This is a genomic window from Aeromonas sp. CD (genome assembly GCF_033349375.1).
Classification (GTDB): Bacteria; Pseudomonadota; Gammaproteobacteria; order Enterobacterales; family Aeromonadaceae; genus Aeromonas; species Aeromonas hydrophila.
The window spans coordinates 4,477,501-4,535,171 of sequence record NZ_CP137631.1; the positions used below are offsets into that span (position 1 = coordinate 4,477,501).

Consider the following 57,671-nt stretch of genomic DNA (forward strand, 5'->3'; position numbering starts at 1 on the left):
CCTCCCCCTGCGTCAAGGAGCGCCACTCCCCCTCAACCAGCACTTCCATCTGGCCACTGATGACGATGACATGTTCGGTCACCCCGGGTTCATGGGGTTCTGATTCTCGCTGATAACCGGGCAACAGAGTCAGCTCAAACAGTTCGAATCCAAAGCGCCCCTCATAAGGGAAGAGAGGGGCGACCTGCATGCCCTCTCCCGCCGGCTGCTGGCGAATCGCATCTGCGGTGCGATAGAGCACCTCCCCCTGCTCTGCCGGGGTCGGCTCGATGAAGCTGGAGAAAGAGACCCGAAAGCCGGTGGCAATCTTCCACAGGGTGGCCACCGTCGGGCTCGACTCCCCTCGCTCAATCTGGCCCAGCATGGCCTTGCTCACTCCCGTCTCCCGCGCCGCTACGTCCAGGCTCCAGCCCAGTTCGCTGCGCAAGCCCTTCAGACGTTGGGCCAGATGCTGATTCATCTCTTGCATGACTGCCTCTTTGTTGTACGTGCTTGAATCGCCTTGTGCGTTATAGCGCACAGCGATATAGTCTGAAGCAATATTGTACGCAATAACGCACAAACCGTCACAACCCCACAAGGACGTCACCATGCCCTTTGCCCTCCCTCATCTGGTCGCCGGCTTCATCGCCGTGATGGTCGGCTATACCAGCTCGGTCATCCTGATCATTCAGGCAGCCACGGCAGCGGGGGCCGATGCTGCCCAGCTCGCGTCCTGGCTATGGACGCTGGGCATTGGCATGGGTATCAGTTGCATCGGCCTCTCCCTCTATTATCGCATCCCCGTCTTGACCGCCTGGTCGACCCCGGGTGCCGCCCTGCTCATCACCAGCCTGGGTAACTTCACCCTGGCCGAGGCCATCGGCGCCTTCGTTATCTCTTCTCTGCTGATCACCCTGTGCGGTATCAGCGGCTGGTTCGATCGGCTGATGCGCCATATCCCGGCCCAACTGGCGGCGGCCATGCTGGCCGGGGTATTGCTCAAGTTCGGGCTGGATCTGTTCAAGGTCGCCCCGGCAGATCCCTTGCTGCTCGGCAGCCTGCTGCTGGCGTTCCTGCTCGGCCGCCATCTCTGGCCACGCTATACCATGGTGCTGGTACTGGCGACCGGCATTCTCATCTGCCTGCTGAGAGACCAGCTGCAGCTTGACACCATTCACTGGCAACTGGCCGGCCCGGTCATGACCTGGCCAGAGTTTTCCCTTGGTGCCCTGTTCGGCATTGCCTTGCCACTGTTCATCGTCACCATGACCTCTCAGAACATGCCGGGCATTACCATTTTGCGGGCCCACGGCTATCAGCCCGCCACCTCATCCCTCATCACCTGGACCGGCCTCACCGGTCTGCTGCTCGCGCCCTTCGGCGGCTATGCCTTCAACCTGGCGGCCATCACTGCGGCCATCTGCATGGGGAAAGAGGTGGATCCGGACGCCAACCGACGCTGGCCCGCGGCGGTGTGGGCCGGCGGCTTCTACCTGCTGACCGGCTGTTTCGGTGCCACGGTGGCGGCGCTGTTCACGGCCTTCCCGGCGACACTGGTGACCTGTGTCGCCGGACTGGCGCTGCTCGGCACCATCGGCAGCAGCCTGCACACCGCATTGCAGCACGACGATGCCCGTGAGGCCGCCCTGCTGACCTTCATCATCACCGCCTCCGGCATCAGCCTGCTCGGCATCGGCGCCGCCTGCTGGGGACTGCTCGTCGGCATCATCCTGTATCAAGTCAACCAGCGGAGAAACTGACCTGACCATCTGGGGAGCCCCCCGTGAGACACCGCACATAATTCAGAAAAATTGGTTCACAGCTGAAACTAATTGCCATTAAGTGGTGTCGAGGCACTTCTTCTTCCCCGATGCGTGCCTCATGTCAGACTCATAAACTGGAGAATAATAATGAGGAATCAGGCTGTCATTTTGTTACTGGCACTGCTGGGCGCCACCACCGCCCACGCTGCCGACACCGATCGGGAGCTGGCCCGCCAGCTCGCGCTGCAGCAGAAGAACCTGCTGCCGCTGCTGAGCAATCAGGAGTACCAGAGCCCGCTGCCCAACCTGTTGCAAAAGGCCAGCCCGCGCCTGAAACGCCAGGCCCGGGATGCCAACCAGGCAGCCATCAGCCGGCAAGGGCTGGATGGCGAGGTCAAGGAGCTGATGCAGCTGCGACTGGCCAACCCGGAACAGGCCGCCGCGCTGCAGCAGGGTGTCGAGCCGCTGGTCGCCTATGTGCCGAGCGGAGATGAGAAGAGCTGGAGCGCCATCGAAGCCTTCGACAGCGCCGGCAACCCAGTCTATCTGGATGTGGACAAGGCACCGGCCCGTCCGGTCCTGGTCGTGGAGGCTGATCCCGTCAAGGCCAAGAACGCCGGCCTCAAGGTGATCCGCAAGGCGCTGGCTGCCGCCGACATGCAGGTGGCTCCCCGTACGGCTGCCAGCACGGCACCGCTCAAAACCAGCATCCTGAAGAAAATTCGGTTGAAGGATGATCAGGAGCCCTGGCTGCTGGGTGCGGCCGAGGTGTATGCGGTCGTCGCAGGGGTCAATCCCAGCCGGGATGAGCCCGTGGTCGATATCGTCGACATGCCCTATCTCGACTATGACAACACCGACTACACCCCCAACCAGATCCTGGTCTACTGGGATCGCTATCGCTGGGGTGCCGTCGACATCGTCATGATGGAGCAGGACGACAACGTCAACTACAAGGAGTTGAGCGGCCTGTTCATCGATGCCCTCAAGCTGGCCTTCACCGCTGGCGGTGTGCCCGAGGCTCTGCCCTTCCTCGATCTCGGCGGTCGGATCGTCAAGGCGTTGCCCGACTCCTGGATGACCAACAACGATGACTATCTGGATACCTTCTACACCCTGGAGCAGGACCAGAGCTATCACCAGTATCCAGGCGCCGCCGGCAATGCGGTGATCGATCTCGAACCCAAAGAGATCGCCCCTACTAGACCCTGATTGGTCGCCATGACAAAAAAGCCAATGAGCGACTCATTGGCTTTTTTTGTGCCCGTGTCCCGTCCTGAATATGGTTTACACCTTCTTCCCCCGAATAGATGGAGCTCCCAATGGGACAAGGCGTGAAACGGACACAACGCGATTACTCGCTGACTTTTAAATTGGCCCTGGTCGAGCAGATCGAAAAAGGCGAGCTCACCTACAAACAGGCCCAGGCGCGTTATGGCATTCAGGGCCGCTCCACCGTTCTGGTATGGTTGCGTAAACACGGCCGACAGGATTGGAGCCAAGGGGCCTCGATTCGAGCCGGCAGGAGTACCACCGTGATGGACCCCAACACCCAGACCCCAGAACAGCGCATCAAAGCGCTTGAGCAGCAGTTGCAGCTCATGAGTCAGAAGGCCCAGTTCTTCGAGGCCGTGGTCGAGGTGCTGAAGAACGACTACGGCGTCTCCATCGTAAAAAAGCGACCCGGCAAGTCCTCTCGCAGCGGCAGGTCGAAAGGCTGACCATCGTCAGGGCTTGCCTGTTTCTGGGGATCAGCCGTCAGGCTTACTACAAGCGCAATCGGGTCGCCGACCAGCGCCATGCGCAGGGGTTGCAGGTGGTGCGTTTCGTACGCAAAGTTCGGCTGCGACAACCACGGGTGGGTACCCGCAAGCTACATTATCTGCTGCAAGGTCAGGACGATGCCGGGCTGAAGGTCGGGCGGGACAGGCTGTTTCGGATATTGGTCGAGCACCGCCTGCTGGTACAGCCCAGGCGGGCATATCACAAGACCACCCACAGTTTTCACCGCTTCTATCGCCATCCCAACTTGCTCAAACCCAGCCCGGTGCAAATCACTGCGGTGGCGCCAGAGCAGGTTTGGGTCGCCGATATCACCTACCTGCCAACCAAGAGCGGGCCGCTCTACCTGAGTGTGGTGACGGATGTCTACTCACGCAAGATAGTGGGCCATCATGTACACGAAGGAATGCATGCCGAGTCGGTGGCGATGGCGTTCAAGAACGCACTGAAGCAACGGCGTGGTGACGGGGAACTTGTGCATCACTCGGACCGCGGCGTGCAGTATTGTTCGGGGTTGTATCAAGCGCTGCATGAACGGCACGGAGTACGGTGCTCGATGACAGATGGTTATGACTGTTACCAGAATGCGCTGGCAGAGCGGGTGAACGGGATTTTGAAAGGAGAACTGCTGTTGCAAAGCCCGCAGAACCTGGCGCAAGCACGGGAGATGGTGCGTGAAGCGGTGGATATCTACAACCTGGAGCGGCCACACCAGGCCTTGAAATACAGAACCCCCGATGTAGTACATCGGGGGTTCTGAGTGTCAGAAGTTAACTGAAAATGTGTAAACCTATTTCAGGACTAGACACCGCGATCTGTTACGGCTGGCCTTTCGGCCTCACCCCCAGGGTGTGGCAGATGGCGTAGGTCAGCTCGGAGCGGTTCAGGGTATAGAAGTGGAAATCCTTCACCCCTTCCTGACTCAGCACCCGGACCTGATCGATGGCGATGCTGGCCCCCACCATGTTGCGGGTCATCTGATCGTCATCCAGCCCCTCGAAACGCTGATGCATCCAGCGCGGGATCTTCACGTTGGTGAAACCGGCAAACTTCGCCAGGGTCTGGTAGTTGGAGACCGGCAGGATCCCCGGCACGATTTCGGCATCGATGCCGATGGCGGCGCAGCGATCCCGAAAGCGCAGGTAGGTCTCGACGTCAAAGAAGAACTGGGTAATGGCGCGGTTGGCACCGGCATCAATCTTGCGTTTGAGGTTGAGCAGATCCGACTGCGCGCTGCGCGCTTCCGGGTGCCCTTCCGGGTAGGCGGCCACCGAAATATCGAAGTCCGCTTCGGCCTTGAGCAGGGCCACCAGATCGGTGGCATACATCTCCGGCTTCTCCAACCCCTGGGGCAGGTCACCGCGCAGCGCCACGATATGGCGGATACCGCTGTTCCAGTAATCGCGAGCAATGGTGCGCAGCTCGTCGCGGCTGGCGTCGATACAGGTCAGGTGCGGGGCGGCGATCAGACCGGTCCGCTCCTTGATGTCCTTGATCACCTTGTGCGTGCGATCCCGGGTGCCCGAGTTGGCGCCATAGGTCACCGACACAAACTTCGGCTCCAGTACTTTCAGGCGCTCGATGGATTGCCACAGGGTATTTTCCATCCCTTCGCTGTTGGGCGGAAAAAACTCGAAACTGACCGATATGTCGCCACTCAAATCTGCCAGACTCTGGTTGAGTGCCTCAACCTGACGTGCGCTGTGAAATCCCATCTGCTCTCTCCCTGCCCTGCAATCCATTTCTCTACGTCAAAACGGATGTTTGGACGTCTAAACGTCTTTCTATCTTTATGAGAAAATGGCACAAAGTCAACACTGTTTTACAGCGAGAGGAAGGCCGCCGATTTTTATTTGGCAATAAAGCCAAAGTAACGATTGGCACCCCATCCCAAAATCCGGCGAGTCGCGTTATGATGAACGCAGATCGTCCTGGACGTTCTGAATCTGCGTGTGATTGTTTGGCCGGAGGTTTCTCCGGCCCCTTTTCAACCTCTTCCCCTTCCTGCCGATAACCAATTGAACCATTCGCAGGAGCATCATCATGGACACCCACCCCGGCTTTGCCACCGACTTGCTATTCGATCGCTATCAAGGCAACGTGGTCGACCATGAGCAGTTCTGGGCCGTGCGCACTCCCGATGCTCCCGATTACTACTTCGGCAACTATCTGCTGCTCCCCTTTCCCCCCAGCGATCACGACAAGGGCTGGCTCGAGGCCAGTTTCGACAAGCTGATCGGGCAGGATCCCCGGGTCAGACACCGCACCTTCCAGTGGCCTCTCGCGGCCGGCCAGAACAGCCGGGTCGCCGGCTTCGTGGCGGCGGGATACCAGTACATGGAGTGCGTGGTGCTGGCACTGGAGGCCACCGACTGGCAACCGCCAGCCGCGACGGTGGCTGCGCGCCCCTTTACCCCGGCCGACTGGGACGAGTGGCTGGCCTTTGAACTGGAAGAGCGGGATCCCGGTCACTCGGAGCAGAGCTACCTGCCCTATCTGCAGTCACGCCGCCAGTTGTACGAGGCGATGATCGGGGACGGGTTGGGTCAGTGGTGGGGGATCTGGCAGCAGGAGCAGCTGGTCGCCAGTTGCGGCCTCTTTTTCACCGATACTCTGGGCCGCTTCCAGCTGGTGCGCACAAGGCAGGCATGGCGCAATCAGGGGTTGTGCCGTCAGCTGCTGAGCCAGGTTGCCAGACACGGGCTGACGCGGGTCGACCGGCTCATCATAGTGGCCGACGAGCACTATCACGCCCAGCGCGTCTATCGCTCGCTCGGGTTCGCTCCGGTGGCCCGCATCGGTAGCCTCTGCCGCTGGCCCCACTCGGTGCAGTGACTTCATAGACTGACAGCAAAGAAAACGGGAGGCTGATGCCTCCCGTTGTTTATCTGCCGGCAGCTATTGCTGCGGTGTTTCCAGCTCGTTGGAGAGCGCCTGCTCCACCTCGGCCGACGGAGCCGGCAATGGCGCGGCCGCCGCAGATGCCGCTGCGGCAGGCGTTGCTGACGGCGCCGGGGTGGCAGGTGTCTCTGTCACCGCCGGCGTCGCGGCGGATGCAGCGGCAGGAGGCTCGGTGGTCGCAGCGGCGGCCGATACTGTGGGCGCGGCGGCAGAGGCGTCACACTGGCAATCGGCCCCTTTCACCTTGTTGCCCTGATGAGGCGGATACCAGCCCTTCAGGCCCTGCTCCAGCCGATCGGCTGCCGCCTTGGGCTCCATCTTGCCGAGCAGCACAGCCTGACTCACTTCGGCCAGCTCGTCACCCAGCTTGGGCGTACCACGGGAGAGGATCTGGGTGGCCACCCGGATGGTGGAGTCGCACTGATCCCGCCACTCCATCATCTCCTTCGCCGCCGGGTTGGTGACCTCGAAGAAGTGGTTGGAGAGGGAGAAGAAGCCGGGCAACGAGTTGGTATAGAGCTCGGCGAACTGCGGCGTGGTCAGCCACTGCAGGAAGGCCATGGCCGCCTCCTTGTTCTTGCTGGCCGGGTTCATGCCCATCCCGATGTCGGTGTGATCGGTAAAGAAGCAGCCATCTCCCTGCTTCGCCACGGGCGGGCGCATCACGCCAAAGTCCACCTTGCCGGTGAAGGGAGCGATCTCCCAGGAACCCGCCACGTAGAAGGCGGCCTTGCCCGAGGTAAACAGCTCGTTGGTCGCAGCATAGTCGCGACTCTCGCCGCCTTCGCCGAGGTAGGGACGCCAGCGCGCCAGCTCCTCGAACACCTTGACGTAGGGCGGGTTGTCAAAGCGCTCCTGCCCCCCGATCAACGCCAGCCGACCATCCTCCCCCTTCCAGTAGTTGGGGCCTATATTCTGGAAGCCGAGCTCGGAGGATACCCAGCTTTCCGAGCCGCTCATAGCGAGCGGCACATAGCGACCATCGGCTTTCACCTTGTCGAGCGCCGCGAAGAAGGCATTCCGGGTTTGCGGCACGCTCAGCCCCAGCTCACTGAAAATCTTCTTGTTGTAGAAGAAGCCGTGAATCACCGAAGCCATCGGCACGCAGAAGGTCTGGGCGCCGGAGTCGGTCTGCCAGGGTGACTGGGCAAAACTTGGGAAGTTCTCCATCCCCGACATCTCGGTCAGCTCTGTCAAATGGCCCGCCTTGAACAGGGCCAGAGAGTCGTCGAACGGCCGGCAGGTGATGAGATCCCCCGCCTTGCCCTCTTTCAGACTGGCCCACAGGGTCGGCATGTAGTCGACGTTCTGCACCCCGTTGAACTTCACCTGGATGCCCGGGTGGGAGGCCTCGAAGGCAGGAATGATCTTCTGCTCCCACAAGGCCTTGTCATCAATCCGCCAGCTCTCGATCACCAGCTCGCTGGCCATCAGCTGACCACACAACAGGAGACTCAGGGCCCCGATCCACTTGTTAGACATAAGCCCTCCTAAACCTTGAAATGTGCGATCAATTGCTGCTGCTTGGCGACCAGCTCCGCCAGCACTTCACTGCTGCCGGCAGACTCCCGCGCTTCCCGTTCGGTCTCGTAGGCCACCTCGGCGATGCCGGAGATATGGCGGGCCACCCCCTGGCTGACCGAGATCTGCTCCTGGGCGGCATGCGCCACCTGATCCGCCATCGCCTTGATGGCGCTCATCCGGTCGGCAATGGATTGCAGGGCCGCATCCATCTCCCGGGTCTGCTCGACACAGTTGTGGGTCTGCTCCTGACTGCGCCCCATCACCTCCACCACCAGCTTGCTCGAGCTCTGCAGATTCTCGATCATCGCCTGGATCTCTTCGGTCGAGGTCTGGGTCCGGTTGGCCAGAGCCCGCACCTCGTCAGCCACCACGGCGAAGCCACGGCCGGCATCGCCTGCCCGCGCCGCCTCGATGGCGGCGTTCAGCGCCAGCAGGTTGGTCTGCTCGGCGATGCTGCGGATCACATCGAGGATGCTGCCGATGTTGTTGCTGAACTCACCCAGCTTGTAGGTGATGCCAACGGCCTCTTCCATGGCACCTGCCAGTTGTTCCGTGATACGACGGGTGGTCGCCACCTTCTGGCGACCGCTGCGGGCTTCATCATCGGCCAGATCCACTTCCCGTTTAGTGCCATCGGTGGAACGGGCCACCTCGGTGGCACTCACCTCCAGCTCGGTGATGGCGGCAGCCACCTGATCGGTCTGACTCTTCTGATCCTGTACCCGGGACACGGCCCTTTCGCTTATCTCGGCGGCGCGGCTCGCCTCCTCCACCAGATGGCGGGAGCCGGCATTGATCTGGGAGAGCAGCTCGCCGGTTTTGCCGGCCAGAGTATCGATGGAGCGGGAGAGTGCGCCGAACTCGCAGCTACTGCGATAATTGATGCGGCGGGTCATGTCCCCGGCCGCCATGTAGTCCAGCTCCTTGTTAATCATCTGCAGCGGACGCTGAATGCTGCGCGCCGTGGTATAGCCGATGATGAGGGCGGCGGCGGCCGAGATGGCGGCCACCACCAGGATCCAGAAGCTGGCGCTGCTGACCGCATCATCCGCCGTGGTGCGGCTCTGGCTGGCAATCGAGCCGGCCGACTGCCCCATCTCGTCGAGCAGACCCAGGCTGTTGATCAGACTGGCATCGAGTTGCTGATTGAGGGTCTGCAGCGAGGCAGCCAGCTGCTGGGCATTGCGCATGGTCGCCAGCAGCCCCTGCTGGCCGAGTGCTAGCTCCTGCATCCGATCGAGGTTGGAGACGAAGCGCTGCTTCACGTCATCCGGCACCAGCACCCGATCGAGCCGCTTGCGGGCCATCTCGATGTCCTTGCTCAGCACCTTCTCCAGCTCGTTGAGATCGGTCTTGGCATCGGCCCGGCGAATGTTCTTCAGATCGCGCGCAATGCCCGAGGTGATGAGTTCAGCCTTGTTGCGCATGGAGCGTTTGCTGGCGGTCTGCTGCAACAGCAGATCGGCAGCCCACTGATAGGTGTCTTCCAGCCGGATGAAGGCAATCTCCAGCTTGTGGCGCTGATCCTGGGCATTGACCCACTGGCTGTGCTGGGAGAGCACCTGTTCAGCCAGGCCGTAGAACTGCTTGGTGGCGGTATCGACCTGCTGAAAACGAGAGCCGGCCTCGGCCACCCCGCCAAACTTGTCCATCTCCTGGCTCAGCTGACTGAAACGCGCCTGCTGCTCCTTGAACTGGCTGGCCAGCTGCGGCAGCTGGCTTGCATCCTCGTTGGTCCGGTAGACCAGCACCCAGCGGTTGCTGTCCTGCAGGGCGCCTTTCAGGCCGGCCACCGCAATCACCAACGGGGTTGCCCGGTCGGAGACCTGTGACAAGCCGTCGTTGATGCCCCTGATCTTCAGGGTGCTGATCACACCCAGCAGGATCAACAGCAGCAGCATCAACACAAATCCGGCGATGATCCGCTGCACAATAGATAAACCCATGGAGACATCCTCACTCGTGGGGGAAAGGTAACGTGAACATAGACACTATCGGCACAAGGGGCGAATTATAGAGGGGAGACCGAGGGTATTTTATTGATCTATATGGGGTTGGATCACAGTTGACGGGGGGCGCTTTGCGCGTAAAAGGGCCCGGACTGTGCCGGGCCAAAGAGACATGCTAGCTGTAACGGCCCGTAGGGGGGGCCAACCCTGTGTCCTATCAGAAGCGATAGCCGACACCAAACATGAAGGCCATGGGATCGATGGAGGTGTTGATGGTACCCACGGCGGTGTGCACGTCGGTATCGATATCCATGATCCAGGCGGAGGCGTTGACGAACCAGCGATCATTGATCGCCATGTCCAGGCCGACCTGACCGGCCATGCCCCAGGAGGAGTCCACGCTCACGTCGGTGCCATCCAGCGCGCCGCGGCCCTGCTCATCGAAGAAGGTGGTGTAGTTGATACCGGCACCGATATAGGGGCGTACCTTGCTGTTGGCATCACCGAAGTAGTATTGCGCCATCAGGGTCGGCGGCAGGTGCTTGACCTTGGCCACTTCGCCCAGACCGGCGGTGGATACCGAGTGGGAGAAGGGTGTGGCTGCCAGCAGCTCGACACCCCAGTTGTCAGTGATCAGATAAGAGAGCGTCAGACCCAGCTGCATATTGCTGTCGATTTCCAGCTCGCCGGTACCTAGCACGTTGTCACTGCTCGTTTGCGGAGAAACAAAAGCCAGGCCGCCACGCACCAGAATATCACCAGCCTGGTGGGCCATGGCGACGGGAGAAGCGAGCGCGGCCGCGATCATCAGAGGAAGGATCTTTTTCATCACGTTTTCCTTTTAGTTTTCGTTTTATATGTTGCAAGCCTGAAAACTATAAAGGGATGTGAATGCAGAGTTATTGATTTAGCTCAAACGTTACCAAGAAATAGATAGATGTGTACAGCAGCTTAAGACTTCCGAGATATGGCTGGTAATTGGAAGAATAAACAATAAAAACATATAGATACATCAATTCAAAACCAAACTAGTCACATTAAATAATAATTTAAATGCATCTTATCGGGGCTTTAAACGGCTAAAAACGGTTGTTTCACTCGCTCAACCAGAGTATTTTTGCGAGCCATGTAGCCGGGCTGTAAGAAATTCTTTATGAAACCACAAACCAGAAGGGACAAAATAGTAGCCATACTGGCGGCCATCTGGGGTATTGGCTCCTTCCTGTTTATTTTATTGGGATTCGTTCTCGGCATGGCGCTATTAATTCTGACCCACTAGGCCGACTGGCTGGAGTGAGACGCCTGACACCGCAGCCACTCCCCCGCCACAATCTGCTCCGGGTTCAAATCCCACTGCGCCGGCCCCAGTTCCCCGCTATATCCGCGCCAGCGATTCCTGCCCTCCTGCTTGGCCCGGTACAGCGCCATGTCCGCCAGTTTGAAGCTCAGATTCCAGAACGAATCCTCCAGCTCCCGATGCAGGGGGTAATCGCAGAATCCCAGCGAAGCCGTCATCCAGAGCGGCAACTCTTCGCGCCCGAAGCGGCAGTCGGCAATCTTGCGGCGCAGACGCTCGACCCGCTGGGCAACCCGTGTCGGCTCATCACCGGTCAGCAGCAGCAAAAACTCCTCGCCACCCAGCCGGATCAGCGGCTCCTCCTCAGCGAGGGCCCCCCGCAGCAACTCCGCCAGCTGGCATAACAGCAGATCGCCGATGTCGTGGCCGAAGCGATCGTTGACCTGTTTGAAGTGATCCAGATCCAGGATCAGCAATACCCTGCCTGCCGCCAGCGCATCGCGATTGAGCAACCATTCATCGAGGTAGCGCCGGTTGAAGGCGTGGGTCAGCGGATCCGTATAGGCGGCGGTCTCCATCCGGGATGAATAAGCCTGCAAGGCACTGTGGTGCAAACTGATCCTGGCCGCCATCTCCCGGAACTTGCGACTGAGCAGCGCCATCTCCTGACTGCTGTCGATGATCGGCAACACGCTCACATCCTGCTTTTCGGCAAACTTGTGCAGCGCCCCCACCAGCTCGCCAATCGGCCCGAGCACAATGGCGCGCAAGCGGGCCAGCGCCATCAGAATGCAGGCGAAGCTTATCAGCAGCATGCCAATGAAGGTCCAGATCGCCCCCTCCATCGCCCCCCGCAGCACGTCACGCTCCTCTTCCACAATCAGGGTCAAGACGGGGGCGCCATCGTTGTCCAGCAGCTGCCCCTCCCCCCTGACACGCTGCAACCCCAGATCCACCAGCCGGTAGCTCATGTATGGCTTGAGCGGCTTGAAAGAGGCCAGATGCTCACCAGATCTGGGCTGGGTAATGGTCAAGGCGAGCGCGGTCCGCGCCGCCAGATCGTCCAGATAGCGTTCATCCAGCCAACGGGTCGCCAGCAGATAGCCATTGGGTTTGGCATCTCCGAGGGTATTGGTCACCGGCTGCAGCGAGAAGATGAGCGGCCCCCATAACGAGCCTCTCACTCCGCTCAGACTGTGGATCCCCCCCTGCCGCGATTCACGCAGCAGTTGCAGCTTGAGGTCATCCAGAAAGAAGGGAAGCAGGGTGGTGTCCGTATCAGGTGCCTCCGGCAGCAGGGTGCGAGTCCAGATTTCAGAACCCTGCAAATCCATATAGCTCAGCACGTTGAGCTCAAAGTCCCGCATCGGGGTGTCGACCAGCAGATTGGAGTGGATATAGCCCTGATTGGGCCTGGCCAGGAAGTGGTAGCTTTCATCCCAGATCCCCCAATCCCGGGTGAAGGCATTGATGGCATTGATATCGCCCTGCACGGCCCTGACCACCCGCTGCAGATGATCCTGCATCCGCCGCTCCTCGACCCGCTGCGCCGCCGGCACCTGGGCCAGTGCGATCACGATGAGCAGCATCAGGATGGCGCCGGCCCAGACGGGGAACATGGAGTAGGCCAGCAAATGATCGATGGAACGGGACGGTTGAGCCATGGGCGCCAATATCCTTTGAATGGCAATGCGAAACGGGAAGGGCCTTGCCCCAAGTATGGAGTATCGGCCCGTCTGGAGGTCACTGAATTACCACAATAAAAACAAGGGGCCCAGGGCCCCTTGTCACATTATTGAACGGATTATCGTGCCAGCAGCGGCGCCAGGAAGCGGGCCGTATGGGAATCCTCGCAACGGCTCATCTGCTCCGGCGTCCCCGTCACCAGGATGCGACCGCCGCCGGCGCCTCCCTCCGGACCCAGATCGACGATCCAGTCAGCGGTTTTGATGACGTCCAGGTTGTGCTCGATGATGACGATGGTGTTGCCACGATCCCGCAACTGGTGCAGCACCTTGAGCAGCTGCTGGATGTCGTGGAAGTGCAGCCCGGTGGTGGGCTCGTCCAGAATATAGAGGGTCTGACCGGTATCCCGCTTGGAGAGCTCCCGCGCCAGCTTGACCCGCTGTGCCTCACCGCCAGAGAGTGTGGTGGCCGACTGGCCGAGGCGGATATAGGAGAGGCCCACGTCCATCAGGGTCTGCAGTTTGCGCGCCACCGCCGGCACCGGATCGAAGAACTCGCGGGCATCTTCCACCGTCATCTCGAGGATTTCGTGGATGTTCTTGCCCTTGTATTTCACCTCCAGGGTCTCGCGGTTGTAGCGCTTGCCCTTGCAGACGTCGCACGGCACGTAGACATCCGGCAGGAAGTGCATCTCCACCTTGATGACCCCATCCCCTTGGCACGCCTCGCAGCGCCCTCCCTTCACGTTGAAGGAGAAGCGGCCCGGCTGGTAGCCGCGCGAGCGCGCCTCCTGAGTGCCGGAGAGCAGCTCGCGGATCGGGGTGAACAGGCCGGTGTAGGTGGCCGGGTTGGAGCGCGGAGTGCGGCCGATGGGGCTCTGGTCGATATCCACCACCTTGTCCAGATGCTCCAGTCCTTCCACGCTGCGATAGGGCGCCGGGGTGGATTCGGTGGCCTTGTTGAGCTCGCGGTGAGCGATGCGGAACAGGGTGTCATTGATCAGGGTCGACTTGCCGGAGCCGGAGACGCCGGTAACGCAGGTCATCACGCCGATCGGCAGATCCAGGTTTACGTTGTGCAGGTTGTTGCCGCTCGCCCCCTTGAGTTTCAGCCACTTGCCGGTGAGCGGCGTGCGCTCGGCGGGAATGGCGATCTGCTTGCGGCCGGAGAGGTAGTCACCGGTCAGCGACTCGGGATTGGCAATGATCTCCTCCGGCGTGCCCTGGGCGACGATGGCGCCGCCATGTACCCCGGCCCCCGGGCCGATGTCGAGCACATGGTCGGCGAGGCGGATGGCGTCCTCGTCGTGCTCCACCACGATCACCGTGTTACCGAGATCGCGCAGATGGGTGAGGGTCTTGAGCAACCGCTCGTTGTCGCGCTGGTGCAGGCCTATGCTGGGCTCGTCCAGCACGTACATGACCCCCACCAGACCGGCACCGATCTGGCTCGCCAGCCGGATCCGCTGGGCCTCGCCACCGGAAAGGGTCTCGGCGCTGCGCGACAGGCTCAGGTAGTTGAGACCGACGTTCACCAGGAAGCCGAGTCGCTCGACGATCTCTTTCAAGATCTTCTCGGCGATCTGGGCGCGCTGGCCGGTGAGGTTCAACCCTTCGAAGAAAGCCAGCGCATCGCCGATAGACTGCTCGGCGATGGCCGGCAGGTTGCGGTTGTCGACGAAGACGTGGCGCGCCTCCTCCCGCAGTCGGCTGCCACCGCAGCTGGTACAGGATTTGTTGGCGATGTATTTGGAGAGCTCTTCGCGCACCGAGTTGGATTCGGTTTCCCGGTAGCGCCGCTCCATATTGTGCAGGATCCCCTCGAACGGGTGCTTGCGCACCACCACGTCGCCGCGATCGTTCATGTAACGGAACTCGATCTCGGTGCGACCGGAGCCGCGCAGGATCACCTCCTGGGTCTTGAGTGGCAGATCCTCCCACGGCGTCTCCAGATCGAACTTGTAGTGCTCGGAGAGGGATTTGAGCATCTGGAAGTAGTAGAAGCTGCGCTTGTCCCAGCCGCGGATGGCGCCATTGGCCAGACTGATGGCCGGATCGCCGATCACCTTGGCCGGATCGAAATATTGCTGCACGCCCAAACCATCACAGGTAGGACAGGCACCGGCCGGATTGTTGAAGGAGAAGATGCGCGGCTCCAGCTCCGACATGGAGTAGCCGCACTCCGGGCAGGCGAAGTTGGCGGAGAAGGTCATGGGGGCAACCCCCTCCTCGCCGTCCATCGGTGCCACCAGTACGATGCCGCCGGAGAGGGTCAGCGCCGTTTCGAACGACTCGGCCAGACGCAGCGCCAGGTCATCACGCACCTTGAAGCGATCCACCACCACCTCGATGGTGTGCTTCTTGTGCAACTCCAGCGCGGGCGGGTCGGAGAGATCGCACACCTCGCCGTCGATACGGGCACGGATGTAGCCCTGAGCCGCCAGATTCTCCAGCAGCTTGGTGTGTTCCCCCTTGCGATCGCGCACCACCGGGGCCAGCAGCATCAGCTTGCTCCCCTCCGGCTGGGCCAGCACCTGATCCACCATCTGGCTGATGGTCTGGGCGGCGAGCGGAATGGCGTGGGTCGGGCAGCGCGGCTCACCGACCCGGGCGAACAACAGACGCAGGTAGTCGTAGATCTCGGTGATGGTGCCGACGGTCGAGCGCGGGTTGTGGGAAGTGGACTTCTGCTCGATGGAAATAGCGGGCGAGAGCCCCTCGATATGGTCGACGTCCGGCTTCTCCATCAGGGAGAGGAACTGGCGGGCATAGGCGGAGAGGGACTCCACATAGCGGCGCTGCCCCTCGGCATAGAGGGTATCGAACGCCAGAGAGGATTTGCCCGAGCCGGAGAGGCCGGTGACCACGATCAGCTTGTCGCGGGGCAGGGTCAGATTGATGTTCTTGAGGTTGTGGGTGCGAGCACCCCGGACCACGATCTTTTCCATCTTGTTGCACGCTCGATACGGAAACCTGAGCGAGTCAGTATGGCATAGAGACTACTGGATGAATAGACAGGTTTTATCCATCATCCCCATCGATTTCAGAGATACTCCTTGGCCCAGCTCACCGCCTGCAGACGGTTCTTCACGTTCAATTTCTTGAAGACATTGTAGAGGTGAGACTTGATGGTGTGCTCGCTCACAAACAGGCTGTCGGCAATCTCGGTATTGGAGGCCCCCGTCATCAGGTAGCGAATGATCTCCTGCTCGCGCACGGTCAGCAGCGTCTGATTGCGCAGGTGGTGTTCCCCGCCCTTGCGGTAGTAGTTGACCAGATCGCACAGCAGATGGCGCGGGATCCAGTACTCCCCCTCCAGCACCTTGCGAATGCCGAGCACCAGCCGATCCAGCGGATCCTGACAGAAGAAGAGCCCGCTGGTATGGGGCCACATCAGCAGCAACTCCCGATCCGTACTGGTGGGGGCATTGAGCAGCACGGTATTGGCTTCCCCGAAGCGGCTGGAGATCTCCCGTGGCCACCCCGTTTGCTGGCTCGACTTGAGGTAATCCAGATCCACCAGAAACAACGGATGCGGCTCGAGTGCATCCGCTTGAGGCAGGGCTTCCAGTGCACTCACCAGCAGGATTGGCAGAGCCAGCTGTTCGGCCAGGTAGCTCTGAAAGCTGGTCGCCTGCGCATTGTCTTCGGTTACCAATACGATGGGATATGGGGTGATCATGAAGCGCTGGTCCTTGAACATTCCGGCCATGGTGTTTTTCGGCAGCAGAGAGTACCAAGCCCCCCGCAGGCTGCAGCATTAAAAAAGTATTAGACGTCGATGCGCCTCCTTTGAAACTCACCAATTTTCCAAGCAATACAAATAACTAGCCGAGCCCCCCCATTTGGGTGAAATACTGGCACCTGGCCGGACAGGGGCTGTCACACCGGTCTTTGGCCTCCCTTCTTGCCTCGACCGTTCGATGATATGACTCCCCGTTGCTGTTCACTTGCTGGCCAAGGTCGGCCTCGTGTAAGTTAATCCTTCGTTCGGCGGACACGGGATGGAGCGTCAGGAAGATGTGCGCTCTTTCTCCCCAACTGTTACTATTGCGGGCAAAATCTGAAAACGGGGAGGCGGCCAGCTGGCGCGCTGAACCGGACACAGTCATCACATGAGTGGCGGGGCCGCCTTGCAGCGTCGCCTATCTCACAGAAAACAAACGATATGTTGAATTGGCCCGGGCATATGGCCCGGCCGGTATATAAAGGGTGGAAGAGAGATTATGGCCAGTCGAGGCATCAATAAAGTCATTCTGATCGGTAACCTGGGGCAAGACCCGGAAGTGCGCTACATGCCGAGCGGCGGTGCCGTGACCAATATCACCCTGGCCACCTCCGACACCTGGCGCGACAAGCAGACCGGTGAGCAGAAAGAGCGTACCGAGTGGCACCGCGTCGTCTTCATGGGCAAGCTGGCCGAAGTGGCTGGCGAGTACCTGAAGAAAGGCTCCCAAGTCTATGTTGAAGGCAAGCTGCAGACCCGTAAGTGGCAGGATCAAAGCGGCCAGGAGCGTTACACCACCGAAGTGCTGGTCGATGGCTTCAGCGGCGTGATGCAGATGCTGGGCGGCCGTCCGCAAGGCGGCGCCGGCCAGGGCATGGGTGGCCAGTCTCAGGGCAACTGGGGTCAGCAGCAGGGCATGCAGTCCCAGCAGCCGATTAACCAGGCGCGTCCTGCCCAGGCTCCACAGCAGAACATGCAGCAACAGGGCGGCTATGCTCGTCCGGCCCAACAGCCGCAGTCTGCACCGCCGGTGTACAATGAGCCGCCGATGGACTTCGACGACGACATTCCGTTCTAAGCAACGTCAGATCCCGGAGGCCCTGTTCATGCAGGGCCTTTTTTTGCCTGTTATTGACGCAGACGTGGCGCGCAATCCAGCCTCCTGGCCGGTCTTGCCAGCCATACTTCCTCATATCATTCGCCTTGGGATTATGATCGGGGCAATCCAGTTGCCAGAGAGAACGCATGGGGTCTTGCTATCGAATCTTGTTGTGCGTGGCGGCTTGCGCCACCCTGTTGCTGCCATCCTTGCTGCTGGCCGGCGAGCCATTGCGAGTGGGGGTCAGCTTCGCCATCCCACCCTATGTGATCGAGGAAGAGGGTCGCGGGATCGAGCTCGACCTGATGAGAGAGGCCTTTCGGGACAGCGGCTATGAGCCTCAATTCGAATATCTGCCGCTGGAGCGCACCTTCCGCATGCTGGAGTCCGGCAAGCTTGATGCCATCATCAACGTCAAACCCGGCATGTTGCACGACGTCTTCCTGTCGCAGCCGGTGATCGCTTTCCACAATCGGGTGTTCACCCTCAACAAAACCCACATCAGCACTCTGGACGACATGAAGACACTGAGGGTGAGCGCCTTCCAGCGGGCCCGTCAGGTGCTGGGAGGCGCCTTTGCCAGCATGGCTGACCAGAATCCCCGTTACGAGGAGGTCGCCAAACAGCAGGGGCAGGTGCACAGGTTGATGCTGGGACGGGTGGATGCGGTGATCCTGGAGCAGCGGGTTTTCTATTACTATCTGGCACAGCTGGCCAACAGCAAATATGGTGCCGAGCTCTATGCTCCCGGCCGGGTCCGGCAATACGATCTGTTGGCGCCGACTCACTACCATTTTGCCTTTCGCCAGGCGGCGCAGCAGCGCTGGTTCGATCGCCGGCTCGATGCCATGCGGGCCGATGGCCGTTATCAGCGAATATTTGCCCGCTACGGGGCCACGCCCTGAGCCTCCTGAAAACATAAAAGCCAGCCCGAAAAGGCTGGCTTTTTGTTACTGGCTCCAAAGGAACTACAGCATGGGGAGCGTTACTTCATCGCGCCGCCATTTTTCAGATCTGCTTTCTGACGTTTGGCTTCGCGCTTCTCTTTCAGTGACATCTGCGGTTTTTTCTTGGCATCTTTGCCGTTGTGATGTTCTTTGTTACTCATCATCAAACTCCAAAAATGTTACCCAGACAGTTGGAACCCAGGTTCCAGCATGCCATCCGAATCGTAGACTACAGTACGCTTTCAGTGACGATCCTGCGATCGCACTCAGTCCAGCATACCCCTAATCTTGCGCAAGAATCCACCCTCATCCCATCACCCAGTGGCAGCAGATGTTCACCCGCTTCCGCTTACCCGATCCGGCTGGGGAATGAACGACCGGAGAAGCGATTTATTCCTTATAAAATAACGCCAAACAGATTTATTTCATGGTGGTTTGAAATAAACCACTGAATGCCAAAATGAATTCTCTTTAAATAATGAGAGATAATTTAGATAAGCATTCTCACTATCGCCAGAAACAAAAAGTTACAACCCAAAGCAGCGCCTCCCTAGACAAGTTGATATTATCCAGCCCTATTTGTGAAAATATTCCAGCGAGAATAAGGACGTCCCATGACCAGAAAAACCAGAGCGGCCTTGGTCTCAGTTTGCTCCAATATCACCTTGATTATCATGAAGATATTTGCCGGCATACTGAGCGGATCCGTCAGTATTATTTCCGAGGCCATTCACTCGGCCATGGACCTGGTGGCGGCATTGATCGCACTGGTGGCCGTACGCAAATCGGATATTCCCCCCGATCAACGCCATCCCTACGGTCATGACAAAATTGAAAACGTCTCCGGCGTGATCGAAGCGCTGCTGATCCTGCTGGCAGCCGGCTGGATAATATTCGAGGCCGTCGGCAAATTGATTACACCTACCCCGATCGAGGGGGTGGGTCTCGGTGTGCTGGTCATGCTGTTTTCGGCGCTGGTCAACAGCGGCGTCTCCGCCTACCTCTACCGGGTGGCCAAGGAGGAAGAGTCCGTGGCCCTGGCCGCCGATGCACTGCACCTGAAGGCGGACGTACTGACCTCGCTCGGGGTCGCCGTCGGCCTGCTCGGTATCTGGATCGCCGCCAGACTGGGCTACAACCTCTATCTGCTTGACCCCATCGTTGCCATCTGTGTCGCCCTGTTCATCCTCAAGGAGGCGATCGCCATGCTGAAGCAGGCGTTCCAACCCCTGCTGGACCACAGCATGAGCGAGGAAGAGCTGGCCATCACCACCAGGGTGATCGAGGAGTGCTGCCCGGAGCATGGCGGCTTCCACGATCTGCGCAGCCGGCAGGCCGGGCGCCGTCGTCACATCGACTTCCACCTGACCTTGCCAAAAGAGATGAGCATCGAGCACTCCCACGCCATCTGCGATCGGATAGAGCAGGGCATCATGCGACACCTCCCCCACGCCGTCGTGCTGATCCATGTTGAACCAAGCGGGCATGGTTAACGGCGCTGAGCCGTGCGAGGGGAATGCGACGGGCCATTCCCTCAGGCAACGGCCATCCGGTGGAGCGGTATTCGAAAACGGCGTCGATTGTGCAATAAACGGCCGGCAGGTGTGGTAGGGTGGACTATTCCCGCCATCAGGAGCACGCCGTGAAAAAGTTGGAAATGAAGGACCTCACCGACGCCGAAAAGGCCGAGATCACCCTGCTGCTCCAAAAAGCACAGGCCAATGCAGATCATCAACTGAGCAATGCCGAGCGCAACCGCATCCGCGAGGAAGGCAGACTCAAGATAGTCGCAGACCGTGCTGCCGCCGCCAAAGTGGCCTCCAAACTGGCACGGGAAAAGGCCAAGGAGCGAGCCAGCAAGCAAGTGTTGCCAGAGACATTCAGCTGGGTGGACTCCGTCAGCAACAAGTTTCGCAGCAAACGCTGACGGCCAATCCTCTCGCCCAAGCGCCCCCTACCTCAACCAGCCAACTCGCACCATGGCGGAGAACAGCTCCTGCCATGGTGCGTCCAGCGACCTGCAACGGCGCAGGATCCTGCGCTGCAGACACCCACACCGGGAGTGGCTGCGTCGATATCCGACCACTCGCAGCGAGATAAAATTTGCTTTAAGAAAATGGGCATGTTTTAATCTTTTGCGATGGTTCGGTAGTTCAGACCTGGTTATGTTAGGCAGTCATTTTAGTAAAGCAGCGATTAGTATAAGAATTATCCATGATTCTTCTTATCAAATAATTCTCCTTCTTTAGTGCTCCCCATACGTATTGCTGACGAAAAATCATAGATTGCCATTTGGCACTTTAAACACTATTTAAGGAAATTATCATGTCCAACAAAATGACTGGTACCGTCAAGTTCTTCAACGCCGAGAAAGGTTTTGGCTTCATCTCCCCGACCGACGGCAGCAAAGACGTGTTCGTTCACTTCTCCGCCATCCAGACCCCGGGCTTCAAGACCCTGGACGAAGGTCAGCGCGTTGAGTTCACCATCGAGCAAGGCCAGAAAGGCCCGGCTGCTGCTAACGTAGTAGCTCTGTAATTCAAGCCGGGGATCCGGTCCGCCTGCTCATGCCGGCTGGTACGATCCGCTGCAAGAATTGAAAAAACCCGCTTCGGCGGGTTTTTTGTTGTCTGCCATTTGCCATTCCCCCTCTGCCGACCCTCTCAACCTTCTCACTATCCCAGCCCCGCTTCCCGTCACCGCGCCACACATGCTCCTCATCCCGTATCTGCTGGTGAGAGGATAACCGCACAATATTAATGAGATTAATTATCATTTACACATCATCCAGCGATCACTACAATGCCTGCCGACCGACTTGGTGATTATCCAATTGAACCTTTTCTGGTCCTGGTTTCACGCGGGATGCGATGAGACCACCCCATCGATTCACCCAAAGGATGAATGCATCTTCTTACTAAAAGAGTTCAGGCCAACATGATAACAATGCACCGCAACAAGCTGACCACGCTCATTCTCGCCGCCCTCGCATCACACGCCTATGCCGCCGAGCAGGAGGTCATGGTCGTGACCGCCTCCGGCTTCCAGCAGAAGATCGAGGATACCGCCGCCTCCATCTCGGTGGTGACCCGCGAGCAATTGGAGAAACGCGCCTATCGCGACGTGACCGACGCCCTCAAGGATGTGCCCGGGGTAGTGATCACCGGCGGTGGCAGCAGCAGCGATATCAGCATTCGTGGCATGGGCTCCAAGTACACGCTGATGCTGGTCGACGGCAAGCGGGTCGACAGCCGTGGCACCCGTCCCAACAGCGACGGCCCCGGCATCGAGCAGGGCTGGCTGCCACCGCTGCAGGCGATCGAGCGGATCGAAGTGGTGCGTGGCCCCATGTCCTCCCGCTACGGCTCTGACGCCATGGGCGGCGTCATCAACGTCATCACCCGCAAGACCGCCAGCATGACGGCCTGGCAGGGCTCGCTGCATGCCGATTCGACCTTCCAGGAGAACAAGGAGTCCGGCGACATCTTCCAGACCAACGCCTATACCGCCGGTGCTCTGGTGGATGGACTGCTGGGGGTGCGGGTGAACGGCCAGCTCTCCCACCGTGGCGAGGATCAGTTCCAGAACGGTTTCGCCGAGCAGGAGATGCGCAGCGGTACGGCCGTCTTCAGCCTGACCCCGGACGAGCACAACCGCTTCGATTTCGAGGCCAGTCGCGGCCTGCAAGATCGCAACCGCACACCGGGTGAATCGCTCTCGGCCAAGTCAAAACCCAGCCTGAGCACCTACGAGCGCACCAACTTCGCCATCACCCACGACGGCCGCTATGACTTCGGCTCCTCCACCAGCTACCTGCAGCGGGAAGAGAACACCAATCCCGGCCGTCAGATGAAGCTCATCAACACCATCGCCGATACCCACACCCAGTTTGAACTGGGGGCTCACTATCTGAGCGTGGGTGGCCAGTACCGCTACGAGGATCTGCAGGATCAGGGCAACCAGCTCAATGTGGCCAACCGCGCCAATCAGCTGACCCGCTGGAGCTGGGCCATGTTCGTGGAAGACGAGTGGTCGCTGACCGACACCTTCGCCCTGACTGGCGGCGTGCGGATGGATCAGGACCAGAACTACGGCACCCACTGGAGCCCGCGTCTGTACGGGGTTTGGCACCTGGCCGACTCCTGGACGCTGAAAGGGGGCGTTTCCACCGGCTATCGTTCACCGGATCTGCGCATGTCGGCCGCCAACTGGGGCCAGGCCACCGGCGGTGGCACCCAGGACGGCATGCTGGTCGGCAGCCCGGAGCTGAAACCGGAAACCAGCGTGAGCCAGGAGATCGCCCTGCTGTGGGGTGGTCAACAAGGCTTGAACACAGGGCTGACCCTGTTCAATACCGACTTCGAGGACAAGATCTCCGAGATCCGCCGCTGCGAAAGCAAGAGCAACCCCTCCTGCACCCTGAACGGTCACACCTATGACTTCATCAGCGACCGCATCAACGTCGACAAGGCGAACATGCGCGGGGTGGAAGGCACGGCCAACTGGACCATCAATGACGCCTGGTCGCTGGCCTCCAGCTACACCTTCACCCAGTCCGAACAGAAGAGTGGCGCGATGGAAGGCAAGCCGCTGAACCAGATGCCGCGCCACATGTTCAACACCACGGTCGACTGGCAGACCACCGAGACCGTCAGCCTCTGGTCACGGGTCAACTTCCGCAGCAAGACCTCCGATTACCTGAGCCGGGTCAAGATGGCCGAGGGCACCCCCTCCTACACCTTCTTCGACACAGGTCTGGTCTACAAGGCCAACGAACACCTGGATGTCACCGCCGGCGTCTACAACCTGTTCGACAAGACGGTGGATTACACCAGCTTCGGCACCGTGCTGGATGGTCGCCGCTACACCCTGGGCATGACCTACAACTTCTGATGACACGCCGCCGTCCGCTCTGGGCGGCGGTTTTTTATTTCCCCGCCTCGCCAGCCGCCTCTTTCACGTAGCTGGCCGCCTGCCAGGTGTTGCGCCCCTGCGATTTGGCGCCATACATCAGCTGATCCGCCTGCAACAACACCCGTCGACCTTCCGCCCCGCCCCCTGCCGGCACCCACACCGCCCCCGTGCTGATGGAGATACCTAGCGCCCCGGCGCTGGTTGGCAACTTGTGGCTATTGACCTCCCGCCCGATCCGGGCGGCCCACTGCTGCAACGTCGCCATGTCCGCTACCGGCAGGCTGATGCAAAACTCCTCCCCGCCGATGCGGGCAAACAGGGCGCTGGCGGGCAGCACCCGCTGTACCTGCGCCACCATGGCCGACAACACCTCGTCCCCGACCCCGTGGCCAAAGTGATCGTTGATCCCCTTGAAGCGATCGAGATCGAACAGCAGCAGGGCCGAGGCCTGACCGCTGGCCAGCCGCTGCTCCAGCAGCGGCAAAAAGGCGCGCCGGTTGAGGATGCCGGTCATGGAGTCGGTGCCGGCAAGGCGCTCCAGTCTGGCGTTGGCCTGGATAAGCTCGGCGGTACGGCTCGCCACCGCCCGCCGCAACTGGATGATGTAGGCCAGCAGCACCAGGCCACCGATGGCCAGCAGCCAGGGCCAGAGATACACAGGGTAGACGGTCTCGATGTGCATCCACTTGCGGACGATCCGCTCTCGAGCCGCCTCGCCGATGCGGGTGAAGCCCTGCTCCAGCTCCTGCTGCAGTGCCTGGTTGCCCTTGGCGACGGCGAAGCGGATCTCGTCGCTGTAGAGGTGACGCACCGGGATGAAGCGGGTGGGATCCGCCGAGGTGTAGATGTAGAAGTTGGCTACCTGCAGATCGGCGATGAAGGCATCCAGCTCGCCGCTGAAGGCCGCGCGCAGCATGGCGTCGTTGTCATCGAAGGTGCGCAGGCGCGTGGTGGGGAAGTGCTTGCGGGCGTAGTACTCCTCGTAGCCCCCCGCCACCACCCCCACGCTCTCGCGCTGCAGGTAGTAGTTCACGTCCGAGCCGCGCAGGGAGTTGGCAAAAAAAAGCTGGGCATCGAGATGGGAGAGGGCCTGGCCATAGTCGTAGATCTGATTGCGCTCCGGCGACCAGAGCAGGCCGCCATGGACATCGGCCTGGCCGTTGCGAACCAGATCCAGCGACGCCTGCCAGTCCACCAGCTTGAACTGGATTGGGCGACCGGTGACCCTGCCATATTCGCGCCACAGATCGATCAGCAGGCCATCCGGCTCCCCCTCTTCATTGAGGTAGGAGAAGGGCTGCCAGGCCTTGGAGTTGGTCACGATGAGCGGCTTGGGGGACGTATTCGCCAACACGGGCCACGCCTGTGCCAAGAGCAACAACCACACCCCGCACCAGACTCGCCACCGGAAACCAGAATTGCCCGCCATCCCTGCACCAACCTCACTGTTTGGCCGTCTGTGCGGCCATCGATTATCGCCATCTTCAGCATAGGAGAACAAGCATGAGCGAGTATGAAATAGGCGTGATTTCAGTCAGATAAGTGCAAGATAAAAACGGGGAGGAGGCTGGTCGCCATCCTCCCCGCCGTACTCCTACCACTCTTACAGCGGCAGGCTGATGCGCGCTTCCAGCCCGCCCTGTTCCCGGTTGTGCAGGGTCAGCTCGCCGCCGTGCTGGTGTACCAGGGTGCGGGCGATGGAGAGCCCCAGCCCCACGCTGCCGGATTCGGTGTTGCGGGCCTCATCGAGCCGCACGAACGGCTTGAATACGTCCTCGAGACGAGTCGGATCGATGCCGGGCCCCTGATCGCAGACCCGGATCACCAGCTCGCTGTCGGTGCGCTCCAGCGACACCTCGGCGCTGCCGGCGTACTTGATGGCGTTGCCGATGAGGTTTTGCAGCACCCGGCGCAGGGTATTGGCGCGGCAGGCATAGACCTGCTTGCCTTCCGCCAGGCAGGTAACCGGCTGGCCGGTATCGGCATAGTCGTCGCACAGGCTCTCCAGCAGGCTGACCAGATCCAGTTCCCGGGTCGCCTCCTGCTGCCCCTCCTCCCGGGCGAAGCTGAGGGTCGCCGCCAGCATCTGCTCCATCTGCTGCAGGGTCTGCTGGATCCGCTCCTTGTCCTCCCCCTCGTCCAGAAACTCGGTACGCAGCCGCAGGCTGGTGATGGGGGTCCGCAGATCGTGGGAGATGGCCGCCAACATCCGGGTTCTGTCCTGCACGAAGCGATCGAGCCGGGTGTGCATGCGGTTGAACGCCTGGATGGATTCGCGCACCTCGGTCGGCCCCTCTTCCCGCAGCGGCTCTATGTCCTCGCCACGGCCGAGCCGATCCGCGTTGGCAGCCAGCTGCTTGAGCGGCAGGGTGGCGCGGCGGAACAGCCAGATCATCAGGCCGATCACCAGGCTCGCCACCAGCATCAGGTTGAGGGTGGTTTGCCAGGACCAGCTGGCCGATTCTTTGTCCACCAGCGAGCTGAACTGCAGCCAGCCACCGCGCGGCAGCTGGATGGAGCCGTACAGCCGCATGTCCTGCGGCGGCGGCATCCCCTTGCGATCCTTCATCATCCGGCTGTGGTGCTGCCAGGCGCGGCTGCGCTGGGCATCCTGCTTGAGCTCGGCGCTGATCTCCACCATCAGGGTCGAGGGGTAGCCCAGCCGGGAGCGCACCAGCTGCTCGAAGCGGGGGCTGCGGTTGTCCGGTTGCAGCGGCTCGTCGGCGATGCGCAGCAGCAGGGTTTCGCTGCGGCTCGCCTTGATGATCTCGTCATAGAGGGAGGGGGGCGAGAGGGCCAGCAGCCGCACCACGGAGACAATCCGCTGCATGGCGTTACGGCTGTTGATGTAGCCGAGCGCCTCCTCCCGATCCGAACGGTAGATCTGGATACTGAGCAGCTGGATCAACACCAGCCCGGCCAGCGCCACCAGGATGATCTGGCCGGTCAGCCCCTTGGGCCACAGTTTCGACCAGCCACGCTTGAGGATCCCCACGGCCTTATACCTGGGTCACATCGGCGGCAAACAGGTAACCGCCGCCCCAGATGGTCTTGATCAGCTCCGGGTTCTTGGGATCCCGCTCCAGCTTGCGCCGCAGCCGGCTCACCAGGGTGTCGATGGCCCGGTCGAACGCCACCGCCTCACGGCCACGGGCCAGATCCAGCAGCTGATCCCGGCTCAGCACCCGCTGCGGCCGCTCCAGAAAGACCCGCAGCAGGTCGAATTCGGCGGTGGACAGGCTCAGGCCCACCCCTTCCTCATCCACCAGCTCGCGCCGGTTGATGTCGAGCAGCCAGCGATCGAAGCGCAGATCCCGGGTCAAGGTCTCGGCCGCCGGCTGCGGCTCGACCTGGGTGCGGCGCATCACCGCCTTGATGCGGGCCAGCAGCTCGCGCGGGTTGAACGGCTTGGCGAGGTAGTCGTCGGCCCCCATCTCCAGCCCTATGATGCGGTCGGTCTCCTCCCCCATGGCGGTGAGCATGATGATCGGCAGGCTGGACTTGGCCCGCAGCTCGCGGCAAAGGGTCAGGCCGTCTTCTCCCGGCATCATCAGATCCAGCACCAGCAGATCGAACTCCCGCTCCTCCAGCAGCCGCTTCATCTCCTTGCCATCCCGGGCACAACTGACCCGCAGGCCGTGCTGTTCCAGAAAACGCTTCAGCAGATCGCGGATCTCGCTGTGATCGTCGACCACCAGAATGTGGGTGCTGCTTTGGTTCATGAGGCCTCTCCTGTTAGAGCTGGCACGAGTATACGAAAATCTGCCGGGCGGTTTGTGTCAAAGTGTGCCAGATCAGCAAGATGCCACACTCTGCTACAAAAAAGCGCCCGTTCGGCAAAGTTGAGACACAAGCCGGCTGTTTACTGTGGCCATCCCATCGGTTGCAGGAGTAGACAGGCCATGCTGGCCCTCACCACCCCCTTGCTGCTGGCCTTTGCTGCCAGCGAAGCCCTTGCCAGAAAGGCGAGCGGCAGCTCGCCCCAACCGGCGAGCCCCCCGGACAACAAGCAGACATCCCCCGCCGACAGGGCCCCCGGCCGCAGCGACGCCAAGGGAGCGACCGAATCCCCTTCGTCATGATGTGCGGCCGCCAGGCGGCGGCTGCGCACCCTGACTTTTCTGCCGCCATCTTGCGGCGAGTCATACCAAGGAGACCAAGATCATGATCAACAAGAGCCTGACTCTGTTAATGCTGGCCGGCCTGGCCCACACCGGCCTGGCCCAGGCCGCCCTGCCCGCCGACGTCAGTGCCGCCCCCGGCCTGCTGTTCGTCAACTGGCACGACGCTGTCAGCAGCAATGAGGCACACCCCACTCTGGTGATCCGCAACGCCACCGGCGACGTGCTCAAGCGGGTGCCTGCCGAGTTGCAGGGGATGCAGCAGGTACGTCTGCCGATGCGGGCCCAGGGTGACCTGACCCTCAGCCTGGACGGTGAGAGCAGCAGCTACCGCATGCCCTACAGCGTCGGCAGCGGTCGCCAGCGCTAAGCCGGCCCCAGCCTAAAAATACCCCGCCAGCGGGCGACGCTGACGGGGTATTTTTATTTCCCGTCCGGCATGCGCCCGGTCAAGCCCTGTACAGCGTCACCGTGTCACACTCTGCTACAAAATAGGCTTCAACTGGCAAAGTTCAGACACCAGTCTGGTGTTTACTTAGGGTCAAGGCGAGCAAGCCGACCCCGAACTCAATCCGCAAGGAGATAGACCATGAAAAAACTGACCAAGACCCTGCTGACCGCCACCCTGATCCTTGGCCTGCCGCTCGGCGCCTATGCCGCCAGCGAAGCCGTCACCACCGCCCAGCCCGGCATGATGACCGACTGCCCGATGGATGGCAGCGGCATGATGGGAGGCAAGCACCATGGCGGCCGCCACGACAAGATGGCCCGCATGCAGAACATGACGCCGGAGCAGATCCAGACTCACCTGCAGCAGCGTTACGACAAGATCGAAGACCCGGCCAAGAAGGCCGAGTTCGTGAAAAACCTGAGCCTGCGTGCCGACGGCATGACCAAGCACGCCGAAGCGATGAAGCAGTTCGCCGAAGCGCATCAGTAAACACACTTCGACCCGAAACAGGGTGGCCTCGGCCACCCTTTTTTCGTTCCGCCCTCCCGCTCGGCCGGTTACCCGCCGAAATCCACTCCAACATCCCTCACTTCCCTTCCTCCCTGCTCCGAGTTCTGTGAGCGATAACAAACGTTTTATGTTCGAAATAGCTAATAATGGCGCCTCGCATAACAAGGTCGCGCATCGGCGAGCCAACAAAAGACAGGAGTCGTTATGGGGTGGAGTCTGGGGACAATCAAGGGGCGCTATAGCGCCGTTTTTGTGGGATTCATGGCGCTGGTGTGTGCCCTGACGGTATTTGGTATCCAGCTCTGGATCAAGCCGGCGCTGCAGAAGGCCGGTGAACAGAACGTGGCACTGCGGGTCAGCGAGATCGCCACCGACATCCACGATCAGCTCAACGGGGTGCAGAGCCAGTCCCGCAGCATCACCCAGCTGGTCGCCCAGCTGCCGAGCGAACAGATCGATGCCCTGCTGCCAGCGCTGATCGATCAATACGGCAATGCCATGGTGTTTGGCGGCGGCATCTGGCCACTGCCGGATCAGCGGGAAGCCGGCCGCGCCAAGTTCAGCACCTTCTATCACAGGGATGCGGCCAACAAGCTGATCCCCAATACCTACTGGAACTCGGCTGAGGCCCCCAACTACTTCGAACAACCCTGGCATAAGGCGGGACAGCAAGCCCCTCAAGGCATGTGTGCCTGGGCCGCCGCCTACAAGGACGGCGCCAGCCAGCAGCCGAGAACCAACTGCGCCATGGGGATCTACCACAATGGTGCCCTCTACGGGGTGTCGACCATAGATGTGACCCTGGGCTTCTTCAACGATCTGGTGGCCAGCAAGGAGCAGGAGATCGGTGGCCAGGTGATGATTGTCGAGGCTGACGGCAAGATCCTGAGCCGAAACACCCGCCTGAACGGTGATGTGGTGCTGGGCAATCTCTCCGCTCACGCCGATTATCCCTTCGCCAGCGCCATTGCCGGCCTGCTCGGTCAAGCCCGCAGCCAGGCGCAGTTGCGCACCACTTTCCAGGATCAGGGGGAAGAACAGACCCTGCTGCTGCAAGCCATCGAGGGGACGCCCTGGTTGCTGGCGACTGCCCTGCCAACCAGCCTGCTGACACAAGACAGCAGGGATGTGCTCACCACCCTGGCCTCTATCCAGCTACCACTGGTGGGGCTGCTGTTCGGGCTGATGTTGCTCGCCGTCAGTCAACTCGGCAATCGGCTGCAGACCCTCAAGCAGAATATCGATGCCCTCAGTGCCGGTGATGCCGACCTGACCGCCCGCATTCAGGTGAAGGGACACGATGAGCTGGATCACATCGCCCTGTCGGTGAACCGCTTCATCGCCTATCTGCAGCAGATGATGGTACAGGTAACGGATGCCACCGATCTCATCACCCAGGAATTGGCACGCCTCGATCAGCAGACCGGCCAAGCCAGACGGATCCTGAACGAACATGCCGCCGAGACGGAGCAGGTGGTCACCGCACTCACCGAACTCAGCTCCACCGCCGACAGCGTGGCGCAACACGCCAGCGATTCGGCCAGCTTCACCGAAGCCGCCAACGGCCAGGCCGCCAATTCACGCACCGTGGTGGGGTCGGCTTCCGCCAGCGTGGTGGCCCTGATCGACGAGGTGGATCTGGCGGCCGCCAAGGTGCTGGAGATGCAGGAGGATGCCCAGCAGATCGGCAGCGTACTCGGGGTGATCGGCGGCATCGCCGCCCAGACCAACCTGCTGGCGCTCAATGCCGCCATCGAGGCGGCGAGGGCCGGTGAACAGGGACGCGGGTTCGCAGTGGTCGCCGACGAGGTGCGCGCCCTGGCCGCGCGCACCCAGAACAGCACGGCCGAGGTGGGCAGTATGCTGTCGCGCCTCACCCAGGGCGTCGCCGAAGCCGTGGTCGCCATGGAACATACCAAGCGCAGCTGTCAGGCGGCAGCAGATACCACGGGCCAGGTGACGGGGGGGCTCGACAACATGGCCGACTCAGTGGTGCGGATCCACGGCCTCAGCAGCCAGATCGCCACCGCCGCCGAGGAGCAGAGCCGGGTAACCGAGGAGATCAACCGCAACATGGTGAGCATTCGCGACATGCTCAACCTGCTGCTGGAAAACGGCCAGCACACCGAGCAGAGTGCAGCGGCACTGCTCAGCTCCAATCGCCAGTTGCTGGCGCTGGTACACCGCTTCAAGGTTTGACGGCCAGCATCAGGCAACAAAAAGGGGCCCGCGGGCCCCTTTTTTCATGCACGTCGTTCAGACTCAAGCCTTGGTCTTGTCGACCAGGTTCAGGGTCTTGACGGTCTCGCCTTCGAACTTGATCAGCACGTTCTTCTGAGCGGCTTCGGCATCCTTGAACAGGGTCTTGGAGGTCTCTGCCAGCATGGGAGAAACCTTGTTCAGGGCACCCAGGTCATAGGTCCACACTTCCAGACCGGCTTCGGTCTTGGTGCTGGCCGGTGCGCCCAGCTTGTCCTTGATGGCCTGCTTGTTGGAGCCGCCTTCCTTGATGTCCAGCGCCTTCTTGATCGCTTCATTGGAGGCGCTGTCCATAGCGGAGCCTGCCATCTCTTTGGCAGTGCTGGTCACTGTGTCGGTCAGGGAATCCATCAGACCGGCGTTGGCCATCAGGGGCAGTGCAGTCAGGGCAACCAGGATGCTCTTTTTCATCGTTTCATGTCTCGCGGGGGATTAAAGAGCGCGCATCAGACGGGCGTACTCGTACGGAGCCGTCATGAGGGTGCGGTCAAGACGCATTCGGGGGGGATAACCAGAATAATCCGACATGGCGGCGAGCTCGCCGGACCGCAGACGCCGGCTATGGACGGACTACTCGCAGATCTGGTTCTTGCCCGTCAGCTTGGCCTGGTAGAGGACCCGATCCACCCGCACCATCAGCTGGCTCATGGGCTCGTCCGGCTGGTACTCGGCCAGCCCGAAACTCATGGTGATATCGAAGTGCTGGCAGACTCGCGACTGCACCAACAGCTCCCGCAGCTTGTCGGCCACCAGCCGGCCATCAAGCCGGCCGGTATTGGGCAGCACCACCATGAACTCGTCGCCGCCCCAGCGGGCAATCAGGTCGATTTCGCGGATGTGGCTGCGCACCAGCGCCACTATGTTGATCAGGGTCTGATCCCCCGCGTGGTGGCCGTGGTTGTCGTTGATCTGCTTGAAGTCATCCACGTCCATGGCGATGACACAGAAGGGCTGATGAAAGCGCTTGGCCCGTTCGCACTCCTGGCGGATGGCCCGCTCCAGCCGGTAGCGGCTGGCGGCACCGGTCAGGGCGTCGGTCTCCGCCAGCTGGCGGTTCTCCTCCGCCTTCTGCTGCAACGCCTCGTTGAGCCGCACCAGCTCGGCGGTGCGCTCGGCAATCTGCTGCTCCAGGGTGTGATTGCGCCGCTCCAGCTGCTCCAGCAGCAGCTTCTGGGCGTGGATGTTGCGATGGGCGCCGATCATCCGGGCCACCGACCCATCCGGGTTGCGGGCGATGATGCGGCCGCAATCCTCGATCCAGATATAGTCGCCGGCGCGACTGCGGCAGCGATACTCGACCCGGTAGTCGGGGGCGGCGCCGCGCAGGTAGGCATCGAAGCTGGCCATCACCCGATCCATGTCGTCGGGGTGGATCACGCTCTCCCAGGTGAAGACGTTGTTGCCAAGGGAGTGGGGCTCGTAGCCCAGCATCTGATACCAGCCCGGGTTGCGATAGACGAAGCCGGTGTTGGCATTCCAGTCCCAGATCCCGTCGCTCACCACCGCCAGAATGCCGTGCACCACGGCCTCGCTGACGTCCGAGATCCTGATCGTGTCGCTGTCCTGCAGCATGGGAGACCATCCTTGTCTTGCCGCCCCGCAGAGTGCGGGGCATTCCAGCCTGATGTTGAGAAATGACAGCGGCAGACGGCTGCACAGCCCGCTATCCGTTGATAGATGAAAACCGCCACCGCTTGTTCCGGTTATCGGCCGCCATCGGGTTCGTCTGAATAACAGTAGCAACCAGTGTGGCTCAATATTTCACCCTTGTCCGGTTTTAAAGGCGGGATGATGCAGGCTGCGATAGTGGCTGGGCGCCAGCCCGTGCTGGCGTTTGAAGGCGGTGGAGAAGTGGTACTCATTCTTGAAGCCGCACTGCTCGGCCAGCAACTTCACAGGGTCGGCCCGGCTGGCCAGCAAGAGCGCCGCCCGCTGCAAGCGCAGCCGTTGCAGCAACGCCATGGGCGCCAGCGCAAAGTGCTGCCGACAGAGCCGGTAGAGCTGGCGTTCGGAAAGGTGCAGGGCGCCGGCCATGCGCGCTATGTCCCACGGCTCGGTCAGCGCCTCTTTGAGCAGCAATTCGAGGCGCAGCGCCAGCCGCTCGCCACGCCGCTGCCCCTCTCCCTTTTGCAACAGACGGCGCAGGTAAAAGCCGAGCTGCTCTACCAGCAGGGCGCTGAGCAGCGGGTCCTGATGGCGCTCCTGCTCCGCATAGAGGTTCTCGATCGTGCGCAGCACGGTGGCCTGCTGGGAAGTACAACCAAGCCGGGGGTGGCTGGCGAAGGTATCCCAGGGGGAGTCCTTGTGCAGCAGCAGCCATACCAGCTCCCACTCGCCCGTCTCGTTCAACGGCTGATCCAACGGCTCGTTCACCTGCAAACTCAACTGCTCACCAAGCTGATAGCAGAGCGGCTCCCCGGCCGGGATCAGCGCCCACTCGCCGACCTGCAACCGCTCGCGGCGATCGCTCACCTGCACCTCCCCCTCGCCGCCCAGGGTCAGCAGAAAACAGTGCACATCGGCAAAGCGGCGCGCGATGCGGTAACGGGTCTTGAGACGGGAATAGCCCGCCAGCCACACCTGCTCCTGTGCGAGGGCCGGCAGCAGGCTGTCACAGCAGATCTGCTCGCGGCAGTCGGGGGAGACATCGACAAGATCGGTGTTGGCAGTTTCAGACATCATCAGGACGGGCTCAGCCATGTCGAAGGGACAGGCCCCAGCATAGCATTAAGGGCATCAAGTCACAGGAGACCAGCCATGCATATCCATCACGTCGCCATCTGGGCGCAGGATCTGGAGGCACTCAAGGCATTCTACTGCACCCTGTTTGGCGGGCAGGCCAATGAGCGCTACCACAATCCGAGCAAACAATTCAGCTCTTACTTCGTGCGTTTCGAAGGGGGCGCCAGCCTGGAGCTGATGCACACCCCCATCCTGTTTCCGGCGGATCTGCACCTGCCACACCCGTTGCAGGGGTTGGCCCATCTCACCTTCTCCCTCGGCAGTGTGGAGGAGGTGGACAAGATGACCGCCCGCCTCAAGCTGCTCAAGGGCGCCGAGGTGAAACACCTGGACGGCCCCCGCTGGACCGGCGACGGCTATTACGAGAGCACCTTCCTCGACCCGGAAGGCAACCGGCTGGAGCTGACCATCTAATACCTGAATGCTCCCCTCACCCTGCCCTCTCCCAACGGGAGAGGGGATCAAACAACATCGAAGATATGATCGCCAGCCACACAGGTTCGATTAGAGAAGCTTAATCTGGGCGCGGGAACGAGCTTAGCTCCTTATTTACTTGCTGGAGAGAGGTTGGCGGTAAGGGGATAGAAAAATAAGATTTCTCTGGATATACCTTGTAGCTCTCCAGGTATGACCCTGCCTCATTGACCCGTGTTTTCACCCACATCACACCATAATCCCCAATCCGTTCCTTTCCAATGTCATTATCACTGTAACAAATATTAAACCAATGCCCTGTATGCTTATCTTTTATTTTTAAGCCGGCCTCACAACGTCCGTATTTACCTTTGGGTGGTCCAGGGTGAATCACTTTATATTTTGTCTCATAACCAGTTATTTTGTCTGGATAAAAATAAACGTACGTATCATAACCATTCCATGACGTTATAAACATCATAAAGAAACAATTACCAAACGCTTTTGCAATATATTTTAAGGCGTTACGTCCGGGACATCGAAAAGCAGTAACAATCGCACCAACCAATCCAAATAGCGCACTGATAGTAATGTAGGTGAGCAATTCTGGAACCGAGTCAGCAATAACTGTTTTATCTGACAATCTTGACTGGAACAGTAAACTTGCCAACCATAGAACAACCAGAAATATAAAACCACCCCCAAGCAGCATGTTCTTTCGCTGTTCGCTTTTGAAACTATTCATTGTCATTTACTGCCTGATTTATTATTAAATATAAAACCATTCGACCATTTTGCAAGATAAATATGGGCGGTGCAATTCACTTCGTTCATTGCACCCTACCCGATTTTACGAAATGGGCATTGTGGCAACCCGCCCCCTCACCCTGCCCCTCTCCCAAAGGGAGAGGGGATCATCCAGCATCGGGGATATGGCGTTGGCAATGGCGTGTAAATTCGGGATATAGCCACGGGGCCAAATCTCCCTTCTCCCCTACGGGAGAAGGGCTGGGGATGAGGGGAAGGAAAAAGAGATTACGCGGTAAACGTTGGGCTTCGCTGCGCTCAGTACCAAACTACGAGATATACAAAACAATACCCTATGATATGGGTTGATTATGACCTCTTCACTTATTAGGCACACATATATCAGGCCGATGTTTGCACGGTAATACTACTTACGAACTCATTAAATTGTGCACCAGTAATCTCATCATCCATCAATAGTGCTTCTAAAGCTTCATTAACTTCTATTGACTTATGTTCATCTGAGTAATCATCTACATATGAGCCTATGTATATATTTGGCAAATCAAAAAAATTTGGTCGTGTATTCTGGTCTAGATCAATTCTGTTAAAACCATAAGGTTTAAAAAGCTCATATAATTCTCGAAGTGCTTTTTTGGGTACATCATTACGGTATGTGATTGTTAGATTTTGAGGTGGCTTCTTATCTTTACTGTTAGAACCAAACACTTGGACCACAGTGTATCCTGCTCGCAATAATGAACTCAAAGCATCTTTGTAATTAGGCATCAAGTCATTTAATGCGACCTTAGCAATGTTTTTATAATTTCCATTTTCTTCATCAGCAGTAGTTCCTTTCAGTTCAATAAATTTATTATGCGTTGAAATCGAACCACTCTCACTACCAATATCATTTGGCAATGAAATTAATAGTTTTTCTACTGCATTAACAAGAGAAATAACTCTATCATTGTTTTCTTTTCTTATTTTCGCCTCTATCAAATGAATGTCACCAGTATCTTTATACATGCCGGTTACTTTTTCCAGATGCTTTGAATAAAAAGTATCCTCTTGCAACTCAGCTCTAAATTTAGTTTGTAGGAAAAATATCAGGATAAGGAATGCTGGGACATTCAATACTGCTGCAACAACCAAAAAACCTGATGCCCACTCAGGGCTTTCTATTACCTTAGCGGCACTCAAAAATGACCCATTAATCAAGATCAACCCAACAAGCCAAGCAGCTAATAGCTGGATCGGTTTAGTGACTTGATTTGGATTTATTTTTTGCTCAGACATAACTGACTCCCTCTGCATTTGAAATAATTAGTATGTTATCTGTCCGAGTGGCAATGCCCACCTACTTGAACAGCAGCAAATCCCTTTACCGCCGTCCAATTACTCACTCCCCCAACCTCTCCGCCAATCCGGAATAACGCTCGGTCTTTTTCCGTACCGCTTGAGCCAGCAGGGCGCGATCGCCGTAGAGATCGAGGCGGGCCTTGGCGCGGGTGATGCCGGTATAGACCAGCTCACGAGTCAGCAGCGGGCTGGGGCTGTCGGGCAGTACCAGTACGGTATGGGCAAATTCCGACCCCTGGGATTTGTGGATGGTCATGGCGTAGACGGTCTCGTGGGGCGGCAAGCGGCTGGGCAACAGCGCCCGCAGGGTGCCGTCCGGCTGCTCAAACCACACCTTGAGCCGCCCGCTTTCATCTGGCAGGCAGAGCCCCATATCGCCGTTGTAGAGGCCGACCCCGTGGTCGTTGCGCACCACCATTACCGGGCGACCGGCATACCAGTCGCCATCGCGGGCAATCAGGCTGGCCCGTGACAGGGCCAGTTCAAGCCGCTCGTTAAGCCCCTCAACCCCAAACGGGCCATCGCGCAGGGCGCAGAGGATCTGGAAGCTGTTGAATGCCTTGAACACGGCGGCGGGATCTTCCCCCGCGCGGGCCGCCTTCAGATAGGCACCATAACCGGCCACCCCCTGGGCAATCAGGGCATCGTAGGCCTCCCCGGCCCAGGGGTGCAGGCTGATATCGGCAAAGCCCGCGCCCCAGACTGATTCCACCACCGTGGCATCGCCACTGTTGCAGGCGCGCGCCAGCTGGCCGATGCCCGAATGCTGATCAAAGCGCCAGCTCTTGGCCAGCAAACAGAGGCTGTCGCGCACCGGGGCTCCCGCTGGCGTACCCTGCAGGCGATAGCCAGTCTGGCGGGAGAGCCAATCCGCCTGGGCGGGGCTGATGCCCTGTTCGATAAAGCTGCAGATATCGCCGAGCACGGCCCCCGCCTCCACCGAGGCGAGCTGATCCTTGTCGCCGAGCAGAATGAGGCGAGCGTGGCTTGGCAGCGCATCGAGCAGGCGCGCCATCATGGGCAGATCGACCATGGAGGCCTCATCCACCACCAGCAGGTCGAGGTGCAGCGGGTTGCCCGCGTGGTGGCGGAACTGGCTGCGCCCCGGGATCACCCCGAGCAACCGGTGCAAGGTGCCCGCTTCGGTGGGGATCACCTCCACCCACTCAGGGGGCAGATCGAGGGCCTGTAGGGCAGAGCCGATACTCTCGGTCAGGCGCGCCGCCGCCTTGCCGGTGGGGGCCACCAGCCGGATCGCCGGGGCCTTGCCCGCTTGCAGGCCGGTCTCCACCAGAATGGCCAGGAGCTTGGCGACCGTGGTGGTCTTGCCGGTGCCGGGGCCACCGGAGATGACCGCAAAGGGGCGCGCCGCCGCGGTGGCCGCCGCCAGCTTCTGGCCGTTGCAGCAGAGCGCCTCGGGCACCAGCACATCCAGTTTGCTCAGGTCGTTTGCAGCCTGGGCGCTGGCCAGCAGCGCCTCGATGGCGGGCCAGTCCACCTCGCTTGGGAACACCAGATCCAGATACTTCAGGATAAAGTGGCGGGCCGAGAAGTCGGGGGCGAGGCGGGCCTTGAGCAGGGCTGCGAACACCAGGCCGTAGTCGCGGGCAAAGAGGCGCGACAGAGCCGGGGCAATCTCCGGCCATTCGGCTCTTTCACTCAAGGCGCGCAGGTGGCGGGCCACCCCCAGCTCAAAGTCGTGGTAGCGGGTGAGGTAGAGCCGCCCATGCCACAGCCGCAGCGGCCAGCGCGGGGCTTCCCCATCATGCTGCTCGGTGCCAACCAGAGGACTCTCTGCAAACAGGGCGGGCCAGCGGGCAGGATCCGCCAGATCCAGCAGCAGATCCCGGCTCTGATCCGGATCCAGCCCGAACGGGCGCAGGGATCCCTTTTCGTTCCCAGAATGCGCCAGCATCTCCAGCGGCAGGCAGACATGGCCGCGCCCCAGCTCGAAGCAGGCGAGCGCCGCCCCCAGCACCAGCTCGGGGCTGCCGCCCAGATCGGCCACCAGTCTGGCAAATTGCAGATCCAGCTGGCGAATGCGCCCTGCCAGCGCCAGGGCCTTGAGCCGTTCAATCATCATGGTGCCGTTCATGCTTCTACCCCGTTATCCAATACCCCGGCGAGGGCGGGCGCCGCCCCCTCGCGAAACAACTTATCCAGCCCCAGCACCAGTTCACGGCTGGGGCGGGTATGGAAAATGCCCCCCTGCGGCATGCCGCGCAGGAACAGATAGAAAACACCGCCAAAATGCTGCTCGAAGTCGTAGCCCGGCAGGCGCAGGGTGAGCAGCCGGTGCAGCGCCAGCGAGTAGAGCTGGTATTGCAGGTCGTAGCGGTGCTCGGCCATCGCCCGCTCCAGCGCCGGACGGCTGTAATCGGCGGGGCTCATGCCGAGGTGGTTTGACTTGTAGTCGAGCAGATACCAGCGCCCCTGCCACTCGAACACCAGGTCGATAAAGCCCTTGAGCATCCCCTGCACGGTGGCAAAGCTGAGCGGCTTGTTGCCGCGTGACAGCGGATCGTGCTGCTGACAGAGCGCGGTCAGCGCCGGTGCCGTCACCCGTCCCATGGGCAGGAAGAACTCCAGCTCCACCTGTTTGCGCTCGGGGGCCAGATCCCGCAGCCGTACCGGCTCGCCAAAGCCCGTTTCCAGCGGGGTATCGAGCACCGCCTCCACCTGCCGTTGCAGTACGGGCGCCCAGCTCTCGTCGAAGCCATCCTTCGCCAGCAGGGTAGCGATGTGCTCCGCCAGCGGCTCGCCGCCGGCGCTTTGAAAATCGATGGTCTCGAACAGGCTGTGCAGCAGGGTGCCGGGGCGCGCCCCTTTCGGGAAGGTAAAGATGGAGGGCTGGGGCGCCTCTTCCGGTTGCTCGGCAGCCAATGCAGCCGCCTCGGTGACGACCTCGTCATCGAAGCCGGGGTTGGCCAGCACCCCCTTGCTGTGGCCGTGGCCCTGCGCCGCCAGCCCGGAGTAGGAGCTGATCCACCAGTCCCGCTCGAGGGTGCCGGTAAAGTAGCGCACCTGCGGCTCGCCCATTTGCTCCGCCTCCGCCGCCATGGGGGCCGGGCGAGTGAGCAAGGGCTCACCGACGGCCACCCCGGGCAGCGCCTGTGCCAGCTCGGTCAGGGCAGTCGCCAGGGTGGTGGCATCCCCCTCCTCACCCTTTTGCAACAGGTAGCCGATGGCGGTCTGGTGCAGGTCGGTCTGCTCCGACTTGCCATTGCCGGAGCGCACCGGCGCCAGCCCCAGCCAGGTGGCGTAGACGCCCCGGGTCAGCGCCACATAGAGCAGCCGCAGATCTTCGGCAAGCCGCTCGCGGTCGGCCTCGGCCAGGGACGCTTCGGCACCGGTGAGATCGAGCACGGTACGATTGCCCGCACCGTCCGTTTCATGGAACAGCGGGGTATCGGCAGCGCGGTGGCTGCAGATGAAGGGCAGGAACACCAGCGGGTACTCCAGCCCCTTGGATTTGTGGATGGTGACGATCTGCACCAGCTTGCGTTCGGATTCGAGCCGCAGTACCTGCTCCGCATCCTGGCCGTCGGGGCGGCTCGCCGCCTCCCCCAGCCAGCGCAGCAGGGCATATTCGCCATCCAGCTCACAGCTCACCTGTTGCAGCAGCTCGCCGAGGTGGAGGAAGTTGGTCAGCCGCCGCTCGCCGTTCGGGCTCGCCAGCAGGGAGGAGGCGAGATTGCGCCGGTGCAGCAGGGCGCGCAGCATGGCCAGCACGCCGCGCTTGTGCCAGATCTTGCGGTACTCCATAAACTCCTGCACCGCGCTCTCCCACGCCCGCTCGTCACTGGCGAGCTCATCGAGCGCCTTGGCGTCCAGATCGAACAGCCCGGTGGCGAGCGCCGCCCGCAGGCTGCGTTCCTCACCCGGGTTCTGGCAGGCATGCAGAATGAGCAAAATTTCCCGCGCCTCCACCTGCGCCAGCACGCTATCGCGATTCGACAGATAGACGGAGGCGATGGCGAGCCGCGCCAGCTCCTGCTGCACCAGCTTGCCCTCGGCGCCGGTGCGCACCAGCACGGCGATATCCCCCGCTTTCACCGGCTGATCGCCGATCTGCGCCTTGCCCGCGCGGGCCAGGGTCAGCAGGCGGTGGATCTCCACCGCCGTGGCGCGGGCCATTCGGCTCTGGTAATCCCCCTTGTTGAAAGTGGGCTGGCCGCTCAGCTGCCAGCAGTGGAGCACGGGGGCGGCTTCGCCATCCAGCAGCAGCGCCTTGCTCTTACCCTGCGCCTCCACCGGCAGGAAGGGGATATCCGCCTCGTAGATAAAGGGATCTTTGGCCCGCTCGAACAGGCCGTTGACCGCCGCCACCAGCGCGCGGCTGGAGCGCCAGTTGCGCCCGAGGGTGTAGTGGGCGCTCACATTTCGCCGCGCCTGAATGTAGGTAAAGATGTCGGCGCCGCGAAAGCCGTAGATGGCCTGCTTGGGGTCACCGATCATCAATAGCGCCGTGTCACTGTGGCCACCGTAAAGACGGTGGAAGATGCGGTACTGCTGGGGGTCGGTATCCTGAAATTCATCGATCATCGCCACCCGGTAGGTGGCGCGAATGCGCTCGCACAGCCGCTCGCCAAGGCCGGAGCCGAGCGCGCCGTCGAGGTCTTTGAGCAGGTCATCGAACGAGAGCTGATGGGCTTGCCGCTTGCTGGCCTGCATCCGGCTGCGCACCACCACCGCCGCCCGTTGCAGGATCAGATCCCGAATGCCGGGGCGGCTCGCCAGCAGTTCGTCGATCTGACTGAACAGCGGCAGGGTCGGCACTGCGCCCCCCTTCTTGAGGTTCTCCTCCAGCACCGTCTGGCCGAAGCGCTCCAGCTCCTTGGGAATGGCGTAGCCGCTGGCCTCGTCTTGCGCCCAGTCGGCTATCTTGGCGAGCCAGCCTTCGTAGTTCTTGCCGGTGTAGCGGCTTACTTGCCCATCCGTCTGGCGGCGGATCTCGTCCCCTTGCGCCAGCCACTCGCGCTTCACCGCCTCAATGCGGGCCATGGCCGCCTGATGGCGGGCGGCGAGGGTTTCATCCCCCGCCGGCGGGCGCATCTCCAGCTCGCTGTTGTCGAGCCAGCTGCCCATCTCCCGCAGCAGGGCGGCGGGGCTCGGCCAGAGCGCACGCACCGCGCTGGCGAGGGGCTTGTCGACCGGATAGAACTCGGATCGCCAGTAGTCGCTCACCGCCTGCAGCCTGAGCTGGCTGTCGTCGGTGAGAAATTCGGTTTCAAAGAGGGCGCCCGACTCGAAGGCGTTCTGTTTCAGCATCCGCTGGCAGAAGCCGTGGATGGTGAAGACCGCCGCCTCGTCCATCTGCCGCTCGGCGGCCAGCAGCCGGCGGGCCGCCAGTTCGTGATCCTCCACCTCCGCCAGCAGCTGGCTCAGCAGGGCGTCCTTGCTTTCACCGCGCATAAAGGCGAGGCGCGCCTCGTGAATGCGGGCGCGGATCCGCCCGCGCAGCTCGGCGGTGGCAGCCTCGGTAAAGGTCACCACCAGGATCTCGGTCACCGAGAGCGGCCGCTCGTGGGCGCTCGGCTGACCCACATCGGCGCCTTCTTCAATCAGCGGGCCGTGGCCCAGCAGCAGACGCAGGTAGAGACCGGCGATGGTGTAGGTCTTGCCGGTGCCGGCAGAGGCCTCGATCAGTCGTTCACCATGGAGGGGAAAACGTAATGTATTGAGCGAGTTAGCCATGATTACATCATCTCCATGGTGGTCAGCAGCGGGGTCAAGTGTTCACGGGCCAGCGCCTGCAACTGGGCCAGCACGGCCTCGTCCAGTTCCGGGAAACAGCGGGTGACATAAGCGTCTTCCCCCTCCCCCTTGGCCATGTAGCCACCGTTGAAGCGGGTGAGAGCCGCCTTGTCGGCCGCCTCCGGTTTCTCCGGATCCTTCTCGATCGCCTTGAGCCACTCCCAGGCGGTGCTCGGGAAGAAGGGCAGCGGCCGCTTCATCCCCTGCATCCAGAGCGCCACCAGCGCCGCCAATTTGGGCCGCGCCTCGTCAGCCGGGAGCCTGGCCAGCCGCAGACTCTGCTTGGCGTCGAACAGCAGGGTGTCGCCGGGGGCGTCGCTCAGGGAGAGGCAGAGGTGCTGGATCCAGCCCAGCAGCAGATCCTTGCCGTTGAAGCTGCCGGGCTTGACCACCAGCAAGCGCCCCTTCTGGGTGTCGATCCACCCTTGCAGCTGACCCTGGGCTAACGCGATATCGACCTCCACCGCTTGTTTCTCCGTCTCATTGGCTGCCACCCAGGGCCGCAGCCGATCCGCCAGCTTGCCCATCTCGGCATCCAGATCCTCCAGCAGCAGGCTGCCGAACCACCCTTGCGGCAGCAGGCCGGTGAGCTGCAGCCGCTCGCGCCGCACGGCGCTGTCCCCCTGTGCCAGGTGAGCAGTGAGCAGCAGATCTTTCAGCTGGTAATGTTGCAGGCCATCCAGCTCGAATGGCTCGCTCTCCTCGATGTTGGCTTCGTTGAGTTCAAACCACACCTTGAGACGGCGGTTGAGGAAGTAGCGGGCGGGCTGGCGATAGAAGCGCAGCAGCTCAGCCAGCTCCAGCCCCTGCTCCTTGCCCCATTCGGGAGGGAGCGGCAGCTCGCCACTCTGGAAGTTGGCTGCGCCGCGCTGCGGATGGAGGGCCGGCAGCCAGTCGGCGGCATAGGTAAAGAGGCCGGAACCCGCCGTCGGATAGAAGTAGGCGTGGCTGTAGGGAGTGAGTGGATGCTGGGTGATCAGGTGCGCCAGCAGCCGCTTGCCGGAGGTCTCGTCATCGAGCTGCTCATCCCCAGCCAGCACGAAGCCCTGCCGCACATAGTCGATGAGTTCGGCCAGCAGCACCGAGGGCACCTTGTCGCTGTTGTCCTGGGCGCTGAAACCCTGATAGCTGATGTAGAGCCCCTGCTGGGCGCTGAGCAGCGCCTCGAGGAAGAGGTAGCGGTCGTCGTCGCGACGGGAGCGATCCCCCCGCCGGCCCGCCACCGCCATCAGGTCAAACCCCATGGGTGGCAGGGTGCGCGGGTAGACGCCGTCGTTCATGCCGAGCAGGCAGACCTGCTTGAAGGGGATGGAGCGCATCGGCATCAGGGTGCAGAAATTGACCTGACCGGCGAGGAAGCGCTGGCTGGAGCGGGACTCCCCCAGCACGCTGCCGAGGTAATCCTGCAACAAGTCGGCGCTGATGGGCTGCTCGAAGCGGGCCTCGCCGAGCTGGGCGAGCCAGTCGGCCAGCTGGCTGCGGATCAGTTGCAGCTGGCGCTCTTCATCCTCGTCGGCCAGATAGAAGCGCTCCAGCAGCGCGTTGAGGCAGGCGACCCACTCCCCTAGCGGCTGCGCCTGTTGCAGGCGGGGCAAAAATTCGGCCAGCGAGTCGACGAACCAGGCGAACTTGCCGAGCGCCAAGCCCTGCTGACCCTCGATGTCCGCGTAGGGCAGAATGCCGGCCACCGGCTCGCCGTCGCCCATGGCAAAGCCGAGCAGCATGCGGCGCAGGCCGAACAGCCAGCTGTTGCCAGAGAGGCGCGGCAGATCGAAGCGCTCGGGGTAGCCATCATCCAGCCCCCAGCGGATGCCGGTCTCCTGCACCCAGACTCGCAGCTGGTTGAACTCCTCGTCATCCAGCTCGAAGCGGCGCAGCACGGCGGGCACCTCGAGAATGGCGAGCAGCTCGCCCGCTCCGAAGCGGGCGTTGGGCAGCCTGAGCAGAGCGAGGAAGCTCTGCAGCAGCGGGCTCTCCTGACTGGCCGCCCGATCCGACACCGCGAAGGGGATCTGGCCACGCGCGCCGAACACCGCCTGAATGTAGGGGCCGTAGCTGTTCACATCCGGCATCATCACCACCACGTCTTTCGGGGTGAGGGAGGTGTCCTGCTCGAACAGCGCCAGCAGCCGGTCGTGCAGCACCTCGAGCTCGCGCATCGGGCCGTGGCAGGCGTGGATCTGCAGGGATCCATCGGCCGGATCGAGCGGGCTCTTGTGGTGGCTGGCGTCGAGATCGAACTGGCCGGCGCCCCGTTCTGCCAGCTCCAGCACATCCTTCTGGATGGCCTGCAGCAGCTTGATGTTGCCCTTGCCATCCAGCTCGTCGATATCGACGAAGGCCTCTATTTGAGGCACCTCCAGCTCCATCAGCTGATGCAGGTAGTCGCGCCCCAGCTTGCCCATGGAGGCGAGCAGCGGGTTGGCGGGGCCCTGCAGAGTCTCGATGTCGGTGCCGGGCTTGAGCTTGTTTTCGAGGCGCGCCAGCGTCTTGCGATCGAGTAGGTCGCCCCAGTAGTAGCGGCAAGGGTTGGTGACGAACAGGTGCACCTCCACCTCCGGCCGGCTGCCGAGGGCCAGCAACGCCTCCACATAGCGCGGCGGCAGCGCCGAGATGCCAAACACGAAGACCCGCTGCGGCAGCTTGCCCGGCAGCGTGGCGGTACGCTGCAGCTCGTGGATGAACTCCTCGTAGAGGTTGGCACGGTGGTAGCCGCTTGGAGAGAGCGCCAACGTGCGGGCCACCAGCTCGCGCCACAGCTCCGGCTGCCAATCCTGACCGCTCACTCCGGCCAGCTCCTGGCTCAACCCCTCCCCCTGTTCCCAGCGGGCGATCCAGTCCGGCCGGTAGACCAGATACTGGTCAAAGAGATCCGCCACCTTCTGGCAGAGCTGCCACAGCCGCACCTGCTCGGGATCCTTGGCAGGATCCGCGTCCTCCCCGCCCAGATAGGCGGCCAGCGGCGCAAAGGCCGGGCGATCGAGCAGGGCGGGCAGAATGGTCATCAGCTGCCAGCTCATGGCGCCCTTGTTGTAGGGGCTCTGGCGCGGTACGTCCGCCAGCACCTGGGTGAACATCTCCCAGATAAAGCTGGCGGGCAGCGGAAAGTCGATATTGGCGGCGATGCCGAAGGCCTTGGCCAGCTCCAGCTTGAGCCACTGGGCCATACCCGGGCTCTGCACCAGAATTTGCTCGCGCTTGAAGGGGTGAGAGAGGGGCGCCTGCCGGATGCGGCTCACCAGCAGCTCTTTGAGCAGATCCAGCTGATTGGAGTGGTAGAGGGTAAACATGGGCAATTCCCGCCAGAGCAAAAGAGGGGTCAGCGCGGGAAAACCTCAAGGATCCCCGTCACTTCACAGGTATCGGGATTGTCGGGGATCGGGGGGGAAGATGCAAAAGGCGCTTGTTGTCGCCGATCACGTCGCCGTCATCTGCCGCAGGCAAATGTGACGGGCATAAAAAAGCCGGTGCGATTGCACCGGCCAAAAGGCGTTGGAAAACTCGAACCTGCGGGGTTTACCAGTTCTTGCCGAAGCGGGCATCCAGGCTGAAGGCCCCTGCACCGGCTGCCGCCAGGGCCAGGAAACCACCGGCCACGGAGACGTTCTTCATGAACATCAGCATCTGCATCTGGTCGGCAGGCTGATAGTGGAAAATAAAGGCGGCCATCAGGGTGAAACCGGCCATCAGCACGGAGAGGCTGCGGGTAAACAGGCCCAGCATGATGGCGAGGCCACCGCCCAGCTCCAGCAGGATCACCAGCGGCAGGATGAAACCGGGCACGCCCATGGCTTCCATATACCCCTGGGTACCGGCGTAACCGCCGATCTTGCCCCAGCCCGCAATCACAAACATCAGAGCCAGCAGAACGCGACCCACCAGCAGTGCCAAATCTTTCATCTTGTCCATTTCAATATCCTCGTTTTGCGTCACATCACCGCTGACTGCTTCAGGGTAGGTCAAATAACAGGGCTTGGCTGGCACTCGCGGCCACCAGATCCCATTTGGGCTCATCACGACTGAGAACCCCGTCGCCGGGTCGGGCAGCCAGACCGTTGGCGGTCAGTTCCCCTGAAATCATCTGCAGGTAGCCGTGTCGGCCGGCCAGCTCCCAGGTGAGGCTCTCACCCGGTTCAAGCTGCAACCGCCAGACGCGGGCCTGCTGGCGGATCCTGAAGGATCCTGCTTCGCCATCCGGTGACGCCACCAGCGTCATGCCCGGATTGGCTTCAATCTTCTTCTGCTGATAGCCGGGTGTCGTGCCGTGTTCGTTCGGCTCGATCCAGATTTGCAGCAGGGAGAGCGGCTCGGTCTGCGAGGGGTTGTACTCGCTGTGCCGGATGCCGGACCCCGCGCTCATCAGCTGGAAATCCCCCGCCGGGATCTGCTCGGCATGGCCGAGGCTGTCCTTGTGCTCTATGGTGCCTTGCAGCACGCAGGTCAGGATTTCCATGTTGGCGTGAGGGTGGGTCGCGAAACCGCCACCCGGCGCCACCAGATCCTGATTGATGACCCGCAGCACTGAATGCCCCATCCAGTCCGGGTCGTAGTAGTGCCCGAAGGAAAAGCTGTGGCGCGCATCCAGCCAGCCGAAGTTGGCCTTGCCGCGCGCTTCTGCGGCTCTCAATTTCATCATGGCGTGCTCCTCACGTACCGATACGGTTGATTAACGCTGCTTGCCGCTACCGATGCCGAACGGAATGCGGTAGTCGCTGCTCTGTTCACCCAGGCTCACGGTCAGGTTGCCCTGGGTGCGGCTCGGGATCTGTACCTGCTGGTTGCCCATCAGGTTGGCATGGACGGAGGCAACCAGGTCGCCAGACTCGTCACGCACTTCCAGCATGGGGTTGCCCTTGCCTTCCACCGCGGCGGTCGCGTGCCAGTTCACAAACAGCACGCCCGGGGCGGCGTTGAGGTCAGCCGGGACGGAAGCCTGAGCAAAACCTGCGGTCATCAGGCCTGCAACGGCCAGCATCTTGATTACGTTTTTCATGTTCATTCACTCTCTTGGTTTTATGTCATTGCCAAGGCCGCTGTGGCCAGAATCAATGCATCCATGCAAGAGGTCATTCAAATAGTGTGTTGTTCTTTCACCGAAGTCAGACTCCCTGATTGATGGAGTCACAGTCTGGAACTACCCGTTTATTTGGCTGCTTGGCGTTCCTGCCTAAGCGTTGATTGAATATTAAAGACTCTTGGCCTAACTTGTTAGCGAGATAAACTGGCAAACATGTTCAAAAAAATTGAAGGCAATTTATGGCCAAGGAACTGAACAAGGAACGGGCACTGACCCTGGAAGCCATCCGGGTGCTGGATGCCATCGACCGCCGTGGCAGCTTCGCGGCGGCGGCCGACGAACTGGGCAAAGTGCCCTCGGCGTTGAGCTACACGGTGCAGAAGCTGGAGGACGAGCTGGACGCCATGCTGTTCGACCGCAGCGGCCACAGAACCAAGTTCACCCCGGCTGGCCGCATGCTGCTGGAACGGGGTCGGGTTCTGCTGGAAGCGGCCGAGCACCTGGTGGGGGAGACCCGGGCGCTGGCCCGCGGCTGGGAGACCGACATCACCATCGCCATCGATGCCCTGGTGCCCCTGCAGGCCCTCTACCCGCTGGTGGAGCGGCTGGCCGAGCTGACCGATACCCGGCTCAGGCTGCGAGCCGAAGTGCTGGCGGGCAGCTGGGAGTGTCTGGAGGATGGCCGGGCCGACCTGCTCATCTCCTCCCTCAATCCCGACATCATGATGACCGGCATCAAGCATCAGCCGCTGCAGGAGGAGGTGATGCTCTACGTCGCCCACCCGGATCATCCCCTGCATCAGGAGCCCGAGCCCCTGGCGGACGATACCCTGCGCCGCTACCGGGCCATCGCGGTGGCCGACACGGCGCTGCGCAAGCCGGTGCTCACCTATCGCCTGCTCGACAAGCAGCCGCGCCTGACCGTCAGCACCATGGGCGAGAAGCGTGACGCCCTGCTGGCGGGGATCGGGGTCGGCACCATGCCGCTGAGCTGGATTGAAGAGGACATCAGGGCCGGACGGCTCAAGGTGATCAGCCCCGAGTATCGCCACCAGATCCAGGTCGTGCTGGCTTGGCGGCGCGACACCATGGGCAAGGCCAAGAGCTGGCTTATTCGGGAGATCCCCAAGCTGTTTCCCTGCAAGGGAGAGTAAGACGGGCGGTAACAGAAAGAGGGCGCAAGCAGCGACAGCGGGCTGCCGGTGCCCCGCTGCTTGACGGCGGGCGCAAATTCGGAGAAAAGAAAAAAGCGGCCCTCTTGCGAGTTCCGCTCAATGCCAGGAAAGAATAAAAACCTTGCGGTTTAAAAAACCCTTAAATTGGAAGCAAACAATCGATTTCTCAACCAGGAAGGTCTTGAATCCGATTCGTGTTGAATTATGCGCGATGTTTTATGCGCCACCAGCAAAATGTTGAATGGTTGAAGGATATGCACCGCAGAGTATCACTATCTGCAACCTTCCACTCAGACTGGTCTGGCCATTTCCATCGATTACGCCGGGTTTGTTTCCTCTGGTTTTTTTAAGTGTCAGTATCTGAGCCCATAACGACAAAAGAACTCAGTTTCTGACACAACATAAAGATGCAGATAAAGGAATAGTTGCATGACCTACAGCCAGACCCTGGCCAACAATATTCTCGACACCCTGAAGAAGACCCTGACCGACAAGGGGATCCGCTATCAGACCCTGGCAGAAGCCATGGGCGTCTCCATCGCCACCGTCAAGCGGATGATGAACAAGCCCTCCCTGCCGTTCGATACCCTGCTGGAGATCTGCCACCTGGTGGGGCTGTCGTTCGAGGAGCTGCTGGACCGCACTCAGGATGCCCAGAGCCGCCGCGCCGTCTTCACCCAGGAGCAGGACGAGGCATTCCACAAGGAGCCCGGTCTATACGCCTTTCTCGCCAACATCTTCTGGCGCGACAAGACGTTAATCGATCTCAAGCGGGAGTACGGCCTGACCGATGCCTCCTGCTACCTCTATCTGCGCAAGCTGGAGAAGCTCGGCATCCTGCAGCTCGGCATCGACAACAGCTACCACTTCCTCATCAGCGAGCGGATCAGCTTCGAGCAGCACAGCCGCTTCGCCCGCCAGCAGGCGCGCCAGGCCATGTCCGTGCTGGGGGACTATCTGGTGGAGAACATGCACAAGTCCAACAACTACATGGCCCTGTGTCAGCTTCATCTGGACGAGAGCGAGGCGATGGCGCTGATCGAGCGGATGAAGGAGTACTGGCACCAGGAGCTCAAGCTCAATCGTCCCGCCATCGGCCAGCGCGAGGGCAGCAAGACCTACACCATGTCACTGCAGCTGGCCGACTGCGGCTACCAGAGCTTCGACGACTTGATCCCCAATATCGACAACTGATCCCGGCGGATCCTGCGGGATCCGCCTCCCCTCCTTTCCACCCAGGCATGACCCGCCAGAGCACGCTGGATCACCCCTGATCCGCAAGCTGGATCTGCGCTGGCCTGTCGAATGCAGGCGGCAGCAATGCCCGCGTATCGAGACAGATGCGGATTGCCACTGTACCCGCCAGTGCTCTGGATATCCCCTAGTCGGCGAGCCGGATTTGCTGCAGCTTGCCTGCAAGCGGCTGCAATACTCGCGTATCGAGACAGATACGGATGGCATCCGGCCGCCAGTGTTCGATGTCGCAATCCACCAGCGCCCCCCGCTCGTCATAGTTGACCCGCACCAGCCGCAGCACGGCGCTCCCCTCCGCCAGATTGAGGGCGCGGGCGATGGCGCCGCGCGCCGCCGAGGGGGTGATCTCGAGACTCGCCCCACCCTGGCCTATGCCATAGCGCTGCTGATAGAGCTCGGTGAGGGAGCTGGCCAGCGGCGCGCTGGCGATATCGGGAAACCGGCTGGCCAGCAGATGGTGGCTGACGTGCAGCACCGGGCGACCGTCGATGAGGCGCAGGCGGCGAATTTCATACAGCGGGGTAAAAGGATCCAGCCCCATCCAGCGGCACAGCTCGCTGCTGGCCAGCTCGCTGCCGTGGGCCAGCACCCGGGTTTCGGCAGTGCGCTGCTGCTCGCCGATCCACTGGTGAAAGTGGGTGTGGATGGCGGGATCGTAGGTGAGTCTTGGCGGCGCCACGAACCAGCCACGGCGCTCGGCTCGATAAATGAGTCCATCCGCCTCCAGGCTCGAGAGCGCCTCCTTGATGGTGATGCGGGTGGTGGCGAAGCGCTCGCTCAGCGCCCGCTCGGCGGGCAACTGCTGCCCTGCCGCCAGCTGGCCGCTGCCGATATAGCGGCGCAGGGTCTGGCAAATCTGTTCACACTTGGAGGCGCGGCCATCGGCCGCGACCCGCTCGCTCAATCTCGATTCAATCACGCTCATGTCCCTGTCGCTCATCCTGACTGCGGCGGCTGGCTTAGCCCTTGCTGGAGTAGTCCAGCTTCACTTGGGTTCAGAGTTGTAACCGCTGTGGATGACAGCGACATGACAGGGCGATTGTCATCAAACTGCCATCAAAGCGCCCCGCCACCGTCATATTTCCCCTCTAGCATCCCTCTCGAACCTTAACTGACCTAGTCCAGAGGGATGGGATGATGAAAAGCGTGATCGCAAGTGCACTGGCCCTGGTGGCCATCAGTCAGCCACTGTTTGCCGCCGAAAATATCGCGGATCTCGAGAAGGCCGCCCGCGGTGAAGGCCAGCTCAGCAGCATCGGCATGCCCGACAGCTGGGCCAACTGGAAGGATACCTGGCAGCAGCTCGGCAGCATCTACGGCATCAAGCATCAGGATACCGACATGAGCTCGGCGCAGGAGATCGCCAAGTTTGCCGCCGAGAAGGCCAATGCCACCGCCGACATCGGCGACGTGGGCGGCGCCTTCGGCCCGGTAGCGGTCAAGCAGGGGGTCACCCAGCCCTATAAACCCTCCACCTGGGCCGACATTCCCAACTGGGCCAAGGATGCCGACGGTCACTGGATGCTGGCCTATACCGGCACCATCGCCTTCCTGATCAACAAGGATCTGGTCAAGGCCGCCCCCACCAGCTGGCAGTCCCTGCTGGGTGGCGACTACAAGGTGACTCTGGGTGACGTCGGTGTTGCCTCCCAGGCCAACAACGGCGTGCTGGCGGCGGCCTATGCCACCGGTGGCAGCGAGAAGAATCTGAAACCCGCGCTGGAGCTGTTCGGCCAGCTGGCCAAGCAGGGCCGTCTGTCGCTCAATGACCCGACCATCGCCAACATCGAGAAGGGCGAGGTGGAAGTGGGCGTGCTGTGGGACTTCAACGCGCTGAACTACCGCGACCAGATCGACCCCAAGAAGTTTGAGGTGGTGATCCCGAGCGACGGCTCCGTCATCGCCGGCTACACCACCATCATCAACAAGTGGGCCAAGAACCCCAACGCCGCCAAGCTGGCGCGGGAATACATCCTCTCCGACGCCGGCCAGATCAACCTGGCGCGCGGATATGCCCGCCCGATCCGCAGCAACGTGACCCTGCCGGACGACGTCAAGGCCAAGCTGCTGCCGGCCGAGCAGTACGCCAATGCCAAGCCGGTCCAGGATCACGCCGCCTGGGAGCAGAGCTCCAAGGCCCTGCCGCGCCAGTGGCAGGAAACCGTCATGATCAACATGCAATAAGGAGCGGCCAGTGCAACACAAGGTGATAGTGGTACTTGTGGATGGCCTCTCTGCCGAGGTAGCCCATTGCATGGGCTACCTCGCAGGCATGGTGGAGGCGGAGCAGGGGTTGCAGGCAACCCTGAGCTGCGCCCTGCCCTCCCTCTCCCGGCCCCTCTACGAGTGCATCCTGACCGGGTCGACACCAGTGGAGAGCGGCATCACCCACAACGGGGTGAGCCGTCTCAGCCGGCAGGAGTCCATCTTCCATCTGGCCCGGGCCGGCGGCAAACGCACCGCGGCGGCGGCCTACTACTGGGTGAGCGAGCTCTACAACCAGAGCCCCTGGCAAGCGGCCCGCGATCGCTTCACCCATGACGAGCGACTGCCGATCCAGCACGGCTGCTTCTACTGGGATGACGGCTACCCCGACAGCCATCTGCTGATGGACGGCGAGTGGCTGCGCAGCCAGCACGACCCAGATTTCCTGCTGATCCACCCAATGGGGGTCGATGACGCCGGCCACCAGTTTGGCCTCGATTCCCGCCAGTACCGCAATCAGGCACGCCGGATGGACAGCCTGCTGGCCGACCTGCTGCCCCAGTGGCTGGCGGAGGGGTATCAGGTGGTGATCACCTCGGATCACGGCATGAACAACGACTTGAGTCACGGCGGCACCCTGGCCGAGGAGCGCCGGGTACCGCTCTGGCTGTTTGGCGATGCGTTTGTGGCCCAGTGGCCCGCCGGCCCCGCCATGCAGCAGACCCAGCTCTGCGCCCTGATGGCCGACCTGCTGGGGGTGACTCACGACAAGCCGAGCTGCCCGCCGCTGCTCAAGGCCGGCAACCAGCCGGAGGTGCACTGATGATGCCCGCCACCACCGAGATCCTGGCGGATCAACCCGCCACCACCCGGCGCCGGCTGCGCCACCACTGGTTGCCAGCCCTGGTGCTGCTGCCTTTCATCCTGCTGATGATCCTGTTCCAGCTCGCCCCCATGGTGTGGGTGCTGGTGGGCAGTTTTCAGACCCCGGATGGCTGGGGCCTCGACTACTACCGGGAGATCCTGAGCTCCCCCTTCTACCTGCAATCGTTCGGCAACTCGCTGCGCATTGCCGGTATCGCCAGTCTGGCGGGGCTTGCCATCGGCACCCTAGGGGCCGCCGCGCTGCGCCACAGCGGCGAGCGGGTCAAACGGCTGCTGCTGGCCTTTGTCACCATGACCGGCAACTTCAGCGGGGTGCCGCTGGCGTTCGCCTTCATCATCATTCTCGGCATCAATGGCGCGGTCACTCTGCTGCTGAAATCCTGGGGCCTCATCGACGGCTTCAACCTCTACTCGGGCAGCGGCCTCATCCTCATCTACACCTACTTCCAGATCCCGCTCGCCCTGCTGCTGCTCTACCCGGCCTTCGATGCGCTGCAGGATGAGTGGCCGCAGGCCGCCGCACTGCTCGGTGCGAGCAAGGGACAGTATGTGTGGCACGTGGCGCTGCCGGTGCTGACGCCTGCGCTGCTCGGCACCTTGATCATCCTGTTTGCCAACGCGGTGGGGGCCTATGCCTCCGCCTACGCCCTCACCACCGGCAACTTCAATCTGGTGACTATCCGGGTGGCCAGTCTGGTCTCCGGCGACATCTTCCTCGAGCCCAATATGGCGGCGGCGCTGGCGGTGATCCTGATGGTGCTGCTGGGGGTGGTGACGGCCGCCAACCAGTGGCTGTTGAAAAAGAGCTATGTGAACAAGGGGCAATCCCATGCGTGATCTGCAACCGAGCTGGCCGCGCTGGGTGCTGGGGGCGCTGGTCGCCACCCTGCTGCTGCCGCTGCTGGCCACCTTTCTCTACTCCATCTCCACCCGCTGGGGGGCGACCCTGCTGCCGGACGGTTTCACCCTCGACTGGTATCTCAAGCTGTGGGGCGACCCGCGCTTTCTGGCGGCGTTTGGCCGAAGCCTCCTGGTCTGCTTCGCCACCCTGCTGCTGAGCACCCTGGTGCTGGTGCCCACCGTGCTGGTGGTGGCCTACTGCTTCCCCAAGCTGGATCCCTGGATGAACCTGCTGATCCTGCTCCCCTTCGCGGTGCCGCCGGTGGTCTCCTCGGTCGGGCTGCTGCAGATCTACGCCGATGGCACCCTGCCGATTATCGGCACGCCATGGATCCTGATCGGCACCTGGTTCACCGTGGTGCTCCCCTTCATGTACCGGGCGCTGGCCAACAGCCTGCAGGGGGTGCCGCTGAAAGATCTGATGGATGCCGCCCATCTGCTGGGGGCGAGCAGCGCCCGCGCCTTCCTGCTGGTGGTGATCCCCTGCCTGCGCAAGGGGCTGCTGGCGGCGCTGTTTCTCTCGCTCTCCTTCCTGCTCGGCGAGTTCGTGTTTGCCAACATGCTGGTGGGTACCCGTTACGAGACCCTGCAGGTCTACCTCTACAACATGCGTGCGACTTCGGGCCACTTCACCAGCGCGCTGGTGATGAGCTACTTCCTGCTGACCCTGCTGCTCACCTGGGCGGCGAACAGATTTCATCGGTGAATCAACATGTTCCATCTAGAAGTGAATCAACTGCACAAATCCTACGGCGACACCAGAGTGTTCGAGGGGATTGAATTCGGTATCCGCAAGGGGGAGCTGGTGACTTTGCTCGGCCCCTCCGGCTGCGGCAAGTCCACCCTGCTGCGGGCGCTGGCCGGGCTCACCCCGGTGGATGGCGGTCAGGTGCGGGTGGCCGGTGAAGACATCACCTGGCAGGAGCCCCAGAAGCGGGGCATCGGCATGGTGTTCCAGAGCTACGCGTTGTTCCCCAACATGACGGTGCGGGACAACGTCGCCTTCGGCCTCAAGATGAAGCCCCAGCCGGGACGGGATCTCGCCGCCAGCGTGCAGGAGGCGCTGGAACTGGTGGAGCTGACCGGTTTCGAGCGCCGCTATCCGAGCGAACTCTCCGGCGGCCAGCGCCAGCGGGTGGCGCTGGCCCGGGCTTTGGTAGTGCAGCCGCGGATCCTGCTGCTGGACGAGCCGCTCTCGGCCCTGGATGCCCGCATCCGCCGCAGCCTGCGCCAGCAGATCCGCGAGATCCAGCAGCGCCTCGAGCTCACCACCATCTTCGTCACCCACGATCAGGAGGAGGCGCTGACCATGTCGGACCGGATCTTCCTGATGAACAAGGGATCCATCGTCCAGAGCGGCACGCCGGAGGAGATCTATACCCGCCCCGCCAGCGCGTTCGTGGCGAGCTTTATCGGCAACTACAACCTGCTCGATGGTGAGCAGGCCAGCGCCCTGTTCGGCCCCCGTTTTCAGGGCAAGCTGGCGCTGCGACCGGAGTCCCTCTCCCTGCTGCCGGCCGGTGCCCGTAGCGACGAACCTCACCTGCCGGGGGTCATCAGCGGGCAGCAGCTGCTCGGCAACGTGATCCGCTATCAGGTGAGCTGTGCGGCGGGCCTGCTGACGGTGGACTGCCTCAACCGCTCCGCCGGCGCTCTGCTGACCGTGGGCAGCGCCGTGACCCTGGTGGTGGCCCGGGATCAGCTCTGTGAGGTAGCATGACACCGCATTTCATTTCCATTTTTACTGCGAGGAGCGCCCATGGCACTGGCACTGTTTGATCTGGACGAGACCCTGATTGCCGGGGATTCCGCCAGCCTCTGGCTGGCGTACATGGTGGCCGAGGAGCTGGCTCCGGCCAGCATGATCGCCGAAGAGCAGGCGATGATGTCCCTCTACCATCAGGGCAAGATGGACATGCACCAGTACATGGCCTTCACCCTGCAACCGCTGGCGGGCAAGACGCGCCAGTGGCTCGACTCGCTCTGCACCCGCTTTGCCGAGCAGGTGCTGCGTGATCGTATCTACCCGGAGGGGTTGGCACGCATCGAGTGGCACCGCCAGCGCGGCGACGAGCTGGTGCTCATCTCCGCCTCCGGCGAGCATCTGGTAGCCCCCATGGCGCAGATGCTGGGGATGGATCACTGCGTGGCCATCCTGCTCGACGAGGAGGCCGGCATGCTGACCGGTCAGACCCGCGGCACCCTCAGCTTTCGCGAGGGCAAGGTGACCCGCATCAACCAGCTGTTTGCCGCCAGCGCCAACCCCTGGCGGGAGAGCCACGGCTACAGCGACTCCCACAACGACTTGCCGCTGCTGCAGGCGGTGGCCCACCCCCACGCAGTCAACCCGGCGCCCGGTCTGCGCCAGATCGCCATCGAGCAGGCCTGGCCCACCCTCGACTGGCAGCTGGCCTCCTGAATGAAGAAGAGGCCCTCAGGCCTCTTCCTTGCTCAGCAGTGCATCGTCGGCAGGGGGGGCATCCTCCTGCCTCTTCGCCTCCGGCATGCCCAGATAGATGCGGTTCTTGCCGTCGCGTTTGGCCCGGTACACCTCGGCATCGGCGATCTCCAGCAGCGTCTTGCCATCCATCCCCGCCTGACTGGCTACCAGCCCGCCGCTGAAGGTGATCCTGAGCTCGGGCTCGCGCCAGTCCAGTGACTCCACCCCCTTGCGGAACTGCTCCAGCAGCATCTGGCAGAAGTGGATATCCGGGTTGACCAGCAGCACCACCAGCTCCTCGCCACCGTAGCGACAGACCCAGCCGTGATCCCCCAGCAGTCGCATGCCCAGCTTGGACACCCGCTTGAGCACCACGTCCCCGGTCTGATGGCCGAAGGTGTCGTTGACCCGTTTGAAATCGTCCAGATCCACCATGGCCAGGCAGAACGGCTGATGCTCGAACAGTAGACGATTGACGCGTTCATCGAAGAAACGGCGGTTGTAGAGGCCGGTCAGCTTGTCGAGGTTGGCCTGCTGGCGCGCCTCGTGATAATCCTTGCTCACCTCCGCCAGCTCGGCATAGACATGTCTGAGCTCGCGCATCCCCCCCTGCGGCACGTCATCGGGCTGCATCCGGCTCGCCCGGATCATGCTGGAGATCTCGTCGAGCATGCGGCGAAAATAGCGGGACCAGACCAGCGCCAGCAGCACGTAGAGCACGCAGGCCAGCGCCACCATCAGCTGCACGTTGAGGGAGACCCGCCCCACCACCGCCATCACACTGGCCGCCGGCTGCACGCTGATCAGCACCCAGTTGCGCTCGGGCAGCTTGCTGTAGGCCACGAACTGGCTGGAGGCCTTGTCCAGAAAGATGCCGTCCTCCTGGCTGAAGCGGGAGAGCCACTCGGGATGGGCCATGGGTCTGAGCAGCTGGGCGGTGTCCGGATGTGCCAGCACCTTGCCGGACTGGTTGACGACCATCTGGTAGCCATCCCCCAGCTGGCGATTCAGCTGGGCCGAGAAGGGGGCCAAGATGGCATCCATCGCAAAGACCCCGCGCACCTTTCCCTCCTTGTCGGTCAGGGCCCGCGCCAGGGCGATCACCAGATTGCCGTTGGTATAGTCGTAATAGGGCTCGGTCCAGACCATCTTGCCTACATGCTGGCTGGCCAGCTGATACCAGGGGCGAACCCTGGGATCGAAGTTGGCATCTGCCTGCCAGGCGGGGTAGATCAGCATCTGGCGTTCGGCGGTACCGATGTAGATGTAGACCAGGTCGGCCATGACCCCCTTGTAGAGCTGCCACTCCTTCAGATAGGTCTCGGTGTTGTGCAGACGGGGGCCGCTGATGTCCGCCACCTGCACCTGGTCGTAGATGAGAGTGAACTGGCGCTCCATCTCGTGCAGATAGGGTTCGATGAAGACGTGACGCAGTTGGTGATTGGTGGCGAGCAGGCGCTGCTGCAACTCGTTTTGCAGGCTGCGTTCCATGTGCAGGTAGTAAATGCCCCCCAGCATCAATACCGGGATGAACAGCAGAAGCAGGCCCAGACGCATCCGGGCAACCAAGGACCAGGTTTTTTTGGAGACCGCTCGTTTATCCAATCCTGACTCCTGCTATTGCCAGACAACGCGTAGTGTCAGAATATCAGCAGCGCGAGATGGCGTCCAAAGGGAAGCTGACCATCTGCTCAACGAGAGGTAATCGACAAGGATGCTGAACCCGGATCTGTTGATGGCGCTGCACTACTGCGCCGTGATCACCCTGACCGGAGCGATCACCTCCGAATATTTTCTGTTCCGTCGCGGCATGTCCATCGAGCAGGTGCGCAAGCTGCTGCTGGCCGACGGCCTGGCGGCGC

Annotated in this window: 49 protein-coding genes (2 of these 49 only partly in view); 24 read left to right on the plus strand and 25 right to left on the minus strand. The window is 61.5% G+C overall.

Annotated features, from left to right (window positions below; translation table 11 throughout):
- Positions 1-469, minus strand: partial view of a helix-turn-helix domain-containing protein gene (locus R2E40_RS20940; protein ID WP_043160264.1) — the 5' portion only. Its footprint begins 101 nt before the window's first position; 469 of the gene's 570 nt are visible here — the first part of the coding sequence; it begins with the start codon at positions 467-469; the stop codon falls past the left edge of the window.
- 121 nt (positions 470-590) lie between these two features.
- On the opposite strand from R2E40_RS20940, the gene R2E40_RS20945 reads away from it, so the two are divergent.
- The 3 genes from R2E40_RS20945 to R2E40_RS20955 all read left to right on the plus strand — a co-directional run bounded on the left by R2E40_RS20945 (position 591) and on the right by R2E40_RS20955 (position 4,287).
- Positions 591-1,742, plus strand: coding sequence for a benzoate/H(+) symporter BenE family transporter (locus R2E40_RS20945; protein WP_318164304.1), 1,152 nt, complete (start codon positions 591-593; stop codon positions 1,740-1,742).
- Positions 1,743-1,892: 150 nt separating this feature from the next.
- The gene (locus R2E40_RS20950; RefSeq protein WP_049048091.1) at positions 1,893-2,957 is read left to right on the plus strand and encodes a DUF3103 family protein; all 1,065 of its coding nucleotides are present in this window, start codon (positions 1,893-1,895) and stop codon (positions 2,955-2,957) included.
- A 110-nt stretch (positions 2,958-3,067) separates the two neighbouring features.
- A protein-coding gene (locus R2E40_RS20955) for an IS3 family transposase (RefSeq protein ID WP_318164305.1) occupies positions 3,068-4,287 on the plus strand; the annotation gives its coding sequence in 2 pieces (ribosomal slippage) (positions 3,068-3,416 and positions 3,416-4,287; 1,221 coding nt in all).
- A gap of 58 nt (positions 4,288-4,345) precedes the next feature.
- Here R2E40_RS20955 and metF read toward each other — a convergent pair.
- Complete coding sequence (gene metF / locus R2E40_RS20960) at positions 4,346-5,242, minus strand: methylenetetrahydrofolate reductase (RefSeq protein ID WP_005306036.1); 897 nt, start codon at positions 5,240-5,242, stop codon at positions 4,346-4,348.
- Positions 5,243-5,570: 328 nt separating this feature from the next.
- On the opposite strand from metF, the gene R2E40_RS20965 reads away from it, so the two are divergent.
- Positions 5,571-6,362 (plus strand): GNAT family N-acetyltransferase, encoded by a 792-nt coding sequence (locus R2E40_RS20965; RefSeq protein WP_101150763.1) that lies wholly within the window; start codon positions 5,571-5,573, stop codon positions 6,360-6,362.
- Positions 6,363-6,425: 63 nt separating this feature from the next.
- On the opposite strand, the gene R2E40_RS20970 is transcribed toward R2E40_RS20965, so the two are convergent.
- The 6 genes from R2E40_RS20970 to R2E40_RS20995 form a co-directional block, all read right to left on the minus strand.
- Positions 6,426-7,910 carry an ABC transporter substrate-binding protein gene (locus R2E40_RS20970; protein ID WP_318164306.1) on the minus strand — a complete coding sequence of 495 codons (1,485 nt, stop codon included), beginning with the start codon at positions 7,908-7,910 and terminating at the stop codon, positions 6,426-6,428.
- 8 nt (positions 7,911-7,918) lie between these two features.
- Entirely contained in the window at positions 7,919-9,898 is a 1,980-nt protein-coding gene (locus tag R2E40_RS20975; RefSeq protein WP_016352214.1) for a methyl-accepting chemotaxis protein, read from the minus strand.
- 220 nt (positions 9,899-10,118) lie between these two features.
- Positions 10,119-10,730 (minus strand): OmpW family outer membrane protein, encoded by a 612-nt coding sequence (locus R2E40_RS20980; protein ID WP_011707635.1) that lies wholly within the window; start codon positions 10,728-10,730, stop codon positions 10,119-10,121.
- Positions 10,731-11,176: 446 nt separating this feature from the next.
- Complete coding sequence (locus R2E40_RS20985) at positions 11,177-12,862, minus strand: diguanylate cyclase (protein ID WP_318164307.1); 1,686 nt, start codon at positions 12,860-12,862, stop codon at positions 11,177-11,179.
- A 140-nt stretch (positions 12,863-13,002) separates the two neighbouring features.
- Positions 13,003-15,831, minus strand: coding sequence for an excinuclease ABC subunit UvrA (gene uvrA, locus R2E40_RS20990; protein ID WP_318164308.1), 2,829 nt, complete (start codon positions 15,829-15,831; stop codon positions 13,003-13,005).
- Positions 15,832-15,926: 95 nt separating this feature from the next.
- Positions 15,927-16,586, minus strand: a complete 660-nt coding sequence (locus tag R2E40_RS20995; RefSeq protein WP_318165578.1) for a LuxR C-terminal-related transcriptional regulator — start codon at positions 16,584-16,586, stop codon at positions 15,927-15,929.
- A gap of 523 nt (positions 16,587-17,109) precedes the next feature.
- Between R2E40_RS20995 and R2E40_RS21000 the strand changes: the two genes are divergently transcribed.
- Both R2E40_RS21000 and R2E40_RS21005 read left to right on the plus strand, forming a co-directional pair.
- Positions 17,110-17,688: a single-stranded DNA-binding protein gene (locus tag R2E40_RS21000; RefSeq protein ID WP_318164309.1), complete on the plus strand. Its 579-nt coding sequence runs from the start codon at positions 17,110-17,112 to the stop codon at positions 17,686-17,688.
- A gap of 167 nt (positions 17,689-17,855) precedes the next feature.
- Positions 17,856-18,614 (plus strand): substrate-binding periplasmic protein, encoded by a 759-nt coding sequence (locus tag R2E40_RS21005; protein WP_318164310.1) that lies wholly within the window; start codon positions 17,856-17,858, stop codon positions 18,612-18,614.
- 80 nt (positions 18,615-18,694) lie between these two features.
- Here R2E40_RS21005 and R2E40_RS21010 read toward each other — a convergent pair whose 3' ends face one another.
- Complete coding sequence (locus tag R2E40_RS21010) at positions 18,695-18,817, minus strand: hypothetical protein (RefSeq protein ID WP_011707641.1); 123 nt, start codon at positions 18,815-18,817, stop codon at positions 18,695-18,697.
- A gap of 453 nt (positions 18,818-19,270) precedes the next feature.
- On the opposite strand from R2E40_RS21010, the gene R2E40_RS21015 reads away from it, so the two are divergent.
- The 4 genes from R2E40_RS21015 to R2E40_RS21030 all read left to right on the plus strand — a co-directional run bounded on the left by R2E40_RS21015 (position 19,271) and on the right by R2E40_RS21030 (position 23,549).
- Positions 19,271-20,149, plus strand: a complete 879-nt coding sequence (locus tag R2E40_RS21015) for a cation diffusion facilitator family transporter (RefSeq protein ID WP_318164311.1) — start codon at positions 19,271-19,273, stop codon at positions 20,147-20,149.
- Between the two features lie 149 nt (positions 20,150-20,298).
- A complete protein-coding gene (locus R2E40_RS21020; RefSeq protein ID WP_318165579.1) occupies positions 20,299-20,583 on the plus strand; it encodes a DUF3811 domain-containing protein in 285 nt (94 codons plus the stop codon).
- A 398-nt stretch (positions 20,584-20,981) separates the two neighbouring features.
- Positions 20,982-21,194, plus strand: a complete 213-nt coding sequence (cspA, locus tag R2E40_RS21025; RefSeq protein WP_011707644.1) for an RNA chaperone/antiterminator CspA — start codon at positions 20,982-20,984, stop codon at positions 21,192-21,194.
- A 408-nt stretch (positions 21,195-21,602) separates the two neighbouring features.
- Positions 21,603-23,549, plus strand: a complete 1,947-nt coding sequence (locus R2E40_RS21030) for a ligand-gated channel protein (protein WP_318165580.1) — start codon at positions 21,603-21,605, stop codon at positions 23,547-23,549.
- 34 nt (positions 23,550-23,583) lie between these two features.
- Here the strand turns inward: R2E40_RS21030 and R2E40_RS21035 are convergent, their stop codons facing one another.
- From R2E40_RS21035 to R2E40_RS21045, 3 genes are all read right to left on the minus strand, one after another.
- Complete coding sequence (locus R2E40_RS21035; protein WP_318164312.1) at positions 23,584-25,071, minus strand: sensor domain-containing diguanylate cyclase; 1,488 nt, start codon at positions 25,069-25,071, stop codon at positions 23,584-23,586.
- Positions 25,072-25,173: 102 nt separating this feature from the next.
- Positions 25,174-26,565, minus strand: a complete 1,392-nt coding sequence (locus R2E40_RS21040) for an ATP-binding protein (protein WP_318164313.1) — start codon at positions 26,563-26,565, stop codon at positions 25,174-25,176.
- 4 nt (positions 26,566-26,569) lie between these two features.
- Entirely contained in the window at positions 26,570-27,292 is a 723-nt protein-coding gene (locus R2E40_RS21045; protein WP_011707648.1) for a response regulator, read from the minus strand.
- Positions 27,293-27,472: 180 nt separating this feature from the next.
- Between R2E40_RS21045 and R2E40_RS21050 the strand changes: the two genes are divergently transcribed.
- From R2E40_RS21050 to R2E40_RS21065, 4 genes are all read left to right on the plus strand, one after another.
- Positions 27,473-27,652, plus strand: a complete 180-nt coding sequence (locus R2E40_RS21050) for a hypothetical protein (RefSeq protein WP_318164314.1) — start codon at positions 27,473-27,475, stop codon at positions 27,650-27,652.
- A gap of 82 nt (positions 27,653-27,734) precedes the next feature.
- The gene (locus R2E40_RS21055; protein WP_011707649.1) at positions 27,735-28,061 is read left to right on the plus strand and encodes a hypothetical protein; all 327 of its coding nucleotides are present in this window, start codon (positions 27,735-27,737) and stop codon (positions 28,059-28,061) included.
- Positions 28,062-28,280: 219 nt separating this feature from the next.
- Positions 28,281-28,631 (plus strand): hypothetical protein, encoded by a 351-nt coding sequence (locus R2E40_RS21060; RefSeq protein ID WP_011707650.1) that lies wholly within the window; start codon positions 28,281-28,283, stop codon positions 28,629-28,631.
- A gap of 225 nt (positions 28,632-28,856) precedes the next feature.
- Entirely contained in the window at positions 28,857-30,851 is a 1,995-nt protein-coding gene (locus R2E40_RS21065; RefSeq protein ID WP_318164315.1) for a methyl-accepting chemotaxis protein, read from the plus strand.
- A 63-nt stretch (positions 30,852-30,914) separates the two neighbouring features.
- On the opposite strand, the gene R2E40_RS21070 is transcribed toward R2E40_RS21065, so the two are convergent.
- The 3 genes from R2E40_RS21070 to R2E40_RS21080 all read right to left on the minus strand — a co-directional run bounded on the left by R2E40_RS21070 (position 30,915) and on the right by R2E40_RS21080 (position 33,593).
- Positions 30,915-31,322: a hypothetical protein gene (locus R2E40_RS21070; RefSeq protein ID WP_318164316.1), complete on the minus strand. Its 408-nt coding sequence runs from the start codon at positions 31,320-31,322 to the stop codon at positions 30,915-30,917.
- 159 nt (positions 31,323-31,481) lie between these two features.
- Positions 31,482-32,483: a diguanylate cyclase gene (locus tag R2E40_RS21075; protein WP_318164317.1), complete on the minus strand. Its 1,002-nt coding sequence runs from the start codon at positions 32,481-32,483 to the stop codon at positions 31,482-31,484.
- 189 nt (positions 32,484-32,672) lie between these two features.
- Positions 32,673-33,593 (minus strand): helix-turn-helix transcriptional regulator, encoded by a 921-nt coding sequence (locus R2E40_RS21080; RefSeq protein WP_318164318.1) that lies wholly within the window; start codon positions 33,591-33,593, stop codon positions 32,673-32,675.
- A gap of 75 nt (positions 33,594-33,668) precedes the next feature.
- Here R2E40_RS21080 and R2E40_RS21085 point away from each other — a divergent pair, with 75 nt between their 5' ends.
- On the plus strand, positions 33,669-34,067 hold the full coding sequence (locus R2E40_RS21085) for a VOC family protein (RefSeq protein ID WP_318164319.1): 399 nt from the start codon (positions 33,669-33,671) through the stop codon (positions 34,065-34,067).
- A gap of 100 nt (positions 34,068-34,167) precedes the next feature.
- Here the strand turns inward: R2E40_RS21085 and R2E40_RS21090 are convergent, their stop codons facing one another.
- The 8 genes from R2E40_RS21090 to R2E40_RS21125 form a co-directional block, all read right to left on the minus strand.
- Positions 34,168-34,812, minus strand: coding sequence for a hypothetical protein (locus tag R2E40_RS21090; protein ID WP_318164320.1), 645 nt, complete (start codon positions 34,810-34,812; stop codon positions 34,168-34,170).
- A 404-nt stretch (positions 34,813-35,216) separates the two neighbouring features.
- Positions 35,217-36,113 carry a hypothetical protein gene (locus R2E40_RS21095; protein ID WP_318164321.1) on the minus strand — a complete coding sequence of 299 codons (897 nt, stop codon included), beginning with the start codon at positions 36,111-36,113 and terminating at the stop codon, positions 35,217-35,219.
- Positions 36,114-36,216: 103 nt separating this feature from the next.
- Positions 36,217-38,271 carry an exodeoxyribonuclease V subunit alpha gene (gene recD, locus R2E40_RS21100; RefSeq protein WP_318164322.1) on the minus strand — a complete coding sequence of 685 codons (2,055 nt, stop codon included), beginning with the start codon at positions 38,269-38,271 and terminating at the stop codon, positions 36,217-36,219.
- Entirely contained in the window at positions 38,268-41,873 is a 3,606-nt protein-coding gene (gene recB / locus R2E40_RS21105; RefSeq protein ID WP_318164323.1) for an exodeoxyribonuclease V subunit beta, read from the minus strand. Before recB ends, recD begins: the two co-directional genes overlap by 4 nt.
- Before the next feature lie 2 nt (positions 41,874-41,875).
- Positions 41,876-45,223 carry an exodeoxyribonuclease V subunit gamma gene (gene recC, locus R2E40_RS21110; RefSeq protein ID WP_318164324.1) on the minus strand — a complete coding sequence of 1,116 codons (3,348 nt, stop codon included), beginning with the start codon at positions 45,221-45,223 and terminating at the stop codon, positions 41,876-41,878.
- A 226-nt stretch (positions 45,224-45,449) separates the two neighbouring features.
- On the minus strand, positions 45,450-45,842 hold the full coding sequence (locus R2E40_RS21115; RefSeq protein WP_016352231.1) for a DoxX family protein: 393 nt from the start codon (positions 45,840-45,842) through the stop codon (positions 45,450-45,452).
- Positions 45,843-45,882: 40 nt separating this feature from the next.
- Positions 45,883-46,569 carry a pirin family protein gene (locus R2E40_RS21120; RefSeq protein WP_016352232.1) on the minus strand — a complete coding sequence of 229 codons (687 nt, stop codon included), beginning with the start codon at positions 46,567-46,569 and terminating at the stop codon, positions 45,883-45,885.
- A gap of 30 nt (positions 46,570-46,599) precedes the next feature.
- Positions 46,600-46,932: a hypothetical protein gene (locus tag R2E40_RS21125; RefSeq protein ID WP_041217063.1), complete on the minus strand. Its 333-nt coding sequence runs from the start codon at positions 46,930-46,932 to the stop codon at positions 46,600-46,602.
- Positions 46,933-47,189: 257 nt separating this feature from the next.
- Here R2E40_RS21125 and R2E40_RS21130 point away from each other — a divergent pair, with 257 nt between their 5' ends.
- Together R2E40_RS21130 and R2E40_RS21135 are read left to right on the plus strand one after the other, a co-directional pair.
- Positions 47,190-48,104, plus strand: coding sequence for a LysR family transcriptional regulator (locus tag R2E40_RS21130; protein WP_039215945.1), 915 nt, complete (start codon positions 47,190-47,192; stop codon positions 48,102-48,104).
- Between the two features lie 450 nt (positions 48,105-48,554).
- On the plus strand, positions 48,555-49,319 hold the full coding sequence (locus R2E40_RS21135) for a helix-turn-helix domain-containing protein (protein WP_011707663.1): 765 nt from the start codon (positions 48,555-48,557) through the stop codon (positions 49,317-49,319).
- A gap of 187 nt (positions 49,320-49,506) precedes the next feature.
- Here R2E40_RS21135 and R2E40_RS21140 read toward each other — a convergent pair whose 3' ends face one another.
- Positions 49,507-50,319: a UTRA domain-containing protein gene (locus R2E40_RS21140; RefSeq protein ID WP_318164325.1), complete on the minus strand. Its 813-nt coding sequence runs from the start codon at positions 50,317-50,319 to the stop codon at positions 49,507-49,509.
- A 197-nt stretch (positions 50,320-50,516) separates the two neighbouring features.
- Here R2E40_RS21140 and R2E40_RS21145 point away from each other — a divergent pair, with 197 nt between their 5' ends.
- From R2E40_RS21145 to R2E40_RS21170, 6 genes are read left to right on the plus strand one after another with little or no spacing between them, the layout of a single operon-like run.
- On the plus strand, positions 50,517-51,563 hold the full coding sequence (locus R2E40_RS21145) for an ABC transporter substrate-binding protein (RefSeq protein ID WP_017410788.1): 1,047 nt from the start codon (positions 50,517-50,519) through the stop codon (positions 51,561-51,563).
- A 10-nt stretch (positions 51,564-51,573) separates the two neighbouring features.
- The gene (locus tag R2E40_RS21150) at positions 51,574-52,407 is read left to right on the plus strand and encodes an alkaline phosphatase family protein (protein WP_318164326.1); all 834 of its coding nucleotides are present in this window, start codon (positions 51,574-51,576) and stop codon (positions 52,405-52,407) included.
- Entirely contained in the window at positions 52,407-53,306 is a 900-nt protein-coding gene (locus tag R2E40_RS21155) for an ABC transporter permease (RefSeq protein WP_318164327.1), read from the plus strand. The genes R2E40_RS21150 and R2E40_RS21155 overlap by 1 nt, the downstream gene beginning before the upstream one ends.
- A complete protein-coding gene (locus tag R2E40_RS21160) occupies positions 53,299-54,075 on the plus strand; it encodes an ABC transporter permease (protein WP_318164328.1) in 777 nt (258 codons plus the stop codon). The genes R2E40_RS21155 and R2E40_RS21160 overlap by 8 nt, the downstream gene beginning before the upstream one ends.
- A 6-nt stretch (positions 54,076-54,081) precedes the next feature.
- Positions 54,082-55,089 (plus strand): ABC transporter ATP-binding protein, encoded by a 1,008-nt coding sequence (locus R2E40_RS21165; protein ID WP_318164329.1) that lies wholly within the window; start codon positions 54,082-54,084, stop codon positions 55,087-55,089.
- 39 nt (positions 55,090-55,128) lie between these two features.
- Positions 55,129-55,788, plus strand: a complete 660-nt coding sequence (locus R2E40_RS21170; RefSeq protein ID WP_252453556.1) for an HAD family hydrolase — start codon at positions 55,129-55,131, stop codon at positions 55,786-55,788.
- Between the two features lie 15 nt (positions 55,789-55,803).
- Here R2E40_RS21170 and R2E40_RS21175 read toward each other — a convergent pair whose 3' ends face one another.
- Positions 55,804-57,414, minus strand: coding sequence for a diguanylate cyclase (locus R2E40_RS21175; protein ID WP_318164330.1), 1,611 nt, complete (start codon positions 57,412-57,414; stop codon positions 55,804-55,806).
- 109 nt (positions 57,415-57,523) lie between these two features.
- Between R2E40_RS21175 and R2E40_RS21180 the strand changes: the two genes are divergently transcribed.
- On the plus strand, positions 57,524-57,671 hold the start of the coding sequence (locus R2E40_RS21180) for a DUF2214 family protein (protein WP_011707672.1). Its footprint extends 293 nt past the window's final position; the window shows 148 of its 441 coding nt (coding positions 1-148); its start codon is at positions 57,524-57,526; its stop codon lies off the right edge, out of view.

Excerpts from the sequence above, each read along its gene's own strand:
- R2E40_RS20945 (WP_318164304.1), top strand. The coding sequence starts at position 591 with ATGCCCTTTGCCCTCCCTCATCTGGTCGCCGGCTTCATCGCCGTGATG.
- R2E40_RS20950 (WP_049048091.1), top strand. The coding sequence starts at position 1,893 with ATGAGGAATCAGGCTGTCATTTTGTTACTGGCACTGCTGGGCGCCACC.
- metF (WP_005306036.1), bottom strand. The coding sequence starts at position 5,242 with ATGGGATTTCACAGCGCACGTCAGGTTGAGGCACTCAACCAGAGTCTG.
- R2E40_RS20965 (WP_101150763.1), top strand. The coding sequence starts at position 5,571 with ATGGACACCCACCCCGGCTTTGCCACCGACTTGCTATTCGATCGCTAT.
- R2E40_RS20970 (WP_318164306.1), bottom strand. The coding sequence starts at position 7,910 with ATGTCTAACAAGTGGATCGGGGCCCTGAGTCTCCTGTTGTGTGGTCAG.
- R2E40_RS20975 (WP_016352214.1), bottom strand. The coding sequence starts at position 9,898 with ATGGGTTTATCTATTGTGCAGCGGATCATCGCCGGATTTGTGTTGATG.
- R2E40_RS20980 (WP_011707635.1), bottom strand. The coding sequence starts at position 10,730 with ATGAAAAAGATCCTTCCTCTGATGATCGCGGCCGCGCTCGCTTCTCCC.
- R2E40_RS20985 (WP_318164307.1), bottom strand. The coding sequence starts at position 12,862 with ATGGCTCAACCGTCCCGTTCCATCGATCATTTGCTGGCCTACTCCATG.
- uvrA (WP_318164308.1), bottom strand. The coding sequence starts at position 15,831 with ATGGAAAAGATCGTGGTCCGGGGTGCTCGCACCCACAACCTCAAGAAC.
- R2E40_RS20995 (WP_318165578.1), bottom strand. The coding sequence starts at position 16,586 with ATGTTCAAGGACCAGCGCTTCATGATCACCCCATATCCCATCGTATTG.
- R2E40_RS21000 (WP_318164309.1), top strand. The coding sequence starts at position 17,110 with ATGGCCAGTCGAGGCATCAATAAAGTCATTCTGATCGGTAACCTGGGG.
- R2E40_RS21005 (WP_318164310.1), top strand. The coding sequence starts at position 17,856 with ATGGGGTCTTGCTATCGAATCTTGTTGTGCGTGGCGGCTTGCGCCACC.
- R2E40_RS21010 (WP_011707641.1), bottom strand. The coding sequence starts at position 18,817 with ATGAGTAACAAAGAACATCACAACGGCAAAGATGCCAAGAAAAAACCG.
- R2E40_RS21015 (WP_318164311.1), top strand. The coding sequence starts at position 19,271 with ATGACCAGAAAAACCAGAGCGGCCTTGGTCTCAGTTTGCTCCAATATC.
- cspA (WP_011707644.1), top strand. The coding sequence starts at position 20,982 with ATGTCCAACAAAATGACTGGTACCGTCAAGTTCTTCAACGCCGAGAAA.
- R2E40_RS21030 (WP_318165580.1), top strand. The coding sequence starts at position 21,603 with ATGCACCGCAACAAGCTGACCACGCTCATTCTCGCCGCCCTCGCATCA.
- R2E40_RS21045 (WP_011707648.1), bottom strand. The coding sequence starts at position 27,292 with ATGAACCAAAGCAGCACCCACATTCTGGTGGTCGACGATCACAGCGAG.
- R2E40_RS21050 (WP_318164314.1), top strand. The coding sequence starts at position 27,473 with ATGCTGGCCCTCACCACCCCCTTGCTGCTGGCCTTTGCTGCCAGCGAA.
- R2E40_RS21055 (WP_011707649.1), top strand. The coding sequence starts at position 27,735 with ATGATCAACAAGAGCCTGACTCTGTTAATGCTGGCCGGCCTGGCCCAC.
- R2E40_RS21060 (WP_011707650.1), top strand. The coding sequence starts at position 28,281 with ATGAAAAAACTGACCAAGACCCTGCTGACCGCCACCCTGATCCTTGGC.
- R2E40_RS21065 (WP_318164315.1), top strand. The coding sequence starts at position 28,857 with ATGGGGTGGAGTCTGGGGACAATCAAGGGGCGCTATAGCGCCGTTTTT.
- R2E40_RS21070 (WP_318164316.1), bottom strand. The coding sequence starts at position 31,322 with ATGAAAAAGAGCATCCTGGTTGCCCTGACTGCACTGCCCCTGATGGCC.
- R2E40_RS21075 (WP_318164317.1), bottom strand. The coding sequence starts at position 32,483 with ATGCTGCAGGACAGCGACACGATCAGGATCTCGGACGTCAGCGAGGCC.
- R2E40_RS21080 (WP_318164318.1), bottom strand. The coding sequence starts at position 33,593 with ATGATGTCTGAAACTGCCAACACCGATCTTGTCGATGTCTCCCCCGAC.
- R2E40_RS21085 (WP_318164319.1), top strand. The coding sequence starts at position 33,669 with ATGCATATCCATCACGTCGCCATCTGGGCGCAGGATCTGGAGGCACTC.
- R2E40_RS21090 (WP_318164320.1), bottom strand. The coding sequence starts at position 34,812 with ATGAATAGTTTCAAAAGCGAACAGCGAAAGAACATGCTGCTTGGGGGT.
- R2E40_RS21095 (WP_318164321.1), bottom strand. The coding sequence starts at position 36,113 with ATGTCTGAGCAAAAAATAAATCCAAATCAAGTCACTAAACCGATCCAG.
- recD (WP_318164322.1), bottom strand. The coding sequence starts at position 38,271 with ATGAACGGCACCATGATGATTGAACGGCTCAAGGCCCTGGCGCTGGCA.
- recB (WP_318164323.1), bottom strand. The coding sequence starts at position 41,873 with ATGGCTAACTCGCTCAATACATTACGTTTTCCCCTCCATGGTGAACGA.
- recC (WP_318164324.1), bottom strand. The coding sequence starts at position 45,223 with ATGTTTACCCTCTACCACTCCAATCAGCTGGATCTGCTCAAAGAGCTG.
- R2E40_RS21115 (WP_016352231.1), bottom strand. The coding sequence starts at position 45,842 with ATGGACAAGATGAAAGATTTGGCACTGCTGGTGGGTCGCGTTCTGCTG.
- R2E40_RS21120 (WP_016352232.1), bottom strand. The coding sequence starts at position 46,569 with ATGATGAAATTGAGAGCCGCAGAAGCGCGCGGCAAGGCCAACTTCGGC.
- R2E40_RS21125 (WP_041217063.1), bottom strand. The coding sequence starts at position 46,932 with ATGAACATGAAAAACGTAATCAAGATGCTGGCCGTTGCAGGCCTGATG.
- R2E40_RS21130 (WP_039215945.1), top strand. The coding sequence starts at position 47,190 with ATGGCCAAGGAACTGAACAAGGAACGGGCACTGACCCTGGAAGCCATC.
- R2E40_RS21135 (WP_011707663.1), top strand. The coding sequence starts at position 48,555 with ATGACCTACAGCCAGACCCTGGCCAACAATATTCTCGACACCCTGAAG.
- R2E40_RS21140 (WP_318164325.1), bottom strand. The coding sequence starts at position 50,319 with ATGAGCGACAGGGACATGAGCGTGATTGAATCGAGATTGAGCGAGCGG.
- R2E40_RS21145 (WP_017410788.1), top strand. The coding sequence starts at position 50,517 with ATGAAAAGCGTGATCGCAAGTGCACTGGCCCTGGTGGCCATCAGTCAG.
- R2E40_RS21155 (WP_318164327.1), top strand. The coding sequence starts at position 52,407 with ATGATGCCCGCCACCACCGAGATCCTGGCGGATCAACCCGCCACCACC.
- R2E40_RS21160 (WP_318164328.1), top strand. The coding sequence starts at position 53,299 with ATGCGTGATCTGCAACCGAGCTGGCCGCGCTGGGTGCTGGGGGCGCTG.
- R2E40_RS21165 (WP_318164329.1), top strand. The coding sequence starts at position 54,082 with ATGTTCCATCTAGAAGTGAATCAACTGCACAAATCCTACGGCGACACC.
- R2E40_RS21170 (WP_252453556.1), top strand. The coding sequence starts at position 55,129 with ATGGCACTGGCACTGTTTGATCTGGACGAGACCCTGATTGCCGGGGAT.